Below are 57671 nucleotides of genomic sequence, written 5' to 3'. Positions count from 1 at the left end.
TCCGTTGTTGCGCCAGGATGCCGAGCGCGTGGCCGCGGTGTTGGCCAACCGTGCCGCGGACCAGAACTGGGCCGATTCGGTGGCCGGCGACATGGAGCGGCATTACTCGCCGGGACGCACCTGGGAGGCCCTGGCGCGCACCGCCTTGCCCCTGCTGGAAACCGGCGACGTGCTCGATATCGCGTCCGGCGACGGCGTGCTGGCCGAACTGGTGGCACCGCATGCCACCCGCTATATCTGCATCGATACCAGCGCGCGCGTGGTTGCGGCCGCCAGCGAGCGCCTGCGCAAACTACGCAACGTGGAAGTGCGCGAAGGCGATATGCATGCGCTGCCATTCCCCGATGCCAGCTTCGACCTGGTGGTGCTGATGCACGCACTGACCTACGCGGCCAAACCGGCGCAGGCGGTGGCCGAGTCGGCGCGCGTGCTGCGCCCGGGCGGCCGCCTGCTGCTGTGCAGCCTGGCCAAGCACGAACACCGCGCCGCGGTGCATGCGTACGGCCACGTCAATCTGGGGTTTGCTGCCAAGGAGCTGCGCAAGTTCGTTGAAAAAGCCGGGCTGGACGTCTCCAGCCTGGAGACGGTGACACGCGAAAAACGCCCGCCCCATTTCGAAGTGATCTCGTTGATTGCTGTGAAGCCGGGAATGGGGAATCGGGATTCGGGAATCGCCGACCGCAGCGCCGCTGTCTCACGGAGCATCGCATCATGACGCCTGCAGCACTCCACTCCCCCGTCGCACATGCCCTGCCCTGGCTACGTCCCGAGCGCGCAGCCAAGCTCACCGCCGCGCTTGCCGAGCGCATCCTCATCATCGATGGCGCGATGGGCACCATGATCCAGCGCCACGATCTGCAGGAGCCCGATTACCGCGGCACCCGCTTTGCCGAGGGCTACGACAGTGCGCACGTGCACGGCCCCGGTTGCGACCACGCACACGTACCGCAGGGCCACGATCTGAAGGGCAACAACGATCTGCTGCTGTTGACCCGCCCGCAGATCATTGCCGGCATTCATCGCGCCTATCTGGATGCAGGTGCCGATCTACTGGAAACCAATACCTTCAACGCCACGTCGGTGAGCCAGGCCGACTATCACCTGGAACATCTGGTGTACGAGTTGAACAAGGCGGGCGCGCAAGTCGCGCGCGCCTGTTGCGACGAAGTCGAGGCGTTGACTCCGCACAAACCGCGCTTTGTGATCGGCGTGCTCGGCCCCACCAGCCGTACCGCCTCCATCAGCCCCGATGTCAACGATCCCGGCTACCGCAACACCAGTTTCGATGCACTGCGCGAAACCTATCGCGAGGCCATCGAGGGCTTGATCGATGGCGGCGCGGATACGCTGATGGTGGAAACCATCTTCGACACGCTCAACGCCAAGGCCGCGTTGTATGCGATCGAAGAGGTCTTCGAGGCACGCGGCGGGCGTTTGCCGGTGATGGTTTCCGGCACCATCACCGACGCATCCGGGCGCACCTTGTCCGGACAGACTGCCGAAGCGTTTTATGCATCGGTCGCGCACGGCAGGCCGTTGTCGATCGGCTTGAATTGTGCGCTCGGCGCCAAGGATCTGCGCCCGCACGTGGAAACCTTGGCGCAGATCGCCGACGCGTATGTCAGCGCGCATCCGAACGCCGGCTTGCCGAATGCCTTCGGCGAATACGACGAAACGCCGGAAGAAATGGCGTCCACGCTACGCGAATTCGCACAGGCCGGCCTACTCAACCTGGTCGGCGGCTGTTGCGGTACCTCGCCGGACCATATCCGCGCCATCGCCGAAGCGGTCGCCGATCTGCCACCGCGGCAACTGCCTGGCGCACAAGAGCTGGCGGCGTGATGCGTCAGGCTCACCCTCATCCACCCTTTGCGCACCTGCTCCCGCCTGCGCGAGCAGGTGGCGCGCAGCGCCGGATGAGGGCTGCATTGCACCGCGCCCCAGGGCCGGGCCGTGAACACCCCCTCACCACGACCGATCGCGCCGTCATCGTCCAGCAGAGCCTTGCATGAGCACTCCCCGCTACACCCGCCTGTCCGGCCTTGAGCCGCTGGTCATTACGCCGGACCTGTTGTTCGTCAACGTCGGCGAGCGCACCAACGTCACCGGCAGCGCGCAGTTCCGCAAGCTGATCAAGGAGGAGCGCTACGAGGAAGCGGTGGAGGTCGCGCGTCAGCAGGTGGACAGCGGTGCGCAGATCCTCGACGTCAACATGGACGAAGGCCTGATCGATTCGGAGAAGGCGATGACGCGCTTTCTCAACCTGATCATGTCCGAGCCAGATATCGCGCGCATTCCGGTGATGGTGGATTCGTCCAAGTGGAGCGTCATCGAAGCGGGATTGAAATGCCTGCAAGGCAAGAGCGTGGTCAACTCCATTTCGCTCAAGGAAGGCGAAGCAGTGTTCATCGAACACGCCCGCAAGGTATTGCGCTACGGCGCCGCCGCGGTGGTGATGGCCTTCGACGAGGCGGGCCAGGCCGACACCTGCGCGCGCAAGGTCGAGATCTGCACGCGCGCCTACACGCTGCTGACCGAGCAGGTTGGCTTTCCGCCGGAAGACATCATCTTCGACCCGAACATCTTTGCCGTGGCCACTGGCATCGAAGAGCACGACAACTATGCGGTGGACTTCATCGAAGCCACCCGCATCATCAAGGACACGCTGCCGCACTGCCATGTGTCCGGCGGCGTTTCCAACGTCTCGTTCTCCTTCCGCGGCAACGAAACCGTACGCCAGGCAATCCACTCGGTGTTCCTGTTCCATGCGATCAAGGCCGGCATGGACATGGGCATCGTCAACGCCGGCGGCATGCCGATCTACGACGAGCTGGATCCGGAACTGCGCGAACGCGTGGAGGACGTGATCCTCAACCGACGCCGCGACGGCACCGAACGTCTGCTGGAAATCGCCGAGCGCTACAAGGGCACCAAGGGCGCGGCGAAAGTCGAAGACCTGGCCTGGCGCGACAAGCCGGTCCGCGCGCGCCTGGCGCATGCGCTGGTGCACGGCATCGACGCATTCGTGGAAACCGACACCGAAGAAGCGCGCCAGCATTCCACGCGCCCTCTGGACGTGATCGAAGGCCCGCTGATGGACGGCATGAACGTGGTGGGCGATCTGTTCGGCGCCGGCAAGATGTTTTTGCCGCAGGTGGTCAAGTCCGCGCGCGTGATGAAAAAGGCGGTGGCCTATCTGCTGCCCTTCATCGAAGCGGAAAAACTGCGCACAGGCGATGTCGGCAAGTCCAACGGCAAGATCATCATGGCCACCGTCAAAGGCGATGTGCACGACATCGGCAAGAACATCGTCGGCGTGGTGTTGGCCTGCAACAACTTCGATGTGGTGGATCTGGGCGTGATGGTCTCGGCGCAGGTGATCCTGGATCGCGCTCGCGAAGAAAACGCGGATCTGATCGGGCTGTCCGGCCTCATCACGCCATCTCTGGAAGAAATGTCGCATGTGGCGCGCGAGATGCAGCGGCAGGGCTTTGACATTCCGTTGTTGATCGGCGGCGCAACGACCTCGCGCGCGCACACCGCGCTGAAGATCGACCCGCACTACACCGCGCCCACCGTGTGGGTGAAGGACGCCTCGCGTGCCGTGGGCGTGGCGCAGTCGCTGATCTCGCGCGACCTGCGCCAGGCCTTCGTTGCCGCCAACGATGCCGATTACGCGGAAATCCGCGCACGCCACCGTAACCGCGGCGATGCCAAGCGCCTGGTGTCGCTCGAAAAAGCCCGTGCGCAGCGCTTCGACGGCGATTGGGACACCTACACTCCACCGGCCCCACGCCAGCCAGGCATCCACGTTTTTGACGACTACCCGTTGCAGGAGCTGATCGAACTCATCGACTGGACGCCGTTCTTCCAGGCATGGGAGCTGGCTGGCAAGTTCCCGGCGATTCTCAGCGACGAAATCGTCGGCACCCAGGCCAGCGAGCTGTATCGCGACGCACGCCGCATGCTCAAGCGCATCGTCGAAGAGAAGTGGCTGACGGCCAAGGCCGTGTTCGGGCTGTGGCCGGCAAATAGCGTTGGAGACGATGTTGTCGTCCTGACGGAGCCGGCAGAATCGGGAATCGGGAACCGGGAATTGCAAGGCGATGCCCGCACACTCGACCATTCCCGATTCTCCATTCCCCATTCCCTGCACTTCTTGCGCCAGCAAGTCGACAAGCCCATCGACCGCCCCGACTTCTGCCTGGCCGATTTCGTCGCTCCCAAGAGCAGCGGCAAGCAGGACTGGATCGGCGCGTTCGCGGTCACTGCCGGCATCGGTATCGATGCGCATGTGGCCCGGTTCGAAGCCGCGCACGACGACTACAACTCCATCCTGCTCAAGGCGTTGGCCGACCGTCTGGCAGAGGCGCTGGCCGAGCGGCTGCATCAACGCGTGCGCACCGATTTCTGGGGTTATGTGGAGGACGAAGCGTTGGACAACGAAGCCTTGATCGCCGAGCGCTATCGCGGCATCCGCCCGGCTCCCGGCTACCCGGCTTGCCCGGAACACAGCGAAAAACGCACCTTGTTCGATCTGCTCGATGCCGAGCGCAACGCTGACATGTCGCTGACCGAAAGCTTTGCGATGCTGCCCACTGCCGCGGTCTCCGGTTATTACTTCAGCCATCCCAAGAGCCAATACTTCGTGGTCGGGCGACTAAGCAAGGAACAGGTGGCCGATTATGCAAAGCGCAAGAGCATCACGCTGGCATTGGCCGAGCGTTGGCTGGCATCGAATCTGGATTACGACCCGGAGTAAGGGCATCTGCTGACCGCAGATATCGTAGGAGCGCACCCGGGCGCGATGGGGGTCTTATCGGTAAAGCCTCATCGCGCCCGGGTGCGCTCCTGCGCGGCAACGTCACCGCATTGCGCGGCGGCGCCTGGATCACGCCAGCATCAAGCAGCCGGACGCAACACGTTCAAGACTTCGTAGCACGCGCCCATGGTGTGGTAATCGGTCTTACCCGCCGGGCTTTTCTCATCGCTGTACTTGCGGTTGTCCGCATCCAGGATGCGATACCACGCGCCATACTGATGGTCGATCATGTGCGCCCACGAATAGGCCCACAGCTTGTCGTACCACTGCCAGTAGCGATCGTCGCCGCTGCGCTGCGCCAGCAATGCAGCAGCGGCCAACGACTCGGCCTGCACCCAGAAATACTTGTCGTCGTCGCAGACATTGCCGTCAGGGTCGAAGCCGTAATACAGCCCACCGCGCTGCGTGTCCCATGAGCGCTCCACTGCCACGTCGAACAGATGCTGCGCGGTCGGCAGCAACCAGTCGGCCGGCGCATAGCGATCCAGCAGCATCAGCAGCTTGGCCCATTCGGTCTGATGGCCGGGCTGAAAACCCCACGGGCGGAACAGGTGCTTGGGATTGTCGCGGTTGTAATCCCAGTCGATATTCCACTGCAGATCGTAATGCTCCCACACCAACCCATCGGCTTTGGCTGCCTGGCGACGGGTCATGTTCTCCGCGAGCACCAGTGCGCGATCGAGATAACGCTGCTCGCCACTGGCTTCGTACGCGGCGATCATCGCTTCGCACATATGCATGTTGGCGTTCTGGCCGCGGTAGCTGGTGAAGTTGAACTGCGCGTCGGCTTCGTCGCGGTACAGCCCGAACTCCGCGTCCCAGAAGTACTTTTCCAGCAGTTGCCAGGTCTCGTCCATCCACGCGCGTGCCTCATCGACACCGGCCTTCAAACCACACGCATACGCCAGCAACACGAACGCCACGCCGTAGCAGTGATTCATGTCGTCTTCGACCACGCCATCGCGCAGCGTCCACGCATAACCGCCGGTTTGCGGGTTGCGATGCACATTGCGCAGATAGTCCAGCCCGTGACGTACCGCCTGCAGATACGCAGCATCGCCGAACTCACGGTAGGCCATTGCGTAGTTGAAAACGAAGCGCGTACTGCTGACCAGGTGCCGATGCCCGGCATCGTAGATCGAACCGTCATCGCGGAAATACTGGAAAAACCCACCTGCCGGATCGATCGCGCGCGGATGGTAGAACGCCATGGTGTCGGCGATGTGCTGGCGCAAGACGTCAGCCGAACGGAAATCAGGTGCGGGTGTTGCAGGCAAACGGCTCATGATTGTTCCTGGATCAAGGAATGGACGTCATCGATGCTCGGCATTGCCGCGAACGCGCCCTTGCGCGTCACCGCCAGCGCGCCGACCGCGGCAGCAAACCGAATCACCTCATTGATTGCCGCGGAATCGCCGCATAGCTGCTCCAGCGATGCAGCACGCGTTGCCAGCTGATACAGCAGCCCGCCGACGAACGCATCGCCAGCGGCGGTGCTATCGCGCACCTGCACCTGGAACGCCGGCACCTGGCCCGCATCGGTGCGTGTCTGCCAATGCACCGGCCCGCCGCCATCGGTGACCAGCAAACAACTGGCCTTGCCCTGCCACAGCTTTTGCGTGACCGCGCTGGCATCGCCATCGAGCGTTCCCGCCAGATACTCAAGTTCCTCGCGCGAAAGTTTGACCACATCGGCCAACGCCAGCGCCTCCCATAGCAACGCCGCCGGATCGACATCCTGCGGCCACAGCATCGGGCGCAGGTTGAGGTCAAGGCTGACGATGGCGCCATCGGCGCGCGCACGGCGCATGCCGTCGAGCGTGCACTGGGCAATCTCCGGCTCGGTCATGCTGTTGGAGCACACATGCAATACCGCTGCCTGCGTAAACCCGTCCGCGGCGAAGTGCTCGGGACGGAACAACAGGTCCGCTGCCGGTGGACGGTAGAAACTGAAACTGCGTTCGCCCGCGTCGTCCAACGCAACGAACGCCAACGCAGTCTTGGCCTGATCGGTGCGCACGATGCCATCGGTCGCCACGCCGGACTGCTGCAGGCTTTGCAGCAGGAAATCGCCGAACATGTCGCGCCCGAGCATGCCGACGAAATGCGCAGCGCCCCCCAGGCGCGCCACCGCAACGGCGACATTGGCCGGCGCACCGCCGGCATATTGCGCGAAGGTACGCGCCTGGTCCGGGCCGTCCTGCGGCAACGCCAGCATGTCGATCAGCGCTTCGCCGAAACACACTACCTGATGCTTGGTCGCACTCATGCGCGTGCCTCCGCCAGTGCGCCGCGCAACCGCGAGCCCCAGATACCGTAGAACACGATGTACAGGTAGCACAGCAACGGCAGCACGAACGACTCATGCAGGCCGATGCTGTCTGCCAGCAGCCCTTGCAGATACGGCACGATCGCACCGCCGACAATGGCCATGATCAGCAGGCTCGAGGCGCGCCCGGTCAGCGGGCCGAGCCGTTCGATACCCAGGGTGAAGATGGTGGGGAACATGATCGAATTGAACAGGCCGATCGCCACCAGCGCATATACTGCCAACATGCCGCCGCTAGCCATGGTCAGGCCCAGCAACACCGCATTGATGGCCGCGAACACCGACAACAACACGCGCGGCGACAACTTGGCCAGCAGCGCCGAGCCGATGAAACGGCCGATCATCGCCAGCGTCCAGTAGGCCGACACGTACTTGGTTGCCTCACGCTCGGTGAACCCACCGATCTGCGGCAGCGAGAAGTAATTGACCATCAGGCTGCCGATGGCCACTTCTGCGCCTACATAGAAGAAGATCGCCAACACACCGAAGCGCACATGCGGGTGTTGCAAGGCATCGAGCAAGGAATGCTTGCTGTCGTCTTTCTGTGCGCTGGCGTCGGTCAGTGCCGGCAGGCGGAACAAGAACACGAAAATCGCCAGCAAGAACAGCACGATACCCAGCCCGATGTACGGGCCTTGCACGGCCTGCGCTTCCTGCACGCGATAAGCCAGTTGCTCGGCTTCCGGCAGGGCCTTCAGCTGGTCGCCGCTCATCACCGTGTTGGAGAGGATCAACCAGCCGCCCAACAGCGGCGCGATCGCGGTACCGAGCGAATTCAACGCCTGGGCCAGGGTCAGGCGACTGGAGGCGCTGCGCTCGGGCCCCAGCAAGGCGACGTAGGGATTGGCGGCCACCTGCAGGATGGTGATGCCGGTGGCCAGCACGAACAATGCGCCGAGAAATGCGCTGTACACGCGCAGTTCCGCCGCCGGCCAGAAACCCAGCGCGCCGACCGCCGCCACCGCCAACCCGGCCACGATGCCCTGCTTGTAGCCCAACCGATTCACCAGCCAACCGGCCGGCAGCGACATCAGGAAGTACGCACCGAAGAAGGTGAACTGCACCAGCATCGCCTGCGCGAAGTTGAGCTCGAACACCGCCTTCAGATGCGGGATCAGGATGTCGTTGAGGCAGGTCAGAAAGCCCCACATGAAAAAGATCGTGGTGACCACCGACAACGCGACGCCGTTGTTGACGGGCGCCTTGTTGCCGCTGGGCACGGAGGATTGCGTGGAAAGGGAAACCATAGGGATTGCCTGGTCAGCGGCCGGAGGCCTTGGTGGGGGAATGGGCGGATGGACCGCTTTGGGGAGGTGATGACATTCGCGCTGTCGGTCCGCAGGCGCTGCTCGCGCGAATATTCAAGGCAACTGCGGCGGTCAGCTGTTGTGCGGCGAGCTCAGGGCTACCGATGCGTTGCAGTACCAGCTGCGCAGCCTGCCTGCCACGTGCACGCGGGTCTGCGGCCAGGGTGGTCAATGCAGGCGTGAACAGCGCCGCTTCGGCGATGTCGTCGAAGCCGGTCACCGCAAAGTCGCGGCCGGGCACGATGCCGTGCCTGGCCAGGGCCGCCATCAAACCGAGCGCAACGCTGTCGTTGTAGCAGACCGCTGCAGTCGCAGCCTGCGCCGCAGTGCTCAGCAAGCGCGCCCCGCACAGTGCGGCGTCCTGGCGATTTGGAGCCGACTCGACGTAATGCGTTTCCAGGTCCGCCTCCTGCATCGCGCGCGCATAGCCGGCGCGACGCTGCCGGCAGGAACTGGATGCGGCATGCCCACCGAAGAACACGATACGCCGATGACCTTGCGCAATCAGGTGCGAGCAGGCCTCGAACGCGCCTTGTGCGTTGTCCAGCGCCAGCAGATCCCATTGCGCGCCCTCCACCTCGCGATTGAACAGCACCACGTTGCGTTGGCGGCCGAGCACCTGGGTCAGCGCCTGCGCCTGGCTGCCTTCGGCCGGCGACAGGATGATGCCCGCCGGCGTGTGCTCCATCAGCGAGGTCAGCACTGCCTGTTGACGCTGCGTCGATTCGCCGGTGCTGCCGAGCAAGGTGACATAGCCGGCTGCGCCCAGTGCCTCGTCCACACCGGCGGCGAACTCGGCAAAAAACGGGTTGGACAAATCGTTGATGACCAGCGCGACGCTGGACGAGGTGCGTTGGCGCAAATTCGCCGCGGCGCGGTTGTAGACGTAATTCTGCCGATCCAACTCGGCCTCCACGCGCGCGCGCGTGCTTGCATGCACAAGCGGGCTCCCGCGCAGCACCAGCGACACCGTCGCGCGCGAGACACCGATGGCGCTGGCGATATCGCGTAGCGTCACCGCGCCGCGCCGCGCGCCCGGCGTACCATCGTCCGCAGTCATCTCGGGTGTCGGCTTGGCTGGCGTCACGTGGCAAGCCTTGCGGTGGAAAAAAGACGCATGCAGTGGCATCAAATTGGATCGATCCAATTAGGCCTCTTCCGCGCAGTCAATGCATGCGGCAGTGCAACATAGTCCATTTCGCACGAGGCCAAGGCCCAAGGCAACGCACCGACTGGCCAGTGATCCGACAGCGGCGGTTCGCACCAGTCACTCAAACGCGATCGATAGCCCGATGCCACCTTGCCAATCCGGGCTTTCCGAGGTCAGTCCCCGCAACACCGACACATCCAGCTGCATCGCATGCGGCAGCTGCCAGGCGCCACCCGCGCCGGCCACGCGCGAATGCGCGCTGCCGGTGTCCACGCCCGCTTCCACATAGCTGCTGAAATGGTCGCCGGAAAAAAACGTGTAATTGGGCGCGAAGGTCCAGGTGTGCCCGTCGTCATCGCGCGCGTAATTGACGTACAACGCGATGGCACGCTGCTGCGCCAGATCCCAGGATGCAGTCACACCGAGTTCGCGCGAGTAGCCGTCGCTGAAGGCCGGGCTGCCGGTCGGGATGCTGTAAGTGCCCAGCGCAGCCCAATGAAAGCTCTCCGAACGCGATGGCAAGGCCACCTTCAATCCGACACTGCTATCCCCGCCGCCACGTACCCGCATGCCACCACCATGCTGCCAGTTGTAGCTGTCGCTCCCGAGTTGCAGTTCGACATTCTGGAACAACCCCAGACGCAGCAGCGTGTCGGCGGTGTATTGGGTCGTGCGCTGCCCGTCGCTGCGGTCGGTACTTGCATCCGGCAAGCCCTGCTCCCAGGCAAACGCACCTGGCTGCAACGCCTCCGCAGCGAATGGAATGCCTGGCCGGTCGAACGCCGGCGCATCGTCTGCCTGCGCGGCGGCGTGCCCGCTAGCCACGCACAGCGCAAGCATCACCAAGGCCGACGCCGTTCGGCGCGGCGCCTGCACCGGCACGCGACTGAGGGCACGACTGTCGACGGCTGCCACGACGTTGGATTTCAGGAATTTCGACGACAGGGACATATGCAGCACCATTGGCAGGACGGAGCAACCGAGCAGGGACGAGGGCACGGCAAAGGCGCCGGCCTGCATCGACACGTAACGGCGCGCATGGTGCCGCGCCACCCGTGACCGGCTTGTATAGCGTCGCGCTGCGTGCTGTCTCCCGCGCCAGCGGTCGGGGTGAGCCCCGATGGCCTTGCATGAAGCACCATGATCAAGCAACCAACCCGCATTCTGCGCCAGACAATCCGATGGCCGCCCTCTGGCTTGCGCGGTGGCTACGCGCCTATTGCCTGCGGAAAACGCAATGAAAATGGGCACCCGCAGGTGCCCATGTACAACACACACCACGCATCGGGCGTTCTACCAGACCAGGTCGTCGGGCACCTGATACTTCGGATCAGCGTACGGGTCGTCGCCCGCTGGTGCGTTCGGGTCCACCTTCAAGGCGACCGATGGGGCGAACACCGCCTCGGCTTCGGCAAGCAGCTCGGCAGTCACCAGCAAATAGCGTCCGTTGAGTTGCAGCACACCCAGCTCGCCGGCGTTGAGCGCCTTGAGCTGATCGGCGGTGACGTAAATGCGCTTGATCTTGCCGCCATACGGAAAATGCCGGGCGATATCCGCAGCGGCATCATTCAAACCCTTGTCCTTCACCAGCGCTTCGAGCTTGGCCTTGGCTTCGTGACGCAGGCGTGCTTCTTCCTGCTTCACTCGCTCGGCTTCGATGCGCTCGTCCTTCTCGCGCTGCGCACGAATCGCATAGGCCTTGGCCAGATCGATATCTTCGCGCGTGCGTGCCGGCCTGGGGCCGCGACGGTCTGCAGCGGCATGCTGCGGACGCGGCGCTGCGCCGGGCTTGCCGTCATGCCGACGCTCGGGCCTGCCAGCGGGTTTGCGTTCGCCATTGCCGTCGGTTGCCGCGGCGGCATGCGGCCGCTGCGGTCCCCTGCCCTGGCCCGGCCGATTCCCTCCGGGTGCTGGCTTGCCGCCATTGCCATGTGCACGCGCTGCAGGCCGTGCGTCGGGTTTGCGTTCGGGCTTGGGCGCGGACTTGAAGCCCAACCCAAGCAACTGGTCACGTAAGGTATCGCTCATGGCGGCGGCAATCTGCAATCAATAGTGCGGAGGCGGCGGTTCGTCCGCTGCATCGGCAAACAATGTGGAGCGCACCTTGCCCAGATCCTCGAGCAGGTGGCGGATCAGTTCGGCGTTGCGTGCACCCGTCAAACGGGCGTCTGCAAGTGCTTCACTCAGTTCGTTGAGCGCCTGCTCCTGAAAGGACAGGCGCGTTTCCAATTCGATCAACCGCGCTTCCAGCGCGCGGTCGTGCAGCGGGAGTTGCTCATGCATATAACGAACGGCCTCGTCCAATGGCGTAGTACGCCAGACCTGCGGCTTCGATCTCCTGCGGGTCGTAAAGGTTGCGGCCGTCGAAGACGACATCGTCCTTCAAGGCCTGCTTGATCTTGCCGAAGTCCGGGCTGCGGAACTGCTTCCACTCGGTGACCACGACCAGGGCGTCGGCACCTTCCAGTGCAGAAAAGGCATCGTCGCAATACGCCAGATCATCGCGCTCGCCGAAGATGCGCCTGGCTTCGCGAGTGGCTTCAGGGTCGTAGGCGCGCACGGTGGCACCGGCTTCCCACAACTGTTCCATCAGGCGACGGCTGGACGCAGCACGCATGTCGTCGGTATTGGGCTTGAACGCCAGACCCCACACCGCGAAGGTCTTGCCGGCCACACTGCCGGTGCCCTCGGCACCGTAATGCCGCTGCACCAATTCGAACAGATGGCCCTTTTGCGCGTTATTGACGCTTTCCACTGCCTCGAGCAGGGTCGGCCGCATGCCGTACTGCTCGGCTGTCTTGGCCAATGCCTGCACGTCCTTCGGGAAGCACGAGCCGCCGTAGCCGGCGCCGGGATAGATGAAGTGCCAGCCAATACGCGGATCCGAACCGATGCCGTTGCGCACGTGCTCGACGTCGGCACCGACACGCTCGGCAATGGTGGCAATCTCGTTCATGAAACTGATCTTGGTCGCCAGCATCGCGTTGGCCGCGTACTTGGTCAGCTCGGCCGACCGCACGTCCATTTCCACGATGCGATCGCGATTGCGGTTGAACGGTGCGTACAGCCGCCGCATGCGCGCAATGGCCGCCGGCTTCTTGGCACCAATCACGATGCGGTCCGGGCGCATGCAGTCGGCCACCGCGTCGCCTTCCTTGAGGAATTCGGGGTTGGAGACGACATCGACCTCGTGCGCAACCCCGCGCGCGGCCAGTTCTTCCTGGATCGCCACGCGCACGATGTCGGCCGTGCCGACCGGCACGGTGGACTTGTTGACCACGATCGCCGGGCCGTCGATATGCCGGCCCACCGTGCGCGCAACTGCCAGCACGTATTGCAGGTCGGCACTCCCGTCCTGGTCAGCCGGCGTGCCGACGGCAATGAAGGTGATCTCGCCATGCGCGATGGCTGCAGCCGCATCGCTGGTGAAGCGCAACCGGCCGGCGGCATGGTTGGCCTTCACCATCGGCTCCAGGCCGGGCTCATAGATCGGAATCAGCCCGCGATTGAGGGCATCAAGCTTGGCTTGATCGATATCCACGCAGACGACCTGGTGCCCCACTTCGGCCAGGCAGGCACCGGTCACAAGACCCACGTAGCCGGTGCCGAAGATCGCAACGCGCATGGAATGGAATGCCTGCCGCGGAAGATCAGGGAAGGATACCCATCAGCTCGACATCGAACGTCAACGTTGCGTCAGGTCCGATCGGCCCGCCTTGCGTGCCGTTCGGGCCATAGGCCAGGTTGGATGGAATCCAGAAACGGTATTTCGAACCGACCGGCATCAACGCGACGCCCTCGGTCCAACCGGGGATGACTTGATCCAGACCGAACTCCGCCGGCTGGCCGCGCTGGTAGGAACTGTCGAAGACCTGCCCGTTGAGCAGCTTGCCTTCGTAGTTCACACGCACCTTGCTGGTCCGCATCGGGCGCTCGCCGCTGCCCTGGCGCAACACCATGTACTGCAGGCCGGACGCGGTGGTGATCACGCCCTTCTCGGTCTTGTTCTTGGCAAGGAACTCATTGCCTTGCTTGCGATTGTTGGCAGCGGCGGCACCCTGCTTGGCAGAGGCGAATGCCTGCATGGTGGCTGCGGCTTCCTGCTGGGTCAGACGCGTGGTGCCCTTGGCGAACACGGTACGCACCGCTTCCATCAGGATCGACAGATCGATCTCGTCCTTGATGCCGGCCAGCGACGGACCAACCGCACGATCGCCGAGCATCAGGCCGACATTTTCCTTGGACGGGGCGGCCGGCGCGGCGCCCGGCGCCATGCCTGGCACCTGCTGGCCGTTGCGGGCAGCGAGCGCGGTACGCAACGCGGTGTCGGTGGCCTGGGTCTGCTCATCCGACAACAGCGGCTTGCCGCCCTTGAATGCATTTTCGATGGCGCGTTGCATCGCGTTCACATCGATGTCCTGAGCAATCGGCTCGAACGAACGTGCCACGTCCATACCGATGGCGTAGCTCACGTCCTCGCGCGTGCTCTTGTCAGACGATGCATTCAAAGCTGGCTTCTCCTTGGTGGCCGCTGCGGCCGGTTGCTGCGACATCGCCGGCATCGATGCCGACATTGCCACCATCAGTAACGACGCCGCCGCGCCGCGCTTTCCCATCTTCATTCGATGCACTTCCCAAAAGTGAAAAGACACGCCACCGATGGCGCTGAATGCGCATTGTCGCATGCGCGCGCGGCGATGCGAGCGCTCAGTGCGCCGGTGCCTTGAGCTCGCGTTCGATTGCTGCCAGCACGCTCGGATCGTCGGGTTTGATCTTGCTGGGGAACTGCGCAACCACCCGGCCATCGCGACTGATCAGATACTTGTGGAAGTTCCAGCCCGGCGCCACGCCAGTGGCCTGGGTCAGGCGCTGATACAGCGGCGTTGCCTGCGCACCCAGCACATGGACCTTTTCGAACATCGGGAACTTCACCCCATAGGTCAGCGTGCAGAATTCCTGGATCTGCTTCTCCGATCCCGGCTCCTGTCCCTGGAAATCGTTGGATGGAAAACCCAGCACGGTGAAGCCGCGGCTGCCGAAGCGCTGGTTGAGCGCTTCCAGCCCTTCGTACTGTGGGGTGAAACCGCACTTGCTGGCGGTGTTGACCACCATGACGACCTTGCCGCCGTAGGTACGATTCAGGTTGATTGGCGTCTTGCCGGCCAGCGGCCGGTATTCCACATCCAGTACCGGAGTGCCGGCAGCGAACGCGGATGTTGCAAAAAAGCCAGTCAATACAAGAGCTAGCAGACGATTGAGCAACATGAGCAATGCCCTTCGAAGTTGAGGCGGCGCACCGATAAGGGGTGCCATCAGTTGGGGATGACAAACAGTTGACTGCCTGCGTGCCGGTGTTATAGTTGAATACAACACCAGTCACCCAACGCAGGGGAAAGCATGAACAGCACACGCTTGACGCGACCAGTTCCGCTGTTGCTGTTCGGCAGCACCCTGTTTGCCATTGGTTGCCTGGGAGCCGCTTCCAGTCAGGTGACGGAGTCCGACGCCGATTATGGCGTGTCGGAGGCGGTTACGGAAAACGCGACAACTCCCCCCGAAGCGCGTTCCCGGCCTGGCCGGCATGTGCGCGCCTCGCTGTCGATGCCCTATTTCTCCTTCGCGCAGGCCCTGCGCCCACGGAGCTGATCATGAACGACATTCAGTGGAGCGACGGCGCTCCCATCTACCGCCAACTCAAGGAACGGGTGATTGCCATGATGCTCGATGGAATTCTCAAGCCCGGCGATGCCCTGCCCTCGGTGCGCCAGGTGGCGGCCGATTACCAACTCAACCCCATCACCGTCTCGCGCGCCTACCAGGAACTGGCCGACGAGAACCTGGTGGAGAAACGCCGCGGCCTGGGCATGTTCATGACCCCGGAGGCCGCACAGAAGCTGCGTGGCAGCGAACGCGAGCGTTTCTTGAATGAAGAATGGCCCGCCGTGCTGGAAAGGATCCAGCGCCTGGGACTGTCCATCGACGATCTGTTGCCACAGGGAAAAACACCATGACCGCCGTCTCCTCCGACCATGTGGTCGACGCACGTGGCCTGCGCAAGGCCTACAAGCATCGGCTCGCGCTGGACAACACCAGCTTCACCATTGCCGCCGGCCGCATTATTGGACTGATCGGCCCCAACGGCGCCGGCAAGACCACTGCGCTCAAGGCGGTGCTGGGGCTGACCGATTTCGCCGGCGAGTTGCAGGTATTGGGCATGGATCCGCGCACCCAGCGCAATGCGCTGATGAACGAGGTCTGCTTCATTGCCGACGTGGCGGTGCTGCCGCGCTGGCTGCGGGTCGGCGAAGCGATCGACTTCGTCGCCGGCGTGCATCCGCGTTTTGATCGCGCCAAGTGCGAGCGCTTCCTGGCCAATACCCAGCTCAACCGCAAATCGCGGGTGCGCGAGTTGTCCAAGGGCATGATCGTGCAGCTGCATCTGGCGCTGGTGATGGCCATCGACGCACGCATCCTGGTGCTGGACGAACCAACCCTGGGCCTGGACATCCTCTACCGCAAGCAGTTCTACCAGCGCCTGCTGGAGGATTACTTCGACGAGCAGAAGACCATCATCGTCACCACCCACCAGGTCGAAGAGATCGAGCACATCCTCACCGATGTGATGTTCATCCGCGACGGCCGCATCGTGCTCACCGCCGACATGGAAAGCATCTCCGAGCGCTACACCGAAGTCCTGGTCGGTGCCGACCAGCTGGATGCAGCGCGCTCCCTGAAGCCGATCGACGAGCGCGGCCTGCCGTTCGGCAAGACCGTGATGTTGTTCGATGGCGCGCCGAAAGAGCAGCTCGCCCGTTTTGGCGAAACCCGCAATCCCGGCCTAGCCGACCTGTTCGTTGCGGTCATGAAGGGGACCTACGCATGAATGCAGTGACCAACCAAGCATCACCCGCACGCACCTTCGCCTGGCTGCTCAAACGCGAATATTGGGAGCACCGTGGCGGCTTCGTGTGGGCGCAGTTCATCACCGGCGGCATCGCGGTGTTCTTCGCGCTGCTGGGCGCGGTGATCGGTGCGATCAGCGCCCGCCGCAACATGGTCGGCGACAGCATCACCATGGACGATCTGGCCGAATACACGCGCACGCTGGGCCAGGTCGGCGACGGCCTGCTGCTGGGCGGCATCGGCATCGCCTCGGTGGTGCTGGCATTCGTGGTGTTTTTCTACGCACTCGGCAGCCTGTACGACGATCGCCGCGACCGCAGCGTGCTGTTCTGGAAATCGTTGCCGGTGTCGGACGTGCAGACCGTGTTGTCCAAGGCTGCCTGGGCGTTGCTGCTGGCGCCGCTGATCTCCATCGCGATCGGTGCGGCGGTCGGCATGGCGCTGTGGCTGATCGCCATCGTTGGCGCCCTGATTGCCGGCGTGCCCAGCCCCTGGGCGCTGGCGACCCATTCGCACCCGTTCTCGCTGCTGTGGCTGTTGCTCAAGACCGTGCCGATGAGCCTGCTATGGGCGCTGCCGACCGTGGGCTGGCTGATGTTCTGCTCGGCCTGGGCCAACAGCAAGCCGTTCCTGTGGGCGGTGCTGTTTCCGCTGCTGGCCTGCGTGATGCTGAGCATTCTCTCGGCGATGCCGGGCGTGTCGCTGCCGATCGGCTGGATCTGGTACATCGTCGGCTACCGTGGCCTGCTCAGCGCCCTGCCCGGCACCTGGTCGCCACTTGCCGTCAGCGGGAACCTGGACAGCAGCACCCTGCAAAGCCCCAGCGACCTGGTGCAATGGGCCCTGCAGCACACCGACAGCACGCGCGTCTATGGCAGCGCGGATATCTGGATTGGCGCAGCCGTCGGTATCGCCTTGATCGCCGCTTCCATCTACCTGCGCCGTCGGCGCTCCGAAGCCTGAGGGACCTCCCATGCGCCTGACCCTGAGCCTGGCCATCCTGCTCGCATTGCCCGGTGTTGCAGCGGCAGAGGAGCAGTGCAAGTTCTCCGAACCACGTAGCCTGGACCTGCAACTGACCGGCGTGAAGTCGGTCCTGTTCGAGGTCGCTTCCAACGACCTGCATCTGGACGCCTCGCCCGGCGGCGGCGGGAAACTGGGCGGGCGCGCCTGTGCTGCCAGGGTCGAATTGCTCAAGAGCCTGACCGTGACCCAGAAGCGCATCGGCGACAAGCTGGTGGTGAGCTTGAACGATGACCGCCGGTTTTCCTTCGGCAACAGCTATTCCTACCTGGACCTGCGCGGCAGCGTGCCCAACACGATGCTGGTGCAATTTGACGTGGGTTCCGGCGATGCGCAGATCAACGGGGCCGCCGCAGTGAGCGCCGACGTGGGTTCGGGCGACATGACCATTCGTCACACCAAGGGCCGCGTGACCGCCAAGGTGGGTTCCGGCGATGTCGAGCTGGAAGATCTGGGCGCGCTGCGCGTGCTGGCAGTGGGCTCGGGCGACCTCAAGGCGCGTGAGGTGCACGGTGCGGCAGAGGTGGCGAAAGTGCAGTCCGGCGAGATCAAGCTGCACGGCGTCGCAGGCAACATCAAGATCGGCACGATCGGCTCGGGCGATGTCGATATCCGCGATGTGCAAGGCAATGTCAACGTGGAGTCGGTCGCTTCCGGCGCGTTGAATGTCCGCAAGGTGCGTGGCGATCTGAGCGTGGCGCACAAGGGCAGCGGCGATATCGATGTGAGCGAGGTCTCCGGCAGCACCCGGGTACCGACAGACAAATGACGACGACTTCTTTCAGGATGTGGGGGAATTGCTGATGAAATTGCTTGTTTCGGCGGTAGTGATGAGCGTATTGCTGGCGGGTTGCGGCAAGTCCGAACCCACCGTCAACGTCTCCGGCCAGGCCAATGGTGCCGGCGTGACCTTTACCGGCAAGAGCCTGACGCTCAAGCGCGACGGCTTGCCGGCCGCCACCATCGGTGTCGATGGCGCGCTCAGCATCGACGGCAAGCCGGTGGACTTGAATGATGCGCAACGCCAGGCGATGCGCAGTTACTACGCGCAGGTGCAAGGCGTGGCCAAGAAGGGCATCGACATCGGCACCCAGGGCGCGGCGTTCGGCGCACATGCGGCAGGCGAAGCGATCAAGGGCGTGCTCAGCGGCAACTCAGATCGGATCGGCGACAAGATCGAGGCCGAGGCAGACACCTTCAAGCACAAGGCCCTGCAGATCTGCGATCAGCTGGCCACGCTGCGCACCGCACAGGATGCAGCCGCGCACCTGGTGCCGGCCTTTGCGCCGTACTCGACCCTGACGCAGCACGACATCGACGATTGCCGCAAGTAGATGGCCCGACAGACCGACGACGCGCACCGCTGGGCGGGCGTCGTCGGTGCGCGGCGCGGCATGTGCCGATCGTCCACTGCGACGCCGGTGCGCCACACGCCTGGTTGACGACCGTTCGCAGGCAGGTGGCAGCGCTTCCATCCGCAACGCTCAGCAACTGCGTATCGCACCGCCTGCGCAGCTGTTCGCATAGCGCGTGCCATCGCTGATCGGCGGGCCGGAACGCGCTTCGAACCGGCGATGCGTGCACGGTAACCAAACGCATCGACGCCCTGCGACATTTTGGCAGGCACCGGACGGCCGCTTTGCCGATCCGCAGACCGGAGCGGGATTACACTAATGCGCTTCCCTCACTCCATCGACCCCATGAACAAGTTCGTGATGCTCTGCATGGCGCTTCTGCTGTGCACGCTTGCTGCCTGCGGCGACCAGTCGTCTCGCCGCGCCGAACGCGGCAAGCCGCGCGTTGCGGTCACCACGCAGTCGGTGATGATCCGCCGCCCGCCGGCTGCCAATGCCGAAATCACCCCCGAAGGCACGCTCAAGATCGACGACATCGCGCTGCCTCAGAAAGAAGCCTCACGCGCCAAGCTGCAGTTGCTGTTCGGCCACCTGCAGATGTTGCGTCAGCAGGCGGTGAACGAGGCCGGCCCGGATCCGGAATACAAGTCGATCAAGCTGACCGCCACGCCGCAGATCCAGACGCTCAGTGGGGAATTGCTGGATGAAATTCCGTCGCTGCAGCCGTATCGCGAGAGTTTTAGTAACGTGCAAGCCGAGCGGCATTGACGCCCAGCGCACGTCAGCCAAGCGGCCAGAAGCAGCAACAGACCCGCAGGAACGCGCTTGCGCGCGATGAGCAGTTACCGATCACGCCTCATCGCGCACAGGTGCGCTCCTCCATATGCACTGCGGTGATCAGCCCCCGCCACCGCCGCCGGCCTGGATACCGCCACGCGTCAAGGCTGCCGGGTCGAGCAATCGCCGCAGTTCCGCTTCGCCGAGCCCGCTGTCTTCCTTGGCCACATCAAGTACCGGCCGCTGCTCCTTGTAGGCACGCTTGGCGATGGCCGCGGCTTTTTCGTAGCCGATGATCGGATTCAATGCCGTCACCAGAATGGGGTTGCGGTCCAGCGCCTCGCGGACGCGCTCCTGACGCACCTTCAGCCCGGCAATGGCCGTGTCGGCCAACAGACGCGAAACGTTGCCCAGCAAGTTGATCGAATCCAGCAGGTTGTAGGCGATCAGCGGCAAGGTCACGTTCAACTGGAAGTTGCCGGTTTGCCCGGCGATGGTGATGGCAGTGTGGTGGCCGATCACCTGCGCGCACGCCATCACGGTGGCTTCGGGAATCACCGGATTGACCTTGCCCGGCATGATCGAGCTGCCAGGCTGCAGCGCCGGCAGTTCGATTTCGCCCAGTCCCGCCAGCGGGCCGGCATTCATCCAGCGCAAGTCGTTTGCGATCTTGATCAGCGCCACCGCCAACGCGTTGAGCTGACCGGACAGCTCCACCGCATCGTCCTGCGCGGCGAGGCCTTCGAACTTGTTTTCCGCGCTCTCGAACCTGGCTCCGCTCAGGCTGGACAAGGCCTTGGCCACCTTGCCACCGAAGCGCGGGTCAGCATTGATGCCGGTCCCGATCGCCGTACCGCCCAGCGGCAAGCGTCGCAGGCGTTTGAGCGCGTCGTCGATACGCTCCTGCGCCGAACTCAGCTGCGCCGACCAGGCGCCGAACTCCTGCCCAAAGGTGAGCGGCATCGCATCCATCAAATGCGTGCGACCGGTCTTGACGATCTTGTCCAGCGATTTGGCGCGCTTGTCGATGGTCTTGCGTAAATGCTTGAGCGCCGGTTGCAGATGTTCCTGCACAGCCAGCAATGCCGACACGCGAATGGCGGTGGGCACCACATCGTTGGAACTCTGGCCGAGATTGACGTGGTCGTTGGGATGCACCGCATCCTTGCCGGCACGCGTGGCCAAGGTGGCAATCACCTCATTGGCATTCATGTTGGACGAGGTGCCCGAACCGGTCTGGTACACATCGATGGGAAACTGCGCATCGAAGCGACCCTCGGCCACTTGCAACGCGGCGGCCTGCACGGTCTTGCCGATCGCCTTGGGCAACAATCCAAGCTCGGCATTGACGCCGGCTGCCGCGGCCTTGATCAAGCCCAGCGCGCGAATGAAACCACGCGGCATCGGCTGCCCGGACACCGGGAAATTCTGCACCGCGCGCTGGGTCTGCGCGCCCCACAGCGCATCGGCGGGCACCTGCAGTTCGCCCATGCTGTCGTGTTCGGTCCTGAAACGTTCGCTCATCTGCACTCTCCGCACATTGCTGATTTGTGGTGATCGATGGCTGGCGGCGGGCGTACCCACGCTGGCGAGGCCGTCTACGATACTCGCTCGCCGCGTTGCGACGATGTCGTCGTACGCTGTCGGCTAGACTGCCTGCTGATCATGACGAGATGCCAAGCCGCCATGGGCGACGAGCCTGACTGTAGAAACGCAAACGCCACATCTGTTGCCGGGATACCCCGCACCTCCACCGCACATGCGCTAGCACGCAGATGTACCGCTCCTGCAGCGCATGGAGGCGGACATGTTAGGTAACGTCTTGCTCCTGTTGGTCGCGCTGTTGCTGGTGCTGTTGAATGGGTTCTTTGTCGCCGCCGAATTCGCGCTGGTCAAGCTGCGGCACACGCAAGCGGTGGGCCTGGCGCAAACCAACGGCTGGCGTGGGCGCTTGCTGCTCGGGGTGCACGCCCATCTGGATGCGTATCTGTCGGCCTGCCAGCTCGGGATCACCCTGGCCTCGCTCGGATTGGGCTGGGTCGGCGAGCCGGCGTTCGCACATCTGCTGCAACCGCTGTTCGATACGCTGGGCCTGTCGCCGGAAGCGGCACAATTCACCGCGCTGGCAATCGCCTTCAGCCTGATTTCGTTCCTGCACATCGTGCTGGGCGAACTGGCGCCCAAGACCATGGCGATCCGCCGCCCGGAACGCATGTCGTTGTGGACCGCCGCGCCGCTGTACGTTTTCTACTGGCTGATGTACCCGGCCATCTGGGTACTCAATACCAGCGCCAACCGCTTTCTGCGCCTGCTCGGCTGGGGCGAAGTGGAGCACCATTCGCATCGTTATTCACGCGAGGAATTGATGCTGATCGTCGGCCGCCAGGACCCGAACGCCGCAGCGCCCGACCAGGGGCTGGCCTTGATGAGCCACGCGTTGGAATTGCCGGATCTGGTCGCCGGCGACCTGATGCGTCCGCGCGAGCACCTGCGCAGCCTGCGCGAAGGCATGACCCTGGAAGCGGTGCTGGCCGAATTCAGTGAGTCGCGCTACAGCCGCTACCCCTGGTTCGACGCCGATGGCGAGAAAGTGCTGGGCATCCTGCACACCAAGGATCTGCTGGTGGCGATGGCACGCGGCCAGAACCTGGACGATCTGCGCCCGCTGCTGCGCCCTCCCACCGTGCTGACCCTGGAAACGCCGATTCCCAACGCGCTGGAGCAATTCCGCGCCGGCACCACCCATCTGGCGCTGTGCGTGGAAGAAGAAGGCCGCATCCTGGGCTTTTTCACCCTGGAAGACCTGCTGGAAGTGGTGGTCGGCGACATCGAGGACGAGCACCGCCATGTGGTGCGCGATGCCCCGATCCGTGGCCAGGACGGCTCGCTGCTGGTCGCTGGCAGCACCTCGATCTTCCGCCTGGAACGCCTGCTCGGTCAGGATCTGAGCGCGCCGGACCACGTCAATTCGGTCGGCGGGCTGATCCTGTATCAGCTGCAGCGCCTGCCCGAGGAAGGCGAAACGCTGGAACTGGATGGCCACTTGCTGACCGTACGGCGCATGGCGGGCCACCGCATCCAGGCGGTCACGGTGCGCCCGGTGGGCGAAGCCGTCGATGCGGCCAGCTGATGTCGTCGATTCATTCGGTGGACGCGCGAGGCGATTGGCCGATGCGAAACCAATAACGGTAATCGCGCGACTGTCCACCGAACCGCACCCCGCGGATGGTCACGTCGTAGATCACACCCGGCTGCAAGCGCGGCACCCGGAATTGCAGGCTGTTGGGCACCCCGAAACCTTCGTGGTCCTCGCTCAGGTTGCGCACCTGCAGCTGGCGTCCATCGCGCTCACGGATCTCCACCTGCGCATCGGCGTAGTCGACATCGCGATTGGCGAACTTGCGCTTGCGGTCCGGCAAGGCGGTGAACGACAACAACGCGTCGTCGGCGTAGTACCGGCCCGGGTACTCGCCGATCGGCCAGGCGACGAAATCCTCGCGCGTTCGCGCGGCGACGCCGACCGTCGGAACCAAGCGCAGCGCGGCACCGCTACTGAACGCAGCGCCATTGCGGCCGGCCACCATGCCGAAGGCGACGCGTTGCAGAAACGGATCCAGCAGCCAGCGCCGGTGCCCCAGTCCACCGGCGCTGACGTTGTTGGCGTCGGTCAGCCACTCGATCACGATCTCATCGGCGCTGGAAAAACGCAGCAGCGGCGAGCTGACCCCGCCATAGATCAGGCTGCGGCGCGCGCCCTTGGCCGCGCTGTCGGAATAGCAGCGCCAGTCCGGCGTCGGCGTATGGCTGAGGCGGCCGTTGGCGGCAATCACCAATGCCGCCTGGGTGGCCTCGGGCTCGGCCGCCGGGTCGTCGTCGACCGCGTCGAGACCGTGCAGCCGACGGATATCGTTGATCAGCGCCAGCACGCGTTGTCGCTGCGCCGGCTGCAACTCGCCGGCCCGGCAGCTGGCGATCGCTGGCGGGGTGCGATACAGCGCCGCCGCCTGCGCGGCGAAATCGGCATCCTGCGCGGTGGCGGGCAGCGCGGCGGGCAAGATCGCGAAGGCGAGACGAGCGAAGATCGGGCGCATGGCAGGCCGGAACAGCGCGGGGAGCTCTACCATAAAGTGCAGCTCGCGCCATGTCGGGCGTCTCTGCCGCGCTGATAGCCCGCCATTCAGCCCACGCTGGCGTGGGCCTGGCAACCCACTTTCCAGCGCAGCGGGCCTGCCCGCGGCCCTGGCGGCGTAGAATGCTGGCCCCACCATCACCGCTGCCGCCCTTGCCCATGTCGGATTCCGCCCTGCTCGCCCTGTCCCCGCTCGACGGCCGCTACGCTTCCAAGGTGGATGCGCTGCGCCCGATCTTCTCCGAATACGGCCTGATCAAGGCGCGGGTCAAGGTCGAAATCGAATGGCTGCTGGCACTGGCCGCCGAGCCGGGCATCGCCGAACTGGCGCCGTTCTCGCCGGCTGCCGCGCAGCGCCTGCGCGCCCTGGCCGACGATTTCAGCGTGGCGCATGCCGCGCGGGTCAAGGAGATCGAGCGCACCACCAACCATGACGTCAAGGCGGTGGAGTACTTCATCAAGGAGCAGCTCAAGGACGACGCCGAGCTGGGTCCGGCGCTGGAATTCGTGCACTTTGCCTGCACCAGCGAAGACATCAACAACCTCAGCTACGGGCTGATGCTGGAGCAGGCCCGCCGCGAGATGCTGCTGCCCAGCCTGGACGGCATTACCGCCGCGTTGCGCACCCTCGCCCACGCCCAGGCCGCCCAGCCGATGCTCTCGCGCACCCACGGCCAGACCGCCTCGCCCACCACGCTGGGCAAGGAAATCGCCAATGTGGTCGCGCGCCTGGAGCGCCAGCGCAAGCAGATCGCCGCGGTCGAACTGACCGGCAAGATCAACGGCGCGGTCGGCAACTACAACGCGCACCTGGTGTCGTACCCGGACCTGGACTGGGCAGCGTTCGCACAGCGTTTCGTGGAAAGCCTGGGGCTGGTGTTCAATCCCTACACCACCCAGATCGAGCCGCACGACAATGTGGCCGAAATCGGCGATGCCAGCCGCCGCGCCAACACCATCCTGATCGACCTGGCGCGCGACATCTGGGGCTATATCTCGCTGGGCTACTTCAAGCAGAAGCTGAAAGAGGGCGAAGTCGGCTCCTCGACCATGCCGCACAAGGTCAACCCCATCGACTTCGAAAATGCCGAGGGCAATCTCGGCATCGCCAACGCGCTGTTCGAGCACTTTTCCGCCAAGTTGCCGATCAGCCGCTGGCAGCGCGACCTCACCGACTCCACCGTGCTACGCGCACTCGGCACCGCGTTCGGCCACACCCAGGTCGCGCTGGATTCGCTGGCCAAGGGCCTGGGCAAGCTCACCGTCAACCCCGAGCGCCTGGATGCCGACCTGGATGCGGCCTGGGAAGTGCTGGCCGAAGCCGTACAGACGGTCATGCGCCGCCACGGCCTGCCGAACCCCTACGAACAACTCAAGGCGCTGACCCGCGGCCAGGGCATCACCGCCGCCTCGATGCAAGCTTTCGTGGAAAGCCTGCAACTGCCGGAAGACGACAAGCAGCGCCTGCGCGCGCTCACCCCGGGCGCCTATACCGGCCTGGCCGAGCAGCTGGCGCGCGCGATCTGAGCAGACCGAACCGCACGCGGTGCAGGGCTTGCGAAGCGGGCCACGTCATCGGACCTCATCGGCGAAGCTGCATCGGCATCACCACATGCCGATGCAGCACGATCAAGGCCAATGATGACGAGGCCAAGACGCCCGGGGCGGGACGCGTCGCCCCCCGCACGCGGACGGGCGGCCGGCGAGGGCCTGCACATGGTGACCGAACCGGACTGCTATCGTGCCGGCCTCACTTTCAGGAGATCGGCGATGCGCGTCACTCATACGGCACTGACCCTGTTGACGCTGGGAAGCGTCCTCGCACTGAGCGGATGCGGCGGCGATGGCCCCGCCGCGCAGGCCCCGTCGGCGGTATCTAACACGCTGACCGATCCGGCCAGCGGCGCAGACTGTGCCGGCAAGGATGTCCGGCTGACCCGCAATGACAGCGAATGGATCCTGCACGGCGAGTGCGGCACGGTCACCATCACCGCCTCGCGTGGCGCGATGAATCTGGACACCGCGCGCAGCATTCGCCTGGAGGGAAGCAACTTCACGGTGCTCAACCAGCAACTTGGCCAGCTCAGCGTGAGCGGTCACGACAACACGCTCAATCTCACCGATGTCGATCGCGTGGATATCCAGGGCAACAAGAATCTTGTGCTCGCGCGCGCCGTGAAACAGGTGCGGTTTTCGGGCAACGACAACACCGTCAACCCATCCAGCAAGCCTGTACTGGACGACCGTGGCAGCGGCAACAAGGTGATGTGATGCGCGCTGGTGCGCTATCGGCGCACGCGGCGATCGGCGTGCGCCGATAGCGCCACCATGCCGCTCGCAAGGCCATCGACATCAAGAAGCGATCGGAAATGCCGACCAGCCCTGCAGCGGCGAACGCGAGCCGGCACGCTGCGCGCCGCACAGGTGGACATCCGGCGCGGGCAGTCGACAATAGGCCATTGGCGCCGGCCGATGCCGCGCACCACACTCTCTTCTACATCGTGTAAGGACCCCACATGGCCGTACGTAAAGCGACCCCACTTGCCATCGAAGTCCAGGCCCGTCCGGGACAGCCGCTGGGCATGCCGGTCGAGCGTTTCCTGCGCAATTACTGGCACAAGCACCCGCTGTTGATCCGCAATGCGTTCGCGGATTTCGCCTCGCCGCTGCAGCCGGAAGACCTGGCCGGGCTGGCCTGCGAAGACGGCGTGCTGGCGCGCCTGATCAGCCACGACCGCGCCACCGACGGCTGGGACGTGCGCACCGGCCCGTTCCAGGAAACCGATTTCCCCGGCCTGCCCGACCATGACTGGACCTTGCTGGTGCAGGACGTGGACAAATGGGACGCCGACGTGCGTGCCCTGCTGGAGCACTTCCGCTTCCTGCCGCGCTGGCGCATCGACGACATCATGATCAGCTTCGCCGCCACCGGTGGTTCGGTGGGCGCGCACGTCGACCATTACGACGTGTTCCTGCTGCAGGGCCAGGGCCACCGCCGCTGGCAGATCGATGCGCGCACCGTCCAGGGCCGCAAGGCCACGCCGCTGGCGTTCCGCGACGATGTCGAGCTCAAGCTGCTGCGCGAGTTCAAGCCCACCCACGATTGGGTGCTGGGCCCGGGCGACATGCTCTACCTGCCGCCGCTGATCCCGCACCACGGCGTGGCCGAAGACGCCTGCCTGACCTTCTCCATCGGCACCCGCGCACCGTCCTCGGCCGAGCTGATCGGCGATTACCTGGACACCTTGATTGCCGATGCAGACGATGCCGTGCGCTATCACGACCAAGACCTCAAGGTGCCGGCCGACCCCTACGAGATCGACGTCACCGCGATGAACCGCGTGGTCGCTGCGCTCAATGCGCTGCGCATGAACGACCCCGACCGTCTGGGCGACTGGTTCGGCCGCTTCATGACCACCTACCGCGCCTCCGGCGACGTGGTGCCGGCGCCCGAGCCAATCCCGCGCGAAGCGGTCGAGCAGGCGCTGGAGGAAGGCGTGCTGCTGCACCGCCACCCGTGGTCGCGACTGGCCTGGCGGCGCGCCAAGCGCGGTGCCACGCTGTTCTGCAGCGGCCTGGAGTTTGCGCTGTCGGCCAAGGATGCGTCCCGGCTGGCGGCAGCCGAAGAGATCGACGGCACCTTGTACGCGCAGTTGTCCCCGCGTGGCCGCGAGGTGGTGCTGGAGCTGCTGGCACAGGGCCACTACCAGCGCGCCCACGAAGATGCCGAGGACGACATCGCAGACGACGACCACGCGCATGCCCTGAGCGTGTCGGCCGACCACGACGACCAAGACGCCGACGACGACGCGCCGGAGGCGGACGGGGACATCGATGCCGACGCCGATGTCGAACAGGTTGCCGCCTCTGCCGACACCCCGGCAGAGGCGCTGCAGGCCGATGTCGAACCCGGCGACGCCGCCGAAGCCGAGCAGGAAGTCGACAGCGCGATCGCCGACGAGACCGATTCCGACGACAGCGACGACGCCACCAAGCCTGCATGAGCGCGCACGCCAGACCGCAGATCGTCACGCTGGACCCGGCCGCCGACGCCGCGGCGCTGCGTGCGCTGCGGCCGGCCTGTGCCACTGACACCGCGGGCGACACCAGCGGTGTCGAGTGGGATGCACTGGACCCACTCAGCCTGCATCTGGCAGCGCGCACCGACGACGGCCAGTTGATCGCCTCGGTGCGGCTCACCGCCGACCGCCGTCTCGACCGGCTCGGCGTTCTGCCCGACTGGCGCCGCCGTGGCGTGGCGGACCAACTGCTCGCTGCCGCGGTCGACGCGGCACGGCAGCACGGCTGGCCCGGCCTGCACGCATGTCCCACCCCAGCTGCGGAAGCGGTCTTCGCGCGCCAGGGCTTTCTGCCCGACGCGCCTCCCCTTTCACCCGAGCGCATCGGCCAGGCCCGCGATGCGCCCGGCACCGTCGTGCACCGTCGCCTCGACGGCCCGATGGCAGTGGACACCTTCACCGCAGCCCTGGCCGCCACCACCGGGCTGCTGTGCGCCGCGCGCCGCCAGGTGCTCATCTACACCCGCGCCCTGGACCCGCCCCTGTTCGACAACGCGGCGGTGCTGGATGCGCTGCGCCGTTTCGCCACCGCCCGCCACGACAAGCGCGTACATGTCCTGGTGCAGGACACCGCCAGCGCCGCGGCCAGCTGCAGCGCGATGCTGCGCCTGGCACAGCGCCTGCCCAGCGTGTTCCGGTTCCGCGCGGTCAGCGACCCGGTCGATGCAAGTTTTGCATCGGCCTATGTCGTCGGCGACGACGCCTACTACTTTCGTCCAACAGGTCATCGCTTCGATGATGGCGAAACCTGGCTGTCGGGCGCAGCGCGCAGCCGCCAGTTGGAGCGCGAATTCGCGCAGATATGGGAGCGCAGCGCGCTCTGGAACGAGCCGCGCGCGCTCGGCATCTGACCCCAAAGCGCCCCTTGCACGTAGGCGCGCGCGCAATTGGTCTACCCCGCCGGTCAGCTTGCAGACGCCCCCTCACTAGCGCAAGGGGGTATAATTTTTCGAGATTTGAGACCGACCGATGGGGCATCTCGCCCTGCCGCTTCCGCACAATCATCCCCACAGCAGACCCGACTTACCATCGTGGATAATCTCCTAAAGCAGTTCGCGCAGTCATCGCAGCTCGCCGGCGGCAACGCCGCCTATATCGAGGATCTGTACGAGCAGTACCTCGTCGCCCCGGACAGTGTCGATCCGAAGTGGAAGAGCTACTTCGATGGTTTCGAAGGTCGCGGTGCCGGTGACGTCCCGCATTCGGCGGCCATCGCCCACATCCTCACCGCTTCCAAGCAGGCTGCCAACGCCGGCACCGGCGCAGGCGCCAGTGACGAGCGCGAGCGCAATGTCGGCCGTCTAATCACCGCCTACCGCGCCCGTGGCCACCTCGGCGCACAGCTCGACCCGCTGGGCCTGGTCCCGCCGGTCAACCCGCCCGACCTGGACCTGCCGTTCCACAGCCTGTCCCAGGCCGATCTGGACAGCGAATTCAGCACCGGCGGCGTCGGTGGCCAGCCGCGGATGAAGCTCAAGGATCTGCTGACGCGCCTGAAGGCGACGTACGCCAGCAGCATCGGCGCCGAGTTCATGCACATCCAGGAGTTCGACCAGCGCCAGTGGATCTACAAGCGCCTGGAAGACGCCGGCGGCAAGATTGCCGGCGATGCGGCCAGCCGCAAGCGCACCCTGGAGCGGCTCACCGCTGCCGAAGGCCTGGAGCGCTACCTGCACACCAAGTACGTCGGTCAGAAGCGTTTCTCGCTGGAAGGCGGCGATTCGCTGATCCCGATGATGGACGAGATCATTCGCCAGTCCGGCAACGATCAGGTCAAGGACATCGTGATCGGCATGGCCCACCGCGGCCGCCTCAACGTGCTGGTCAATACGCTGGGCAAGAATCCGCGCAAGCTGTTCGACGAATTCGAAGGCAAGTTCGAGCATGCCCATGACGACCGCGCGCACACCGGCGACGTCAAGTACCACATGGGCTTCTCGGCCGACATTGCCGTTGGCACGGACAAGCAGGTGCACCTGGCGCTGGCCTTCAACCCCTCGCACCTGGAAATCGTCGACCCGGTCGTGGTCGGCAGCGTGCGTTCGCGCCAGGAGCGTTTCGGCGATGCCGAGCGCAAGAGCGTGTTGCCGATCCTGATCCACGGCGATGCCGCATTCGCCGGCCAGGGCGTGGTGATGGAGCTGTTCCAGATGTCGCAGGCGCGCGGTTTCGCGGTCGGCGGCACCGTGCACATCGTGGTCAACAACCAGATCGGCTTCACCACCAGCACCCGCGACGACGCCCGTTCCACGCTGTACTGCACCGACGTGGCCAAGATGATCGGCGCGCCGGTCTTCCACGTGAACGGCGACGACCCGGACGCGGTGATGTTCGTGTCCAAGCTGGCCTACGAGTTCCGCCAGCAGTTCAAGAAGGACGTGGTCATCGATCTGGTGTGCTACCGCCGTTGGGGCCATAACGAAGCCGACGAACCGGCAGCGACCCAGCCGGTGATGTACCAGACCATCCGCAAGCACAAGACCACCCGCGAGCTGTATGCCGCCAAGCTGGAAAGCGAAGGCGTGCTGAGCGCCGACGAGGCCAAGGCACTGGTGGACGGCTACCGCAACAAGCTGGATTCGGGCGAATACACCACCGAACTGGCCAAGCGCAAGCCGGACGAATTCGCCATCGATTGGTCCAAGTACCTGGTCGGAACCGCTGCCGATCCGGTGGACACGCGCGTCAAGCGCGACCAGCTGGACCGTCTGGCCAAGCTGATCACCACCATCCCGGAAGGCGTCGAACTGCACGCCCGCGTGGCGAAGATCTACGAAGATCGCGTCAAGATGGCTGCCGGCGATCAGCCCGGCGACTGGGGCTTTGCCGAAAACCTGGCCTACGCCACGCTGCTGGCCGAAGGCCACAAGCTGCGTCTGGTTGGCCAGGACGCCGGCCGCGGCACGTTCTTCCACCGTCACGCGATCCTGCATGACCAGAAGACCGACGACTACTATCTGCCGCTGCGCCAGCTGGTGCAGAACCCGGAAGACGCCACCGTCATCGACTCGTTGCTGAGCGAAGAAGCGGTGATGGGCTTCGAATACGGCTACTCCACCACCGACCCGAATGCACTGTGCATCTGGGAAGCGCAGTTCGGCGACTTCGCCAACGGCGCGCAGGTGGTGATCGACCAGTTCATCGCCGCCGGCGAAGCCAAGTGGGGCCGCATCGCGGGCCTCTCGCTGTTCCTGCCGCACGGCTACGAAGGCCAGGGCCCGGAACACAGCTCCGCACGTCTGGAGCGCTTCCTGCAGCTGTGCGCGCTGGAGAACATGCTGGTCTGCGTACCGACCACGCCGGCGCAGTGCTTCCACATGATCCGCCGCCAGATGCGCATGACCACCCGCAAGCCGCTGGTGGTGATGACGCCCAAATCGTTGCTGCGCCACAAGCTGGCGGTGTCGAGCCTGGAAGAACTGGCCGACGGTCAGTTCCAGCATCTGATCCCGGACGCCAAGGCCGACGCGGCCAAGGTCAAGCGCGTGGTGCTGTGCTCGGGCAAGGTCTATTACGACCTGCTCGAAGACCAGACCAAGCGCGGCCAGGACGACGTTGCCATCGTGCGCATCGAACAGCTGTATCCGTTCCCGCGCGCGCAGCTGGCGGCCGAGCTCAAGGCCTACGGCAACGCCACCGATGTGGTGTGGTGCCAGGAAGAGCCGCAGAACCAGGGTGCGTGGTACCAGATCCGCCACCACCTCAACTTCTGCCTGGCCGGCGGTCAGAGCCTGCATTACGCCGGCCGTGCCCGTTCGCCCTCGCCTGCCGCCGGCCACATGGCCGACCACATCATCGAGCAGCAGAAGCTGGTCGCCGATGCGCTGCTCAACCCGTTCAACGACCAAGTCGCTGAATAACTCCTCTTCCCCAAAGAACGAAAACCCTAGGACGCTCCCCGAATGGCCACCGAAGTCAAAGTTCCGGTACTGCCCGAATCCGTTTCCGACGCCACCATCGCCAGCTGGCACAAGAAGGCCGGCGAAGCGGTCAAGCGCGACGAGAATCTGGTCGACCTGGAAACCGACAAGGTCGTGTTGGAAGTTCCTTCGCCGGTCGACGGCGTACTGAAGGAAATCAAGTTCGACACCGGCAGCACGGTCACCAGCAACCAGATTCTGGCGATCATCGAAGAAGGCGCCGTGGCTGCCGCTGCACCGGCTGAAGAGAAGAAGGCCGATGCACCGGCGCCTGCCGCTGCTGCGCCGGCCGCCGCTCCGGCACCGGCTGCCGCCGCCGCGCCTGCTGCTGCGTCCAAGTCGGCTGCCGATGCGCTGCCGCCGGGTGCGCGTTTCTCCGCAATCACCCAGGGCGTGGACCCGTCGCAGGTCGAAGGCACCGGCCGTCGTGGCGCGGTCACCAAGGAAGACATCGTCAACTTCGCCAAGGCCGGCGGCGTCGGCAAGGCCTCGGGCGCCCGTCCGGAAGAGCGCGTGCCGATGACCCGCGTGCGCAAGACCATTGCCAAGCGCCTGATGGAGTCCAAGAACTCCACCGCGATGCTGACCACCTTCAACGAGGTCAACCTCGCCAAGGTGTCGGCCGCACGCAAGGAACTGCAGGACGAGTTCCAGAAGGCACACGGCATCAAGCTCGGTTTCATGAGCTTCTTCGTCAAGGCCGCCGCCAACGCGCTGCAGCGCTTCCCGCTGGTCAACGCCTCGATCGACGGCGACGACATCATCTATCACGGCTACAGCGACATCTCGATCGCGGTGTCGACCGACAAGGGCCTGGTCACGCCGGTGCTGCGTAACGTCGAGCGCCAGTCGTTCGCCGATGTCGAGCAAGGCATTGCCGACTACGCCGCCAAGGCGCGCGCCGGCAAGCTGGGCCTGGACGACCTTCAGGGTGGCACCTTCACCATCACCAACGGCGGCACCTTCGGCTCGCTGCTGTCCACGCCGATCATCAACCCGCCGCAGAGCGCCATCCTGGGCATGCACGCGATCAAGGAACGTCCGATCGCCGAGAACGGCCAGGTCGTGATCGCCCCGATGATGTACCTGGCGCTGTCCTATGACCACCGCATCATCGACGGCAAGGATTCGGTGCAGTTCCTGGTCGACATCAAGAATCAGCTGGAAAACCCGGGCCGCATGCTGTTCGGTCTGTGATGAAAGCCGGGATTGGTGATTCGGGATTCGGGATGGCGAAAGCATCCCGGTCTCGAGCATCCTGCGTTTTGCGAATCCCCAATCCCCAATTCCTAATCTCGTGAGCGAAGAATGAGCGAACAAGAACAATTCGACGTCGTCGTCATCGGTGCCGGTCCGGCCGGTTATCACGCCGCCATCCGTGCGGCGCAGCTGGGCATGAAGGTCGCCTGCATCGACGCGGCATTGGGCAAGGACGGCAAGCCGGCGCTGGGCGGCACCTGCCTGCGCGTGGGCTGCATTCCGTCCAAGGCGCTGCTGGATTCCTCGCGCCAGTTCTGGAACATGGGGCACCTGTTCGGCGACCACGGCATCAGCTTCAACGACGCCAAGATGGACGTGCCCACCATGATCGGCCGCAAGGACAAGATCGTGAAGCAGTTCACCGGCGGCATCGCGATGCTGTTCAAGGCCAACAAGATCACTCCGTACTACGGCTTCGGCCAGTTGCTGCCGGGCAACATCGTCAAGGTGACCCAGCACGAAGGCGGCGAGATCGAACTCAAGGGCACCAACGTGATCCTGGCGGCCGGTTCGGAGTCGATCGAACTGCCGTTCGCCAAGTTCGACGGCGACACCATCGTCGACAACGTCGGCGGCCTGGATTTCACCGCCGTTCCCAAGCGTCTGGCGGTCATCGGCGCCGGCGTGATCGGTCTGGAGCTGGGCAGCGTGTGGAAGCGCCTGGGCGCCGAGGTCACCATCCTCGAGGCGCTGCCGGACTTCCTGGCGCTGGCCGATGCCGAGGTTGCCAAGACCGCGCTGAAGGAATTCAAGAAGCAGGGTCTGGACATCAAGCTGGGCGCCAAGGTCAGCAAGACCGAGATCACCGGCAGTGGCGATGCCAAGCAGGTGGTGCTCAGCTACACCGACGCGGCCGGCGAGCAGACCCTGACCGTGGACAAGTTGCTGGTGGCCGTGGGCCGCAAGGCCGCCACCAAGAACCTGCTGGCCGAAGGCACGGGCGTCAAGGTCACCGACCGCGGCCAGATCGAGGTCGATGGGCATTGCCACACCGGCGTGGATGGCGTGTGGGCGATCGGTGACTGCGTGCGCGGCCCGATGCTGGCGCACAAGGGCTTCGAGGAAGGCATCGCGGTGGCGGAGCTGATTGCCGGCCTGCCGGGTCACGTCAACTTCGACACCATTCCGTGGGTCATCTACACCGAGCCGGAAATCGCCTGGGTCGGCAAGACCGAGCAGCAGTTGAAGGCCGAAGGCGTCGCCTACAAGGCCGGCAGCTTCCCGTTCGCAGCGATCGGCCGCGCGGTGGCCATGGGCGAGCCAGCCGGCTTCGTCAAGGTCATCGCCGATGCCGAAACCGACCGCGTGCTGGGCATGCACTTGGTGGGCGTGGGCGTGTCCGAGCTGGTGCACGAAGGCGTGCTGACCATGGAGTTCAACGGTTCGGCCGACGACCTGGCGCGCATCTGCCACGCGCATCCGACGCTGTCCGAAGCGATCCACGATGCCGCCATGGCGGTGAGCAAGCGCGCGATTCATAAGGCTAACTGAGGCCGGGATTTGGGATTCGGGAGTTGGGATTCGCAACTGCGGTTCCCGCCTCTGACTATTCCCAGCCATGACATAACGCCGGGTAGATTCCGGCGTTAAGTTTTTCAGGCCCAGTCAGAACAGTCGTGCAACGTGCATTCCACGGCTTTCCAGATGACATCGACGCGGCGCGCCCCCGCTTTTACGAATCCCTACTCCCCAATCCCGAATCCCATGAAAAGCATCTGCGTCTACTGCGGCTCCAATGCCGGCAACAAACCCGCCTATGCCGAGCGCGCCATTGCGTTGGGCGATCGCATCGCCAAGCAGGGCTTGCGCCTGGTGTATGGCGGCGGCAACGTTGGCTTGATGGGCACCGTGGCCAATGCGGTGCTGGCGGCCGGCGGTGAAGTGACCGGGGTGATTCCGCAGCAGCTGGCCGATTGGGAAGTGGCGCACCGTGGGTTGACCACGCTGGAAATCGTCGGCTCCATGCATGAGCGCAAGATGCGCATGTTCGAGCTGTCGGATGCGTTCGTGGCCCTGCCCGGCGGCTTCGGTACCATGGAAGAGATCTTCGAAATGCTGACCTGGCGCCAGCTCGGCATCGGCAACAAGCCGTGCGCGTTTCTGGACATCGAAGGGTTTTACGCACCACTGATTGGCATGATCGACCGCATGGTCGAAGAGCGCTTCCTGCATCCGGACCAACGCGCCGACCTGTGGTACGGCGCCGATATCGAGCAGATGCTCGACTGGATGCAGCATTACACCCCGGCGCAGGCGTCGAAATGGATCGACGAGAAGCGTCGTTCCACGCTGGTGTAATAGAAGGCAGCCAAGACAAACGGCGTCTCACTGCGCGTCGGCTGGGTTGCAGAGCGCGGCTCCCTGGTCGCCTGGCACACGATGACGGTGTGTACGTAGCCGCTGCCGCGGCGTCGGCACGCACGATGCCACTGCCGGCGCGTCGCCCGCCGTCACTGCCACACTGCGCAGGTGCTGCAGCACGACGGCACGCGCACGGCGCCGTGTTGCCAGCTTGCAACGGCAGTCACGATGGCTGCAGCGATCGGTAGCACCGCCTCGCATAGAATGGCGGCGATGCTCGATACCCTCGCCGCTGATGCGCACCACAGTCTGGACATCAAGCACAGTCGCTTTGTGGCCCACGCTGCCGCATTGGATGCTCCCGCGCATGCGTTGGAGATCGTGCAGCGCGTGGCAGTGCCGGACGCGACGCACAACTGCTGGGCCTATCGCTTCGGGCAGGACTACCGCTCCAGCGACGACGGCGAGCCAAGCGGCACCGCCGGCCGGCCGATCCTGGCCGCCATCGATGGCCAGGGCTTCGATCGGGTGGTGGTCGTGGTCACGCGCTGGTATGGCGGCATCAAGCTCGGTGCTGGTGGGCTGGTGCGCGCCTACGGCGGTACCGCGGCCGAGTGCCTGCGGCTAGCAACGCGACAGCCATTGATCGCGTTGTCGCTGGTGCAGGTGCAATGCCGGTTCGACGATCTGGGCCTGGTGCACGCAGCACTGGCGGCCTTCCATGCCGACAAACTGGACGAACGCTTCGATGCCGAAGGTGCAGCGTTGCGCGTGCAACTGCCTGCAGATCAGCTCGCCGGCTTGAAAACCCGCCTGTGCGACGCCACTCGCAATCGTGTCCATCTCTCAACCCCGGAAGCCGCATGACCGAGCCAGCCGCTGCACGTCCCAACCCGTTGCGGAAGCTGGGCAGCCTGCGCACCTTGTGGCCATTCGTCCAACGTCAGCGCGGCCTGTTCGCCGCCTGGCTGGTCGCGCTGTCGATTTCCGCTGCCGCCACACTGAGCCTGCCCGCAGCGGTCAAGCGCATGATCGACCAGGGCTTCTCCGGCGACTCGCAGATCAACCAGGCGTTCTCGCTGCTGTTCGCAGTTTCGGTCGTGCTGGCGTTGGCAACTGCGGCGCGCTTCTATTTCGTCGCCCTGCTGGGCGAAAAAGTGGTCGCCGACCTGCGCGGCCGGCTGTACGCGCACCTGATCGGACTGGACGCCGGGTTCCATGACCGCAGCCGCAGCGGCGAACTGGTGTCGCGCCTGTCGGCCGACAGCGAATTGCTGCGGGGGCTGATCGGCACCACCATGTCGGTGGCCTTGCGCAGTTCGGTCACGGTGATCGGCAGCATGGTCATGCTGTTGGTCACCAGCCCGCGGCTGGCCGGCTTCACCTTGATCGGCATTCCGCTGGCGGTGCTGCCGATCGTGCTGGGCGCACGCCGCCTGCAGAAGATTTCGCGCGCAAGCCAGGACCGCGTGGCCGACGCCAATACGCTGGCGGCCGAAACCCTGGGCGCGGTGCGTACCGTGCAGGCACACGCGCGCGAGCGTTACGAAAGCCAACGTTTCAGTACTGCGCTGTTTGCCGCCATCGATACCGCCAAGCTGCGCATCCGCACCCAGGCCACCGTGACCGCGGTGGCGATCATGCTGATCTTCGGTGCGATCGTCGCGGTGTTGTGGCTTGGCGCGCACGATGTGATCGCTGGCCGCATGACGCCGGGCACGCTCGGCCAATTCGTGTTGTACGCGCTGATCGGCGGCGGGTCGGTCGGGGCGCTGGCCGAGGTCTGGAACGAGTTGCAGCGTGCCGCCGGCGGCATGGGCCGGGTGAGTGAATTGCTCGACGAACAACCGGCGATCGTGGCGCCGGCCACGCCGCAGGCCTTGCCGCAGCCGCTGCGCGGCGCGATCCATTTCGACCGGGTGGTCTTCCATTACCCGCAACGCCCGGACGCGCCGGCGCTGGATGGGTTCGACCTGCATGTCAGCCCCGGCGAAACCGTGGCGCTGGTGGGCCCGTCCGGAGCGGGCAAGAGCACGGTGCTGTCGATGCTGCTGCGTTTCCACGACCCGGTCAGCGGCAAGGTGCGCATCGACGAGATCGACCTGCGCGACGTCGACCCGGTCCTGCTGCGCGAACACATCGCGCTGGTACCGCAGCAACCTACGTTGTTTGCCGCCAGCGCCGCCGACAACATCCGCTACGGGCGCCTGCAAGCCAGCGATGCACAAGTGGAAGCGGCAGCGGCCGCCGCCGAAGCCGATGGCTTCATCCGCGCCCTGCCCCAGGGCTACGCCAGCGAACTGGGCGAGCGCGGCACGCGCCTGTCCGGCGGCCAGCAGCAACGCGTGGCCATTGCGCGTGCGCTGCTCAAGGACGCGCCGATCCTGCTGCTGGACGAAGCCACCAGCGCGCTCGATGCGCAAAGCGAGCGCGCCGTGCAGCAGGCGCTGGAGCGGCTGATGGAAGGCCGCACCACGCTGGTGATCGCGCACCGCCTGGCCACCGTGCTCAAGGCCGACCGCATCGTGGTGATGGATGCTGGGCGCATCGTCGCGCAGGGTACGCATGCGCAGTTGATCGCCGAAGGTGGGCTGTATGCGGAGCTGGCGCGGCTGCAGTTCATCGACCAATGAGCGCCGCCAGGTGCCGTCGTTCCAGCGATGGCACCTGGCGCAACCAGCGAAACGACTGCGCCCACCGCGATGCGGGCGCGGCCGGTGCTCGGAATCGGCATGCGCCACTCGTACACTGCGGTTACCACGGCTCCTCCGCCCTCGCCGGACGCGCTGCCGCTGCACTCGCTAGCCGTACCTCGCCCGTCTTGTCTCACCGGCCACGCCGGCCGTGCGCTCCCACGCAATCCGATGTGACCCCATGCCCCGCCCCAGAACCACCCTTCGCCAGCTGAGCTATTTCGTCGCGCTGGCCGATACCGGCAGCTTTACCCGTGCCGCCGAGCAGATGGGCGTCTCGCAGCCATCGTTGTCGCAGCAGATCCGCGCGTTGGAAGCGATCATCGGTGCGCCACTGTTCGAGCGCGGCGCGCAGGCGATCCTGACCCCGCTCGGTCGCGAGCTGCTCGACCGCGCACGCAGCATCCTGCTCGATGTCACCGATCTGGAAGAGGTCCGCGCCACCGCCGCCGATACCTTGATCGGCACCATTCGCCTTGGCGTCTCGCCCACGCTCGGCGCCTATCTGATGCCCAGCCTGGTGGCACGTCTGCATCGCGAGCATCCGGCCCTGCGCGTGCACGTGCGCGAAGGCCTGCCAACCGCACTCGCCGCCGACCTGAGCAGCGGCACGCACGATCTGGTCCTCGCGCAACTGCCGGTGGCCGGCCGCGGCCTGCACAGCGAGCGGCTGTTTCGCGAACTGCTGCATGTGACCATGGCGGCCGATCATCCGCTGCGCACCAAGGCCTGCATCACCCCGGCCGATCTGCGCGGTGCCAACTTGCTGACCTTGATGCCGGAATACCGATTGGCAGAACAGGTTGCCGCGATCGCCATGGACGTGGGCGCCAATGTCTTGCGCGATTACGAAGGCACCAGCCTGGACGCGATCCGCCAGATGGCCGGCATGGGCATGGGTCTTGCCTTGCTCCCGGACCTGTACGTGCGCCAGGAAATCCGCGAAGGCGACGATGTGGTGGTGCGGCCGGTCAAAGGCGGGCGCTACTATAGGGAGATCGGTCTGCTCTGGCGCCAGGGTGCCGGTCGCGCACCGGCCTTCGGTTTGATCGCCAATCTGTTGCGCGCGGTGGCTGCATAGGAAAATCCTATGCGGCACATAAGCGCGATGGCCTTGTTTGCGGGCCGGCAACTCGTCAATGCTTCACTGAACTCATCAACGGATATCGAATGGCGGCCAAGCGGATTGGATGGCGGGAAGCGGCGAGCTGGCTGACGGAAGTTGTTGGCCCGGACATGCCGTATGTGCGCCTGACCCTGGTGTACGGCGTTGCGATCAGCCTGCTGTCGCTGGCCACGCCGATCTCGGTGCAGTTGCTGATCAACAGCGTTGCCAACACCGCGCTGCCCACGCCGCTGTGGACCTTGTCCGGCCTGCTGCTGGGCCTGCTGCTGCTGGTGGCGGCACTGAGCGCGATGCGGGTGTGGGTGATGGCGCTGTTCGAACGTCGCCTGTTCGCACGCGTGGTGGCGGAAATCACCGTGCGCGCGGTACATGCGCAAAATCCGTTCTTCGCCGACCAGAACCGCGGCGATGTATTCAACCGCTACTTCGATCTGGTGGTGGTGCAAAAGGCAGTGCCCAGCCTGGCGGTCGGTGCGTTCACCATCGTGCTGCAGTCGGCGGTCGGCTTGATCGTCACTAGCTTCTATCACCCGTTTTTCCTCGGCTTCAACGCGCTGCTGCTGCTGACCATCTTCTCGATCTGGATGATCTGGTCGCGCGGTTCGATCCGCTCGGCGGTCGAACTGAGCCAGGCCAAACACAACGCCGCGCATTGGCTGGAAAGCGTCGGCGGCTCCAACGGGTTCTATAAATCCAGCCGCCATCTCAACTTCGCCATGGATCGCTCGGAAAAGGTGACCGCCGACTATGTCGACCGGCATCGGCGCCATTTCCGCTACACCTTCACCCAGACGCTGGCATTCCTGCTCACCTATGCAGTGGCCAGCGCGGCGCTGCTGGCGCTGGGCGGCAGCCTGATCCTGCGCGGCGAGCTGTCGATCGGCCAGCTGGTGGCAGCCGAACTGATCCTGAGCGCAGTGTTCTACGGCATTGCACAGCTGGGCAGCTACCTGGACACGTTCTACGACCTGGTGGCCAGCGCGGAGGAGTTGTCGCTGCTGTACGCCATCCCCCAGGAACGCCCGGTGCTTGCCGCCGGCGAGGCGCCGCGCAACAGCGGGGTACGCCTGGATGGGGTGGTGATCGAGGGCGCGCGTTTCGATTTCGCGCTGGAAGCCGGCGAGCAGCTGGTCACGCTGGCCGATGGCGGCGCCGAGCGCCTGCTGGCCATGGTGCTCAAGCGCCACGTCGTTCCCGACCGCGGGCTGGTGATGGTGGGTGGTGCGGACATGGCCACGTTCGATATGTACCTGCTGCGTTCGGAAGTCACCGTGCTCGACCGCCCGACCATCGTGGAGGTCACCATTCGCGAATACCTGGCAATGGCCTCGGCCGATGTGACGTCCGAAGCGATGCTGCAAGCCATCGATACGGTGGGCCTGCGCGCGCGCATCGCCGCGTTACCGCAAGGCCTGGACACCCGGCTTGCCGCCTCCGGGTTCCCGCTGTGGATTGGCGAAGTCATGGCGCTGAAGCTGGCCAATGCACTGTTGGTGCGCCCGCGCGTGCTGATGCTGTCGCAGCTGTACGACCTGATCCCGGCCGAGCGCCTGACCCAGGTCCTGCGACGCTTGAAGGATGCAGGAACCACGGTGCTGCTGTGCACCGGGCGGCCGGAGGACATCACCCTGGATGGCTGGTTCCGGCTGGAGCCGGAGCGCCAGCAACGCTACGCCACACGCGCCGAGTTGATCGCATCCACGCAGGAGGTGCCGCATGCCGCACGCCCCTGATCGCATGGCGCATTTCCCGACCCTGGCGGCAATGCGTCCGCCCAGCATCGCCAAGGCGGTCGCCTGGATGCTGTTGATCGGCATCGGCATCGCCGCGGCGATCCTGGCACTGGCGCCGTGGGTGCAGACCGCCAGTGGCAAAGGCCAGGTCGTCTCGCTGGATCCCAGCGACCGTCAGCAACCGGTCACCGCCTTCGTGCCGGGCCGCGTCGAGCGCTGGTACGTGCATGACGGCCAGCATGTTTCCAAGGGCGACCCGATCGCGCGTGTCGGCGATCTGGACCCGGACCTGCTCACCCGCCTGGCCAGCGAGCGCGCGCAGGCGCAGGCGGAAATCGCCGCCATCCAGCAGTCGCGTGCAGTGGCCAGCATCGACGTGGCGCGTAGCAGACAATTGCTGGCCGAAGGCCTGGCCGGACGCCGCGACTACGAGCTGACCCAGATCAAGGTGGCCGAAGCCGACGCCAAGCTGGCCGAATCGCGCGCCAAGCTGACCCGCATCGACATCCAGCTGAATCGCCAGTCTGCACAGCTGGTGCGCGCCCCGCGCGACGGCCGCGTGCAGCAGCTCAATGCCGCCAGCGGCAGCGCCATGGTCTCGCCGGGCACCGTGCTGGCGGTGATCGCGCCGGAACGGGTGGAACGCGCGGTCGAGCTGTATATCGACGGCCGCGACGTGCCGCTGATCCGCCCCGGCCGCCCGGTGCGGCTGGAATTCGAAGGCTGGCCGGCGATCCAGTTCAGCGGTTGGCCGTCGGTGGCGCACGGCATGTTCGACGGCCGGGTGCGCGCCATCGACCCCAACGCCGCGCCCGATGGGCTGTTCCGCATCCTGGTGGAGCCGATGCCGGGCAAGCCGGCATGGCCGGCGCAGGAATTCGCCCGCCAGGGCGGCAAGGTGCGCGGCTGGGTGCAGGGCGAAACGGTCAAGGTCGGCTACGAACTGTGGCGCCAGCTCAACAACTTCCCCTTGGAATTCGGACGGCGCCCGGCTGCGGCCACGCAGGAAGAGAGCAAGGCCAAGCCGGCCGCACCCAAGTCCGAAGACGAAGCGACGGGTAAGAAATGATCGGCCGTCTTGTCGTCCTGTTGATCGCACTCAGCCCCGGTGCGGCATTCGCCCAGGCCGCTGCGCTGACGCTGGATGAGGTGCTGCAGTCCTCGGCACGCTCGGCACCGCAGATCGTCGAAGCGCTGGCGAAGGTGCGCCAGGCCGAAGGCAAGGGCATCTCGGCCGATGGCGCCTTCGACACGGTGTTCGACATCGAAGGCCGCTCGCGCGAGGCCGGCTATTACGACGGCAGTACGATCGAAACCGGGGTCAAGCGGCCGTTCGAAGAGAACGGCGGCTATTACTACGGTGGCTACCGCTCCTCGCGTGGCTCCTTCCCGATCTACGAGGACAAGTCCTATACCGATCGCGGCGGCGAAGTGAAGGTCGGCGCGCTGTACGCGCTGCTGCGCGACCGCGTGATCGACGAACGCCGCACCAAGCGCAGTATCGCCAGCACCGATATCGATGTGGCCAAGTACGAAGCGGAAATGGTGGCCATCGGCGTGCAGCGGCGCGCCGTGGATGCCTACCAGAACTGGGTCGCCGCCGGGCTGAAGTTGCGCGCCTACAACGAGCTGCTGCAACTGGCCGAGCAACGGCGCAATGCGATTTCGCGCCAGGTCACGCTCGGTGCGCGACCCACCATCCTGCTGACCGAAAACGACCAGAATCTGGTGCGTCGTCGCGCCTTGGTGGTGCGCGCGGAACAGGACTTCGCCAATGCGGCCAACGCCTTGTCGCTGTATTTGCGCGACGAGGCCGGCATGCCGCTGATCGTGTCCGCCGAACGCCTGCCGGCCGACACCTCGGCGCTGGAAGGACTGGCCGGCGCCAGCAAGATCACCGCGCCGGTGGAGCGCCCGGATTACCGCGCCGTGCTGACCCGCATCGACCAGGCCACCGCACGGCTGATGCTGGCCCAGAACGATCTCAAACCACGCCTGGATGTCAGCGTGGAAGTCAGCAAGGATCTGGGCCCGCCCGGCGTCGGCGGCCCGAACCGGTCGCTGACCGACGCCATCATCGGCTTCCGTTTCAGCGTGCCGCTGGAAAACCGCGCCGCCAGGGGCCGCGTGGCCGAAGCGCGTGCCGAGATCGAAGCGCTGGATCAGCGCAGCCGTTTTCTACGCGACCAGATTTCGATCGAGGTCGAATCGATCGTCATCTCGCTCAATGCCGCCGAGCGGCTGGCCAAGATCGCCGATGAGGAACGCGGCCTGGCAGACCGCCTGGCCGCGGCCGAGCGGCGGCGCTTCGAGCTGGGCTCGGGTGACTTTTTCCTGGTCAACCAGCGCGAGGAAACCGCCAACGACGCGCGCGTACGCCTGATCGATGCGCAGGCGCGCATCGCCTCTGCGCGTGCCGAACTGGCGGCGGCCACCGCCGACCGGGATGCCTTGCAGTTGAGTCGTTGACCGCTCGGCTGCGCGCCGGGCAGGCGGTGATGCCGGGCAATCGCGCGGTTGTGCGAGTGACTTCGCGATGCCGCAGCGGCATCCGTGGATTCAAGCAATGCGTACGCAGCGCACGCACGTACGCAACCGTCACGCAGGTGGCTGGCTGATTACGCCCAGCGACGCTTCAGCGCGCTTGGCGCGTGGTCGAACCCGAGGTTGCAGCTGCCTGCCCCATCGCTGCCAGGCAGCCGCCCATGCCACGCACGCGTACTCAGCCGCTTGTCGGCGTGGCCAAACACTGTCGCCCCCACGCCTGCCGAGCTCAACCAACAGGTCTTGCACACCTCACCGCATAACGACATCTGGGTAACACCTGCATGCGCATGCTCGCCGTACCGGCTTGGCGCCGGGCGTGCAGTCCATCGCGATCTGCACTGCAAACTCAGGAACTTTCGGAGGTGCGTATGTCTTTCCGGCAATTTCCCGCAATCGGTGCAGATGGCGAGCCTTACGTCATCATCGAATTTCGCGACGAGCAACAACCGCGCGCAAACCCGCAGTCGGCACCGCGTTACGAGCTTCCCGACGGTCGACATCTGCAACGTCAGGGGCAGCGGTTTGTCACCGACGGGGGCGAGCTACGCCTTTCCGCGCTCTAGGAACGGCAGCCAAACCCGCGCGTCGTCACCTCACAGCCTGGTCAAATTTTGACCACCCACTGCCCGACCCTTGCGCTGCAAGGGCCGTGCGCAGTTATCCACACGCTTGTGCAAGTTTCATCCACACCCTGTGTGGATGAAATCGACCGCTCTGGGGGTGGCCTGGTCACGCCACTAGGTGCCGGAACGCTCCAGCACCCGGCCGATCCCGCTTCGGTCGATCTCGCTCGCTGCCTGCGCCAATGCGGCACGATCGCTCGCCACCTCGAAGCCGATCCGGAAATGCAGTTCGCCAACCGGCGTGCGCGACGAGTGGATCGAGGACAGGTTCACTCCATGCCGCTCGAACACATGCAGCAAGGCGCGCAGCGAGCCGGGCTGGTCTTCGGGCAGATACACGCTCAGTGTCAGCGGCTCGGTGAGATCGGCCAGCAGGTAGCCCACGCGCTCGTAGGTGTAATTGCCTTCCGCAAGCGCGTCGTGCTGCAAGGCTTGCGCGTTGTCGTGCAGGAATTGGGTGCGGAACTGCGCACGCGCGGCATCGTCGCCCTGCGCCACCAAGGCACGCAGTTGCTGCAGCTGCTGCAGCAACCGGTCGAGCATCTCGCCCACATACGGGTTACCGAACTGGATGTCTTCGTAGATCGACGGGTTGAGCGAGAGAATGCGCGCGATCACCGCGGTATCCAGTTCGAACGATGCCGAGCGGTACGGCATCAGCGCACGCAGCTCGCCTAGCAGCGGTGCATAGTCGCGCAAGGTGCCGGCCTGCGCCAGGTGAGTGGCGTGCACCATCGCCTGCACCAACGCCATCACGCGGTCATGGTGCTCCGGCGTTGCATACACGCATTCGGCCTGCAGCGCGCTGCACAAGTTCTGCACCCACGCCGACCAGTGCTGCAGCCGCCCTTCGCAGACCACCATCACGCGCCCTTTCAAGGTCGGCGATTTTGGCGGTGCGGTCATCGGATGCAGGCCGACCACGTCTGCCTGCGAGGTCAGCATTGCTGCGACCGGCGCCTGTTTGATCGAGGTGACATCCAGCCACAGCTGCGCGGCAGCGCGTGCGCCGGCGAGTGCCACATACCGCTCGATCAATGCGGCGGTATGGCGAATCGGCGCGGCGAAAATCAGTATGTCAGCACGCTGCGCCAGTGTGGCTTCGTCCATGCTGCCGCTGTCGGCCGGATCGAACCCGATCACGTCCAGCTGCATGCGCGTGCGCAGGAACTGCGCCAGCCAGCGCCCGTACGCGCCGGCGATGCCGACGATGCCGACCACCGGCTGCGCGATCATGCCAATCGCTCGACAGCAAATCGCGGCGCAGCGGCCAGTGCGGCCGGCGCCGCGGCCAGCACGTCGAACTCCTCGAAACCTGCGGCCAGCGTCGCTTCCAGCGCGCCATGCACGCCGCTGAGCGCGTGTCCCACCGCCTGCTCGAACGGCACATCGCGCAACAGGAAGCCAATCAGCAGCGCCATCAGCACATCGCCGGTGCCTGCCACATCGACCGGCAGGTGCGGGCTGGCCCACCGATACACCGCCGCATCGCTGACTGCCAAGGTCACCAGCTCACCTGCGGCACCGGCCACGCTGTGTGCAAGTACCCATTGCGGCCCACGTGCCAGCAACGCGCGCGCGGCGGCGATGGCCTCGTCCTGCTGCAGGCTCGGCAAGCCGGTCAACCGTCCCAACTCGAACGCGTTGGGCGTCACCAGCCAGGCGTGCGGCAGCAAACGCTCGGCGAACACGCGCTCCAGCCCGGGTTCCACATATGGGCCGGTGTGCGTGTCGCCAATCACCGGGTCCAGGCAATAACGCAACTGCGGGGCCTGCGGCAAGGTCTGCTCCAGCCAGTCGGCGAAGGCTTCGCCGTTGGCCAGGCTGCCGAAATAGCCGGACACCAGCATGCGTGCACGCTGCGGCAAGCCACGTTCGCTGGCGCCCAGCAACAAATCCGCCAGCCAGTCGGCCGGCAGGATGCGCCCGCGCAGGGTCGCGTAAAACGGCGCGTTGCTTAGCAACGTGGTGGGTACTTCGGCCACACGCAGTCCCAGCGCGCGCAGCGGCGGCACCGCAGCGCTGTTGCCGGCATGGCCATAGACCAATTGCGATTGCACCGAAATCACGTCGATCGGCGAAGGGCCGTCCGGACGCTGGCGGCGACCATGGACGAGGTGGCTGTCGGTTGCATCGCTCATGCGGGCGGCCGTGCTGGAGAGATGGCACCGATTATCCGCGTAACCTTGCCAGGATGTCGTGGAGGAACGGCATCACCGGCAGTGGGCGCTGCCGAACAGCACGCCCCTGGTCTTGAACACATCATGGCCAGATGCCCAAGCCCGCCGGCGCAGCGTGAGTGGCAATACGCTCGTTGAGCAAGGTGAGACGCCAAAAGACGCCCGACCGATGCTGCAGGCCAATGGCCGAACTGCACGATCAAGGACTGGCGTTGGCTCGCTTGCGGGCAACAGCGTGCTGCGTCTGAAGGCAATGACGACGCGTCAAACACACACGTGCGATGTGCGGAGATGTCGCTGGAGATCTCGCAGTGGCGCTACTGAAACGCGCGCAGCTGCCCCGGCAATTCTCACGCTGACATCGCGTTGCATCCGCAACTTCAACGCATCGGCTGCATCGCGGGCAGCCTTCGGGACAACTCAAAAAAAGAGCCCGACGCGCAGCAAGCCGCACGCCGGGCCATCGTGACCTCATACGGCCTGGGTCAGGACGTCATCCGATCCCAAAACCCCTTGACGCCGTCGATGAAGGTGGCCGACTTGGGCGAATGCTTGCGTGCATCCTCGCCGGTGAACGTCGCTTCGAACTGCTGCAGCAGTTCGCGCTGGTCGGCAGTGAGATTGACCGGGGTCTCCACCACCACGCGGCAGTACAGATCGCCTTCGCTGCGGCTGCGCACCGAACGCACGCCCTTGCCGCGTAGACGGAACAACTTGCCGGTCTGGGTCTCGGCCGGGATGCGGATCTCCGCTTCGCCGCCCAGGGTCGCCACGCGTACGGTATCGCCGAGCGCGGCCTGCGAAATGCGGATCGGCACCTCGCAATGCAGATCGTCGCCGTCGCGCTGGAAGATCGCATGCTCGCGCACCCGCACTTCCACATACAGATCGCCCGGCGGCGTGCCGGCCGGGCCGGCCTCGCCTTCGCCTGCAAGACGAATCCGGTCGCCGGTATCCACGCCGGCGGGCACCTTGATCGACAGCACCTTGTCTTCTTCCACGCGACCGGCACCGTGGCAGGTCTTGCAGGGGTTCTGGATCAGCGTGCCGCGCCCGTCGCAATGCGGGCAGCTCTGCTGCATGGCGAAAATGCCGCGCTGGATGCGCACCTGGCCGCGCCCATGGCAGGTGCCGCAGGTCTCGACCTTGCCGTCTTCCGAACCGCTGCCGTGGCAGGGCGCGCATTCGACCAGCGTCGGAATCTCGATGCGGCGCTCGATGCCGGCGACGGCTTCTTCCAGATCCAGTTCCAGGACGTAACCAACGTCGGCACCACGTCGCGCAGCGCGCGGACCGGCGGCGCCACCGCCGAAAATATTGCCGAAGATATCGCCAAAGATATCTCCCATGTCCGGGCCACCCGGCCCACCGCCACCGCCCATGCCGTGCTCGAAGGCCGCATGGCCGTGCGCGTCGTAGGCGCGCCGCTTATTGCCATCGGACAGCACCTCGTAGGCTTCCTTGCATTCCTTGAACGCCGCTTCGGCAGCCGCGTCGCCAGGATTGCGGTCCGGGTGGTGCTTCATCGCACAGCGCCGGTACGCCTTCTTCAGCTCCTCGTCGCTGGCGCCACGGGCAACGCCCAGCACTTCGTAGTAATCGCGTTTGCTCATAAGCCGGGATTCGGGATTCGTGATTTGAGATTCGTTGAAACGCAAAAGCGGACAGCGTGTGCTGGTCCGCCCTGGCGACGCGACGCGTTAAGGATATCGGGACGGGAATCGGCAAGCTTTAGCGCTTGCCAATCCCCACTCCCGACTCCCAAATCACGGCTTACTTCTTGTCGTCCTTGACCTCGGTGAACTCGGCGTCCACCACGTCGTCGGCGGCCTTGGAGGCCTGGGCGTTGCCGCTGGCCGCATCGGCGTTACCGCCCTGCTCTGCCGCCGCAGCTGCTGCGTACAACGACTGACCGGCTTCTTCCAGCGTCTTGGTGCGTGCTTCGATCTGCGCCTTGTCGTCGCCCTTCATGGCGGTTTCCAGATCCGACAGCGCCGCTTCCACCTTGCCGATCACATCGCCACCGACCTTGCTGCCATGCTCGGTGATCGCGGTACGGGTGGCGTGGATCAGACCATCGGCCTGGTTGCGGGCCTGCACCAGCTCCTGGAACTTTTTGTCTTCTTCGCGGTTGGCTTCCGCGTCGGCGACCATGCGCTGGATCTCTTCGTCCGACAGACCCGAACCGGCCTTGATCTCGACCTTCTGTTCCTTGTTGGTCTTCTTGTCCTTGGCCGACACGTGCAGGATGCCGTTGGCGTCGATGTCGAAGGACACTTCCACCTGCGGCATGCCGCGCGGCGCCGGCTCGATGCCGGACAGGTCGAACTTGGCCAGCGACTTGTTGAAGCGGGCCTGCTCGCGCTCACCCTGCAACACATGCACGGTCACGGCCGACTGGTTGTCTTCGGCGGTGGAGAAGGTCTGCGAGGCCTTGGTCGGAATGGTGGTGTTCTTTTCGATGATCTTGGTGAACACGCCGCCCATGGTCTCGATACCCAGCGACAGCGGGGTCACGTCCAGCAGCAGCACGTCCTTGACGTCGCCGGCCAGCACGCCGCCCTGGATCGCCGCACCCACGGCCACCGCTTCGTCCGGGTTGACGTCCTTGCGCGGTTCCTTGCCGAAGAAATCGGCAACCGCCTGCTGCACCTTCGGCATGCGGGTCTGGCCGCCGACCAGGATCACTTCGTTGATGTCGCTGGCGCGCAGGCCGGCGTCGTTCAACGCGGTGCGGCACGGTTCGATCGACTTCTTGACCAGGTCTTCCACCAGCGCTTCGAGCTTGGCACGGGTCAACTTGATGTTGAGGTGCTTCGGGCCCGACGCATCGGCGGTGACGTACGGCAGGTTCACTTCGGTCTGCTGGCTGGACGACAGCTCGATCTTGGCGCGCTCTGCGGCGTCCTTCAGGCGCTGCAGCGCCAGCGGATCCTTACGCAGGTCGATGCCCTGGTCCTTGTTGAATTCGTCGACCAGGTACTCGATGACGCGGTTGTCGAAGTCTTCGCCGCCCAGGAAGGTGTCGCCGTTGGTGGCCAGCACTTCGAACTGCTTTTCACCATCGACTTCGGCGATCTCGATAATCGACACGTCGAAGGTACCGCCGCCCAGGTCGTACACGGCTATCTTGCGGTCGCCGCCGTTCTTGTCCAGGCCATAGGCCAGGGCTGCGGCGGTCGGCTCGTTGATGATGCGCTTGACGTCCAGACCGGCGATGCGGCCGGCATCCTTGGTGGCCTGACGCTGGCTGTCGTTGAAGTATGCCGGCACGGTGATCACCGCCTCGGTGACCTTCTCGCCGAGGAAGTCTTCGGCGGTCTTCTTCATCTTCTCCAGCACGCGCGCGGAGATTTCCTGCGGCGCCATGCGCTTGGCATCGCTGGTCTGCACCCAGGCGTCGCCGTTGTCGTGCGCCAGGATGCCGTACGGCACGTGCGAGATGTCCTTCTGCACTTCGCCATCGGTGAACTTGCGGCCGATCAGGCGCTTCACCGCGTAGAAGGTGTTCTTCGGGTTGGTCACGGCCTGGCGCTTGGCCGAGGCGCCGACCAGCACTTCGCCGTCCTTGGTGTAGGCGACGATCGAAGGCGTGGTGCGATCGCCCTCGGAGTTTTCGATGACGCGGGCCTTGCCGCCGTCCATGATCGACACGCACGAGTTCGTGGTGCCGAGGTCAATACCAATGATCTTGCCCATGGATACGCTCCTGATGATTCTGTAGCTGTGTCCGGCGACGCCGGGTCTGGCTGAGATGTGGGGGTGGTGCGCAGGTGTTCAAGCCACCGGCACACATCTGTGTTTCATGCCTGCGCCTGGCAGTTCAGCCGGCGCTGCGGTTCAGTCGTGCTTGGCCACGACCACCAGGGCCGGGCGCAGCAGGCGATCGTTGAGCAGGTAGCCCTTCTGGAACACCTGCACCACGTGGCCCGGCGCAACGCCCTCGGCCTCGCCCTGGCTGATCGCCTGGTGCTGGTCCGGGTTGAACGGCTGGCCGACCGGATCGAGCAGGGTCAGGCCGTTGTCCGCGGCCACTTTGAGCAATTGCTTGTAGGTCATGTCCAGGCCATCGCGCAGCGGGCTGGGCTCGGTGCCGGCGGCGGTGAGTCCCGCGTCCAGGCTGTCGAACACCGGCAGCAGCTCGCCGAGCAGCTTCTCGTTGGCGAACTTGCGCGCGTTTTCCACGTCGCGGGCGATACGCTTGCGCTGGTTTTCCAGGTCGGCGCGCTCGCGCAGGGCATCGGCCTTGACCAGGGCGATCTCGCTGCGCAGCGATTCGATCTCGGCCTTGAGCGGATCGGTCTCGGGCGGGTTCTGGGACAGGTCTTCGGAGTCGAATTCGGGGTGGTCTTGGTTCATATGCAGTTCCCGGGCAAGCGGAACGCCCGCCCCAACGTCACCCCGTATATGGGCGCCCGCGCGCGTTTCAAGCAAAGCATCGCGCCGATCGATGCCGGTTATCGCGTACCGGGCGACTCCATGGCCGCGCCCAGCACGTCGGCGGCGGTCTGCACCAGCGGAATCAGCCGGTCGTAGGCCATGCGTTTGGGCCCGATCACCCCCAGCACGCCCAGCACCTGGCCATTGGCGGCGTAAGGTGCAGTGACCAGCGAGACGTCTTCCAGCGACACCATGCCGGTTTCCTCGCCGATGAAGATGCGCACGCCCGGCGCCTGGATGGTGCGCTCGAGCAGCTGCAGGATCTCGCGCTTGCTGGCGAAGGCCTCGAACAGTTCGCGCAGGCGATCCAGATCCGACAGGTCCTGCACGCCCATCAGCCGGGTCTGCCCGGCCATCACCATGTCCTCGGCATCGGCCGGTACAAGCGCCTCGCTGGCCAGGTCCACGCTGTGCGCCAGCAGTTGTTCCATCTCGCTCTTGGCCATGCGCAGCTCGCGCAGCAGGCAGGCGCGGATGTCGGCCAGCGCGCGCCCGGCAAACTGCGCATTGAGGTAATTGGCCACCCGTTCCAGCTCGGCCGGCTCGTAAGCGCGGCGCGGCTCGATCACGCGGTTCTGCACCTCGTTGTCGGCAAACACCAGGATCGCCAGCACGCGGCGCGCATCCAGCGCCACGAAGTCGATATGCCGGAACGCGAACTGCTCGCGGCGCGGCGCGCTGACCACGCCGACGAAGTGGCTCATCGCCGACAGCATCTGCGAGGCGCTGCCCAGCAACGATTGCGTGCCGTTGCCGCTGGCCAGCTCCGCGCGCAGGCGGCGGACTTCCTCTTCGCCAGGCGGCTGCATCTGCACCAGGCTGTCGACGAACACCCGGTAGCCATGCGCAGTGGGCACGCGTCCGGCCGAGGTATGCGGGGAGCTGAGCAGGCCGACGTCTTCCAGGTCGGCCAAGATATTGCGGATGGTGGCCGGGCTGACGTCCAAACCCGCATGCTGGGCCAGCGTCTTTGACCCCACCGGCTCGCCGTCGCGGATGTAGCGCGCAATCAGGGTGCGCAGCAACTGGCGGGCGCGGGGGTCGAGCATTGGGGACTGGGACGCGCGCATGGGATCATCCGGTGAGACAGCGCATAGATAATGTCTGGCCCCGGGGATGGCAAGCGTCCGATTCCCCGTCTGCCCCTGCCACCCTAAGCTTCCCCAAAGCGTTCACACTCGACCTCATGCTCAGACACCTCTCGATCAAGGATTTCGCCGTTGTCCGTGCCACCGAACTGGAATTCGGGCCGGGAATGACCGTGGTATCGGGCGAAACCGGCGCCGGCAAGTCGCTGATGGTGGACGCGCTGGGCTTTCTGTCCGGGCTGCGCGCCGACAGCGGCGTGGTGCGTCATGGCGCCGAGCGCGCCGAACTGTCGGCCGAATTCCAGCTGCCGGCCGAGCATCCCGGGCTGCGCTGGCTGGCCGACAACGAACTCGACGACGAGGCGCAATGCCAGCTGCGCCGGATCATCCGCGCCGACGGCGGCTCGCGCGCCTGGATCAACGGCCGCCCGGTCACCTCCTCGCAACTGGCGGAACTCGCCTCGAAACTGGTCGAAATCCACGGCCAGCACGAGCACCAGGCGCTGATGGCCCGGCACAGCCAGCTCGCCCTGCTCGATGCCTACGCCCGCAACAGCGCCCAGCGCGAGCAGGTGCGCCAGGCCAGCCAGCGCTGGCAGGCGCTGCTGGACGAGCGTGATGCGCTCTCCGCGCAGGGCGATGTCTCCGACCGGATCGGCTTTCTGGAACACCAACTGGCCGAATTGGAACGCGAGGACCTGGATCCGGCCGCGATTGCCGCACTGGACGTCAATCACCGCCGCCAGGCCCATGCCACCGCGCTGATCGGTGCCTGCGACAGCGTCGCCCAGCAGCTCAACGGCGACGACGGCGCCAGTGCCCTGGGCCTGTTGCAGGACAGCCGCCACGATTTGTCGCGCGTGGCCGAACACGAACCGCGGCTGGGCGAAGTGGACGCGCTGCTGGACAGCGCCGTGATCCAGATCGGGGAAGCGCTGGCCCTGCTCGACCGTGTGCGCGACGACCTGGAGGCCGACCCGGCCCAGTTCGAGGCGATGGAGCGCCGCCTTGGCCGCCTGCACGACCTGGCCCGCAAACACCGCGTCACGCCGGACGAACTGGCCGCGCATCGCGACCACCTGAGCGCCGAAGTCGAGAGCCTGCGCGGCGCCGACGAGCGCCTGCAGCAGCTCGACAAGCACATCGAAATCGCCACCGGCGCCTGGCGCAGCGCGGCCGGCGTGCTCAGCGACAGCCGCACCGCCGCCGCCGAGGCGTTGTCGGCCGCGACCACCGCGCTGATCGGCGAGTTGGGCATGGGCGGCGGGCAGTTCCTGATCCAGCTACAGCCGCACGAGAGCCCCCGGCCGGACCCCAATGGCGCCGAACGGGTGGAATTCCTGGTCGCCGCCAACGCCGGGCAGCCCCCGCGCGCTTTGCGCAAGGTCGCCTCCGGCGGCGAGCTGTCGCGCATTTCGCTGGCCATCGAAGTGGCGGCGCTGGGCCTGGACAGCGTGCCCACCATGGTGTTCGACGAAGTGGATTCGGGCATCGGCGGCGCGGTGGCCGACATCGTCGGGCAGAAGCTGCGCGCGCTGGGCGAAGAGCGCCAGGTGCTGTGCGTCACCCACTTGCCGCAGGTCGCCGCCAAGGGCCACGCGCATTACCGGGTCAGCAAGGCGCCGGTGGACGGCATGACCCAGAGTGCGGTCGAACTGCTCGGCCCGCAGGCCCGCCAGGAAGAATTGGCACGCATGCTGGGCGGCGTGGAAGTGAGCAAGGAAGCGCGCGCGGCCGCCCGCAAGCTGCTGCAGAGCGCCTGAGCGGGTTCGGTCGTTCGCAAGCCAGTGCGAAGGGCTTGATCAGGGCAGCCGGCACTGTTGGTGCTGCTGCGCCGGTGCGCCGGTAGGGGTAATCACGCATGGCCCACCGACCCTGTCGATGCATGGGTTGCCGCTACCAATCGGCCACGTGGAGCTCCCTAGGCCGTCTCCATGCACTCAGGCAGCCTGGGCGGCCCCGCGACCGTCGTCCGCTTGCGAGAGGCGCCTTTCCACTGACACAACTGCCGGCCCTCGTCAGCGAGGTTTCCTCGCTCAGCTGACCCGCTCCCTCCCCGCCAGCCAAGCCCCAGCATTCGCCGACAAGGCTTGCTTACTCCCGCTCGCGGGGGAAGGTGCCCGAGGCTGATGGGGGAAGGTCGTGCATTGAATCCGCCAACACGCCCCCAGAACGCACAAGGCGGCCTGGGCCGCCTTGTAACGGTCATGGCTGCATGGGGACACCCAGCTCAGCGCGGACGCTTTTTGCGCACGTACAGCACCAGCGAGTGCTCTTCCAGTTCGTAGCCATGCTTGGCGGCGATCTGGCGCTGCAGCGCCTCGATTTCCTCGCTCTCGAACTCGATCACATGACCGGTATCCACGTCCACCATATGGTCGTGATGACCGCCGCGGTCCAGCTCGTAGACGGCCTGCCCGCCTTCGAAATTGTGCTTCAGCACCAGGCCGGCCGCCTCGAACTGGGTCAGCACCCGGTAGACCGTCGCCAGCCCGATCTCGTCGCCGTGATCGAGCAGTTGGCGATAGATGTCTTCTGCGCTGAGGTGATGCTGATTGCTCTTCTGTTCGAGCAGTTCCAGGATCCGCATGCGCGGATGGGTCACCTTGAGCCCGACTTTGCGCAGGTCGTGGGTTTCCATACGTTCTCCGTTCATTGGCGATTTAGCGCCAGCTGCCATCAAACGGGTCGCGGCGACCGGCGGAAGTGTATCATCGGCGTGATTTCCTCAGCACTTAATCCCCGATGCGTAATCTCCTGCTGGTCGCCGCCATTGCTCTTTCCACCGCTGGCTGCGGCATCATCTACAAGCAGCCGATCTACCAGGGCAATCTGATCAAACAGAATGCCGTGGAGCAACTGCAGGTAGGCCAGAGCAAGCAGCAGGTCAGTGCGTTGCTGGGCACGCCCTCGATCCCCGACCCGTTCCATGCCCAGCGCTGGGACTACACCTCCACGCAGCGCGTGGACCGTCTGGCGCGTACCGAGATCAAGAATTTCACCGTCTTCTTCGAGAACGAACAGGTCGCACGCTGGGAAGGCGACTATTTCCCGTCGCAGGACGAGCAACTGGCCAAAGCCGCGCCCAAGCAGTTTGGCCGCAACCTGGCCCGCGACAAGAAGAAGCAACGCGGCCGTTGATGCGGTTACCGGGCGGTGTCGTGATCGCCTGATCGGACCCAAAACGCATCCCTTCGAACGGATGCGTTTTTCGTTTTGCCTGATGCCAACAGAGCGCTTCAGTGACTCTACAGCGCTGACTCCCAGGACCGATCGATCGCGCTTTCTGTCGCATGTCTTAGTCCAAGCGCGCTCGTTAGAACTCAACGAATACGGCTGATTCTTCGAGACATGCCGTCAGCAGCGATGGCTTTGCAGCGAGTCTGCGTCGTCGCAGCGCTGGCAATCGCTAGCGGTTGGGGCCGGCTTTCTTGCTTGGTCCGGCACGCCTGCGGCGGGCTTCTTTCGGATCCAGCAACAGCGGCCTGAGCAATTCGACCCGGTCGCCGTCGCGCAACCCCTGCTCCGGCCGCGCGATCAGCCCGTGCACCGCATACGCGGCAGGGGCCCGCTCCACCGCCAGACCGGACATGGCGACGGCTTCGGCCACCGTTGCGCCTTCAGGCAATTCCAGTGCGCCTTCAGGCAATTCCAGGTGTACCGAGCTGTAGCGATCCGGCCAGGCCAGCACGACCTCGATGCGCATGCGGCTGCGCAACCTAGACGTCGCCGCGGTCGGCGACACGCACGAAATCATTGACCATGCGATCGGCCAGGCCCTGAAACCCCAGCGCCAGCGCCGGGCCAAGCAGTCGCGAGCTGGTTTCGACCTCCAGGGTCAGACTCACCTTGCAGGCGCCCTCGCCCAGCGCCTGGAACTCCCACAGGCCTTCCAGGCGCTTGAACGGGCCATCGCGCAGGTGCATGACGATGCGCTCCGGGCGTTCAAGGATGTTCTCGGTGGTGAACCAGGTGCGGAACGACCCCAGCCCCAAATCCAGGCGCGCCACGATGTGCGCCTGGTCCTGCTCGAGCACATTGGCAGCGTCGCACCAGCCGAAGCGGCGCGGATAGGCGGCGACATCATTGACCAGGTCGAACATGCGGGAGGCGCTGTGTTCGACCAAGGCGCTGCGACGGATGGTAGGCATTCGCTAACTTGTGAAAGACGGAAGATCGTTTGACGACACCGAATCGGCGACAATGGGAGGATGAGCAAGAAACAGACCAAGGATAAAGCAAACGGCGCGAAGGCCACGAAAACCATCGCGTTGAACAAGCGTGCGCGCCACGAATACCACCTGGAAGAACGCTACGAAGCCGGCCTGGCACTGCAGGGCTGGGAGGTCAAGGCGATCCGCGCCGGCCGCGCCAACATCGTCGACGGCTATGCCTATGTGCGCTCCGGCGAGATCTACCTGATCGGCGCACAGATCACGCCGCTGATCCAGGCCTCCACCCACACGGTGCCAGTGGAACGGCGCGACCGTAAACTGCTGCTGCACCGGGCCGAGATCGACAAGGTGCTCACCCGCGTGGAGCGCGAAGGCTACACCCTGGTGCCTACCGCGCTGTACTGGAGCAGCAACAAGGTCAAGCTGGAAATCGCCCTGGCCAAGGGCAAGCAGAATCACGACAAGCGCGACGCCGCCAAGGACCGCGACTGGCAGCGCGACAAGCAGCGCGTGATGCGGCGGCATAACCGCGATGCGTGATGAGCGGGGATTGGTGATTCGGGATTAGGGATTGGTTAGAGCGGCTGTGCGTGGCCTTTTGCACTGCTGTCCTGCGATCCACACCTGCAGAGCGGCGAGGCTAAGCCACACCGCTCTTGCCAATCCCCAATCCCGACTCACGGCTCCGGATCACGTCGCTCCCAGCATCCGCATCAAATTCGGCACTCCCCTGCCCTGCACATAGCGGTCGCGCTGCAGGTCGGTGCAGGTATCCAGCAGCAGTTGCTTGACCCGATCGGGGAAGCCGATGAACTCACGGCGCGCCGACAGGAAGCCGGCCAGCACGCCGGAGACATGCGGTGCGGCCATGCTGGTGCCGCTCATCTCCACCATCAGGCTGGTCGGGTCGTTCGGGTCGAAGTCGTAGTAGGCCGACAGGATCTTCTCCCCTGGCGCGACCACATCCGGCTTGCTGCGGCCGTCGGCGGTCGGCCCGCGCGAGGAAAAATACGACACGCCATAGTTGTGCGGGCTGCTTTTGTGCACTGAGCCGACCACGATGGCGTCTTCCAGATTGCCCGGGTCGCTGATCGACAGATCCATGTTGGCGGCATATGCGTCACCGTCGTTGCGCATCAACCAGGCCAGGCCTTCGTTGCCGGCCGCGACCACCACCAGCACGCCTTGCCGCCACAGCCGGCGTAATTCGTTGCACAACGGCGTAAACCCGCAACCGTAGCTCTCCGGGTCGAAGCAGCCGCCCAGGCTCAGATTGACGCCATGGATGACCAGTTCGCCGGCACGCTCGTTGATGTCGGCCACCTGCTGCACTGCCTTGATCGTCCACGAATCGCGGCCGTTTCCAGCGTTGTCGAGCACCTTGAAGCCATACAGCTGGGTATCCGGCGCCATGCCGGAAAATTCCAGCGGACGGCCGGGCGTGCCGCCCGCCTCCGGGATCGACGCGCGGCACTGGCCGGCGATGATGCCGGCGATATGCGTGCCGTGGCCATGCCGATCGAGCCGGGTAAACGCCGTGCCATCGGCGCGGGTCAGCCGTTTGGGCGCGCCGCGCCGCGTGCAATCCCACTGTGCCACCACGGTGTCGCGTTCACCCTTGACGAAAAAATGCGGGTGATCGGCCACGATGCCGGTATCCATCACCGCCCAACCGATCTGCTGCCCGCGTGCGCGATACGCCGTGCGTGCC

General features: G+C 65.3%; 51 protein-coding genes and 1 pseudogene (2 of these 52 cut by a window edge). 29 read left to right on the top strand and 23 right to left on the bottom strand.

The genetic code is table 11. The features are described from left to right. From LN450_RS06490 to metH, 3 genes are all read left to right on the top strand, one after another. Positions 1-715: the 3' portion of an ArsR/SmtB family transcription factor gene (locus tag LN450_RS06490; protein ID WP_011346987.1), read on the top strand. It extends 281 nt beyond the left edge of the window; only the last 715 of its 996 coding nucleotides appear in the window; its start codon lies off the left edge, out of view; the stop codon is at positions 713-715. After that, positions 712-1842, top strand: a complete 1131-nt coding sequence (locus LN450_RS06485; RefSeq protein WP_011346986.1) for a homocysteine S-methyltransferase family protein — start codon at positions 712-714, stop codon at positions 1840-1842. Before LN450_RS06490 ends, LN450_RS06485 begins: the two co-directional genes overlap by 4 nt. Before the next feature lie 166 nt (positions 1843-2008). After that, entirely contained in the window at positions 2009-4762 is a 2754-nt protein-coding gene (gene metH, locus LN450_RS06480) for a methionine synthase (protein WP_011346985.1), read from the top strand. 140 nt (positions 4763-4902) lie between these two features. On the opposite strand, the gene LN450_RS06475 is transcribed toward metH, so the two are convergent. From LN450_RS06475 to LN450_RS06425, 11 genes are all read right to left on the bottom strand, one after another. Further along, on the bottom strand, positions 4903-6108 hold the full coding sequence (locus LN450_RS06475; RefSeq protein ID WP_011346984.1) for an AGE family epimerase/isomerase: 1206 nt from the start codon (positions 6106-6108) through the stop codon (positions 4903-4905). Next, a complete protein-coding gene (locus LN450_RS06470; protein ID WP_011346983.1) occupies positions 6105-7091 on the bottom strand; it encodes a carbohydrate kinase family protein in 987 nt (328 codons plus the stop codon). The genes LN450_RS06475 and LN450_RS06470 overlap by 4 nt, the downstream gene beginning before the upstream one ends. Further along, positions 7088-8398, bottom strand: coding sequence for an L-fucose:H+ symporter permease (fucP, locus tag LN450_RS06465; RefSeq protein WP_008576532.1), 1311 nt, complete (start codon positions 8396-8398; stop codon positions 7088-7090). The genes LN450_RS06470 and fucP overlap by 4 nt, the downstream gene beginning before the upstream one ends. 13 nt (positions 8399-8411) lie before the next feature. Then, positions 8412-9587 (bottom strand): LacI family DNA-binding transcriptional regulator, encoded by a 1176-nt coding sequence (locus LN450_RS06460; protein WP_011346982.1) that lies wholly within the window; start codon positions 9585-9587, stop codon positions 8412-8414. A 138-nt stretch (positions 9588-9725) separates the two neighbouring features. Beyond that, positions 9726-10571, bottom strand: coding sequence for a transporter (locus LN450_RS06455; protein ID WP_014089818.1), 846 nt, complete (start codon positions 10569-10571; stop codon positions 9726-9728). A 330-nt stretch (positions 10572-10901) separates the two neighbouring features. Continuing rightward, a complete protein-coding gene (locus LN450_RS06450) occupies positions 10902-11636 on the bottom strand; it encodes a DUF2058 domain-containing protein (protein ID WP_011346980.1) in 735 nt (244 codons plus the stop codon). Between the two features lie 18 nt (positions 11637-11654). Further along, positions 11655-11891 carry a SlyX family protein gene (locus LN450_RS06445; RefSeq protein WP_008576524.1) on the bottom strand — a complete coding sequence of 79 codons (237 nt, stop codon included), beginning with the start codon at positions 11889-11891 and terminating at the stop codon, positions 11655-11657. Next, entirely contained in the window at positions 11884-13233 is a 1350-nt protein-coding gene (locus LN450_RS06440; RefSeq protein WP_008576522.1) for a UDP-glucose dehydrogenase family protein, read from the bottom strand. Before LN450_RS06440 ends, LN450_RS06445 begins: the two co-directional genes overlap by 8 nt. 25 nt (positions 13234-13258) lie before the next feature. After that, a complete protein-coding gene (locus LN450_RS06435; RefSeq protein WP_223866234.1) occupies positions 13259-14182 on the bottom strand; it encodes an FKBP-type peptidyl-prolyl cis-trans isomerase N-terminal domain-containing protein in 924 nt (307 codons plus the stop codon). Continuing rightward, complete coding sequence (locus tag LN450_RS06430) at positions 14100-14285, bottom strand: hypothetical protein (protein WP_223866235.1); 186 nt, start codon at positions 14283-14285, stop codon at positions 14100-14102. The genes LN450_RS06435 and LN450_RS06430 overlap by 83 nt, the downstream gene beginning before the upstream one ends. 30 nt (positions 14286-14315) lie before the next feature. Continuing rightward, on the bottom strand, positions 14316-14873 hold the full coding sequence (locus tag LN450_RS06425; RefSeq protein ID WP_011346979.1) for a glutathione peroxidase: 558 nt from the start codon (positions 14871-14873) through the stop codon (positions 14316-14318). A 132-nt stretch (positions 14874-15005) separates the two neighbouring features. Here LN450_RS06425 and LN450_RS06420 point away from each other — a divergent pair, with 132 nt between their 5' ends. From LN450_RS06420 to LN450_RS06390, 7 genes are all read left to right on the top strand, one after another. Continuing rightward, entirely contained in the window at positions 15006-15254 is a 249-nt protein-coding gene (locus LN450_RS06420; RefSeq protein WP_074038585.1) for a hypothetical protein, read from the top strand. A gap of 2 nt (positions 15255-15256) precedes the next feature. Further along, on the top strand, positions 15257-15619 hold the full coding sequence (locus LN450_RS06415; RefSeq protein ID WP_003483692.1) for a GntR family transcriptional regulator: 363 nt from the start codon (positions 15257-15259) through the stop codon (positions 15617-15619). Continuing rightward, positions 15616-16491, top strand: coding sequence for an ABC transporter ATP-binding protein (locus LN450_RS06410; RefSeq protein ID WP_008578099.1), 876 nt, complete (start codon positions 15616-15618; stop codon positions 16489-16491). Before LN450_RS06415 ends, LN450_RS06410 begins: the two co-directional genes overlap by 4 nt. Next, positions 16488-17474 carry a hypothetical protein gene (locus LN450_RS06405; protein ID WP_011346978.1) on the top strand — a complete coding sequence of 329 codons (987 nt, stop codon included), beginning with the start codon at positions 16488-16490 and terminating at the stop codon, positions 17472-17474. Before LN450_RS06410 ends, LN450_RS06405 begins: the two co-directional genes overlap by 4 nt. 10 nt (positions 17475-17484) lie before the next feature. After that, positions 17485-18303, top strand: coding sequence for a DUF4097 family beta strand repeat-containing protein (locus LN450_RS06400; RefSeq protein WP_011346977.1), 819 nt, complete (start codon positions 17485-17487; stop codon positions 18301-18303). A 34-nt stretch (positions 18304-18337) separates the two neighbouring features. Next, positions 18338-18868 carry a DUF2884 family protein gene (locus LN450_RS06395; RefSeq protein ID WP_011346976.1) on the top strand — a complete coding sequence of 177 codons (531 nt, stop codon included), beginning with the start codon at positions 18338-18340 and terminating at the stop codon, positions 18866-18868. Positions 18869-19234: 366 nt separating this feature from the next. Then, entirely contained in the window at positions 19235-19657 is a 423-nt protein-coding gene (locus LN450_RS06390; protein ID WP_039416416.1) for a hypothetical protein, read from the top strand. A gap of 129 nt (positions 19658-19786) precedes the next feature. Here the strand turns inward: LN450_RS06390 and LN450_RS06385 are convergent, their stop codons facing one another. Next, positions 19787-21190, bottom strand: coding sequence for a class II fumarate hydratase (locus LN450_RS06385; protein WP_011346974.1), 1404 nt, complete (start codon positions 21188-21190; stop codon positions 19787-19789). 283 nt (positions 21191-21473) lie between these two features. Here LN450_RS06385 and LN450_RS06380 point away from each other — a divergent pair, with 283 nt between their 5' ends. Further along, entirely contained in the window at positions 21474-22796 is a 1323-nt protein-coding gene (locus LN450_RS06380) for a hemolysin family protein (protein ID WP_011346973.1), read from the top strand. Positions 22797-22806: 10 nt separating this feature from the next. Here the strand turns inward: LN450_RS06380 and LN450_RS06375 are convergent, their stop codons facing one another. Beyond that, positions 22807-23790 (bottom strand): CAP domain-containing protein, encoded by a 984-nt coding sequence (locus LN450_RS06375; protein WP_041855041.1) that lies wholly within the window; start codon positions 23788-23790, stop codon positions 22807-22809. Between the two features lie 164 nt (positions 23791-23954). Here LN450_RS06375 and purB point away from each other — a divergent pair, with 164 nt between their 5' ends. From purB to LN450_RS06300, 15 genes are all read left to right on the top strand, one after another. Beyond that, positions 23955-25322, top strand: coding sequence for an adenylosuccinate lyase (purB, locus tag LN450_RS06370; RefSeq protein ID WP_011346971.1), 1368 nt, complete (start codon positions 23955-23957; stop codon positions 25320-25322). A 243-nt stretch (positions 25323-25565) separates the two neighbouring features. Further along, a complete protein-coding gene (locus LN450_RS06365; RefSeq protein WP_011346970.1) occupies positions 25566-26066 on the top strand; it encodes a DUF3060 domain-containing protein in 501 nt (166 codons plus the stop codon). Between the two features lie 245 nt (positions 26067-26311). After that, positions 26312-27799 carry a ribosomal protein uL16 3-hydroxylase gene (locus LN450_RS06360; RefSeq protein ID WP_011346969.1) on the top strand — a complete coding sequence of 496 codons (1488 nt, stop codon included), beginning with the start codon at positions 26312-26314 and terminating at the stop codon, positions 27797-27799. Next, positions 27796-28725, top strand: a complete 930-nt coding sequence (locus LN450_RS06355; RefSeq protein WP_011346968.1) for a GNAT family N-acetyltransferase — start codon at positions 27796-27798, stop codon at positions 28723-28725. Before LN450_RS06360 ends, LN450_RS06355 begins: the two co-directional genes overlap by 4 nt. Positions 28726-28905: 180 nt before the next feature. Next, the gene (locus LN450_RS06350) at positions 28906-31734 is read left to right on the top strand and encodes a 2-oxoglutarate dehydrogenase E1 component (RefSeq protein ID WP_008571999.1); all 2829 of its coding nucleotides are present in this window, start codon (positions 28906-28908) and stop codon (positions 31732-31734) included. Positions 31735-31776: 42 nt separating this feature from the next. Then, entirely contained in the window at positions 31777-32991 is a 1215-nt protein-coding gene (sucB, locus tag LN450_RS06345; protein WP_011346966.1) for a dihydrolipoyllysine-residue succinyltransferase, read from the top strand. 111 nt (positions 32992-33102) lie between these two features. Beyond that, entirely contained in the window at positions 33103-34545 is a 1443-nt protein-coding gene (gene lpdA, locus LN450_RS06340) for a dihydrolipoyl dehydrogenase (protein WP_008572001.1), read from the top strand. Between the two features lie 213 nt (positions 34546-34758). After that, positions 34759-35352, top strand: coding sequence for an LOG family protein (locus LN450_RS06335; RefSeq protein WP_008572002.1), 594 nt, complete (start codon positions 34759-34761; stop codon positions 35350-35352). Positions 35353-35619: 267 nt separating this feature from the next. Further along, positions 35620-36222, top strand: coding sequence for an IMPACT family protein (locus LN450_RS06330; protein ID WP_011346964.1), 603 nt, complete (start codon positions 35620-35622; stop codon positions 36220-36222). Next, the gene (locus LN450_RS06325) at positions 36219-37988 is read left to right on the top strand and encodes an ABC transporter transmembrane domain-containing protein (RefSeq protein WP_011346963.1); all 1770 of its coding nucleotides are present in this window, start codon (positions 36219-36221) and stop codon (positions 37986-37988) included. Before LN450_RS06330 ends, LN450_RS06325 begins: the two co-directional genes overlap by 4 nt. 241 nt (positions 37989-38229) lie before the next feature. Continuing rightward, on the top strand, positions 38230-39129 hold the full coding sequence (locus LN450_RS06320) for a hydrogen peroxide-inducible genes activator (RefSeq protein WP_011346962.1): 900 nt from the start codon (positions 38230-38232) through the stop codon (positions 39127-39129). Positions 39130-39218: 89 nt separating this feature from the next. Further along, positions 39219-40907: an ABC transporter transmembrane domain-containing protein gene (locus LN450_RS06315; protein ID WP_011346961.1), complete on the top strand. Its 1689-nt coding sequence runs from the start codon at positions 39219-39221 to the stop codon at positions 40905-40907. Beyond that, positions 40891-41976, top strand: coding sequence for an efflux RND transporter periplasmic adaptor subunit (locus LN450_RS06310; RefSeq protein ID WP_011346960.1), 1086 nt, complete (start codon positions 40891-40893; stop codon positions 41974-41976). The genes LN450_RS06315 and LN450_RS06310 overlap by 17 nt, the downstream gene beginning before the upstream one ends. Further along, the gene (locus LN450_RS06305; protein ID WP_011346959.1) at positions 41973-43376 is read left to right on the top strand and encodes a TolC family protein; all 1404 of its coding nucleotides are present in this window, start codon (positions 41973-41975) and stop codon (positions 43374-43376) included. The genes LN450_RS06310 and LN450_RS06305 overlap by 4 nt, the downstream gene beginning before the upstream one ends. A gap of 446 nt (positions 43377-43822) precedes the next feature. Then, complete coding sequence (locus LN450_RS06300; RefSeq protein ID WP_008577231.1) at positions 43823-44017, top strand: hypothetical protein; 195 nt, start codon at positions 43823-43825, stop codon at positions 44015-44017. A gap of 174 nt (positions 44018-44191) precedes the next feature. Here the strand turns inward: LN450_RS06300 and LN450_RS06295 are convergent, their stop codons facing one another. The 6 genes from LN450_RS06295 to hrcA all read right to left on the bottom strand — a co-directional run bounded on the left by LN450_RS06295 (position 44192) and on the right by hrcA (position 51746). Next, positions 44192-45313, bottom strand: a complete 1122-nt coding sequence (locus tag LN450_RS06295; RefSeq protein ID WP_011346957.1) for a prephenate dehydrogenase — start codon at positions 45311-45313, stop codon at positions 44192-44194. Continuing rightward, positions 45310-46218, bottom strand: coding sequence for a pyridoxal kinase (gene pdxY, locus LN450_RS06290; protein WP_011346956.1), 909 nt, complete (start codon positions 46216-46218; stop codon positions 45310-45312). The genes LN450_RS06295 and pdxY overlap by 4 nt, the downstream gene beginning before the upstream one ends. 524 nt (positions 46219-46742) lie before the next feature. After that, positions 46743-47870 carry a molecular chaperone DnaJ gene (dnaJ, locus tag LN450_RS06285; protein WP_008577236.1) on the bottom strand — a complete coding sequence of 376 codons (1128 nt, stop codon included), beginning with the start codon at positions 47868-47870 and terminating at the stop codon, positions 46743-46745. A 160-nt stretch (positions 47871-48030) separates the two neighbouring features. After that, positions 48031-49956, bottom strand: coding sequence for a molecular chaperone DnaK (gene dnaK / locus LN450_RS06280; protein ID WP_011346955.1), 1926 nt, complete (start codon positions 49954-49956; stop codon positions 48031-48033). A gap of 141 nt (positions 49957-50097) precedes the next feature. Beyond that, positions 50098-50616, bottom strand: coding sequence for a nucleotide exchange factor GrpE (grpE, locus tag LN450_RS06275; RefSeq protein WP_003483633.1), 519 nt, complete (start codon positions 50614-50616; stop codon positions 50098-50100). Between the two features lie 98 nt (positions 50617-50714). Next, positions 50715-51746, bottom strand: a complete 1032-nt coding sequence (gene hrcA, locus LN450_RS06270) for a heat-inducible transcriptional repressor HrcA (protein ID WP_008577240.1) — start codon at positions 51744-51746, stop codon at positions 50715-50717. Between the two features lie 137 nt (positions 51747-51883). Between hrcA and recN the strand changes: the two genes are divergently transcribed. Beyond that, positions 51884-53548, top strand: coding sequence for a DNA repair protein RecN (recN, locus tag LN450_RS06265; protein ID WP_039418079.1), 1665 nt, complete (start codon positions 51884-51886; stop codon positions 53546-53548). A 467-nt stretch (positions 53549-54015) separates the two neighbouring features. Here recN and fur read toward each other — a convergent pair whose 3' ends face one another. Beyond that, positions 54016-54426 (bottom strand): ferric iron uptake transcriptional regulator, encoded by a 411-nt coding sequence (gene fur, locus LN450_RS06260; RefSeq protein ID WP_005988392.1) that lies wholly within the window; start codon positions 54424-54426, stop codon positions 54016-54018. A gap of 104 nt (positions 54427-54530) precedes the next feature. Here fur and LN450_RS06255 point away from each other — a divergent pair, with 104 nt between their 5' ends. Then, on the top strand, positions 54531-54926 hold the full coding sequence (locus LN450_RS06255; RefSeq protein WP_008577244.1) for an outer membrane protein assembly factor BamE: 396 nt from the start codon (positions 54531-54533) through the stop codon (positions 54924-54926). Positions 54927-55194: 268 nt separating this feature from the next. Here the strand turns inward: LN450_RS06255 and LN450_RS06250 are convergent, their stop codons facing one another. Further along, positions 55195-55503, bottom strand: coding sequence for an RnfH family protein (locus LN450_RS06250; RefSeq protein ID WP_039418077.1), 309 nt, complete (start codon positions 55501-55503; stop codon positions 55195-55197). A gap of 1 nt (position 55504) precedes the next feature. Further along, complete coding sequence (locus LN450_RS06245; protein WP_008577248.1) at positions 55505-55936, bottom strand: type II toxin-antitoxin system RatA family toxin; 432 nt, start codon at positions 55934-55936, stop codon at positions 55505-55507. Between the two features lie 60 nt (positions 55937-55996). Here LN450_RS06245 and smpB point away from each other — a divergent pair, with 60 nt between their 5' ends. After that, positions 55997-56500: an SsrA-binding protein SmpB gene (smpB, locus tag LN450_RS06240; RefSeq protein WP_005913721.1), complete on the top strand. Its 504-nt coding sequence runs from the start codon at positions 55997-55999 to the stop codon at positions 56498-56500. Between the two features lie 150 nt (positions 56501-56650). Here smpB and LN450_RS06235 read toward each other — a convergent pair. Further along, positions 56651-57671 (bottom strand): annotated as a pseudogene (locus tag LN450_RS06235) (S8 family serine peptidase); it runs 1429 nt beyond the window's last position.

The sequence above is a fragment of the Xanthomonas euvesicatoria pv. euvesicatoria genome (genome assembly GCF_020880415.1).
Classification (GTDB): Bacteria; Pseudomonadota; Gammaproteobacteria; order Xanthomonadales; family Xanthomonadaceae; genus Xanthomonas; species Xanthomonas euvesicatoria.
Note: the sequence above shows the minus strand (reverse complement) of the source record. Positions and strands in the feature narration are given on the sequence as shown.

Bases quoted from the DNA above. Each gene is read 5' to 3' on its own strand.
- LN450_RS06485 (WP_011346986.1), top strand. From the start codon at position 712: ATGACGCCTGCAGCACTCCACTCCCCCGTCGCACATGCCCTGCCCTGG.
- metH (WP_011346985.1), top strand. From the start codon at position 2,009: ATGAGCACTCCCCGCTACACCCGCCTGTCCGGCCTTGAGCCGCTGGTC.
- LN450_RS06475 (WP_011346984.1), bottom strand. From the start codon at position 6,108: ATGAGCCGTTTGCCTGCAACACCCGCACCTGATTTCCGTTCGGCTGAC.
- LN450_RS06470 (WP_011346983.1), bottom strand. From the start codon at position 7,091: ATGAGTGCGACCAAGCATCAGGTAGTGTGTTTCGGCGAAGCGCTGATC.
- fucP (WP_008576532.1), bottom strand. From the start codon at position 8,398: ATGGTTTCCCTTTCCACGCAATCCTCCGTGCCCAGCGGCAACAAGGCG.
- LN450_RS06460 (WP_011346982.1), bottom strand. From the start codon at position 9,587: ATGCCACTGCATGCGTCTTTTTTCCACCGCAAGGCTTGCCACGTGACG.
- LN450_RS06455 (WP_014089818.1), bottom strand. From the start codon at position 10,571: ATGGTGCTGCATATGTCCCTGTCGTCGAAATTCCTGAAATCCAACGTC.
- LN450_RS06450 (WP_011346980.1), bottom strand. From the start codon at position 11,636: ATGAGCGATACCTTACGTGACCAGTTGCTTGGGTTGGGCTTCAAGTCC.
- LN450_RS06445 (WP_008576524.1), bottom strand. From the start codon at position 11,891: ATGCATGAGCAACTCCCGCTGCACGACCGCGCGCTGGAAGCGCGGTTG.
- LN450_RS06440 (WP_008576522.1), bottom strand. From the start codon at position 13,233: ATGCGCGTTGCGATCTTCGGCACCGGCTACGTGGGTCTTGTGACCGGT.
- LN450_RS06435 (WP_223866234.1), bottom strand. From the start codon at position 14,182: ATGTCGGCATCGATGCCGGCGATGTCGCAGCAACCGGCCGCAGCGGCC.
- LN450_RS06430 (WP_223866235.1), bottom strand. From the start codon at position 14,285: ATGCGCATTCAGCGCCATCGGTGGCGTGTCTTTTCACTTTTGGGAAGT.
- LN450_RS06425 (WP_011346979.1), bottom strand. From the start codon at position 14,873: ATGTTGCTCAATCGTCTGCTAGCTCTTGTATTGACTGGCTTTTTTGCA.
- LN450_RS06420 (WP_074038585.1), top strand. From the start codon at position 15,006: ATGAACAGCACACGCTTGACGCGACCAGTTCCGCTGTTGCTGTTCGGC.
- LN450_RS06415 (WP_003483692.1), top strand. From the start codon at position 15,257: ATGAACGACATTCAGTGGAGCGACGGCGCTCCCATCTACCGCCAACTC.
- LN450_RS06410 (WP_008578099.1), top strand. From the start codon at position 15,616: ATGACCGCCGTCTCCTCCGACCATGTGGTCGACGCACGTGGCCTGCGC.
- LN450_RS06405 (WP_011346978.1), top strand. From the start codon at position 16,488: ATGAATGCAGTGACCAACCAAGCATCACCCGCACGCACCTTCGCCTGG.
- LN450_RS06400 (WP_011346977.1), top strand. From the start codon at position 17,485: ATGCGCCTGACCCTGAGCCTGGCCATCCTGCTCGCATTGCCCGGTGTT.
- LN450_RS06395 (WP_011346976.1), top strand. From the start codon at position 18,338: ATGAAATTGCTTGTTTCGGCGGTAGTGATGAGCGTATTGCTGGCGGGT.
- LN450_RS06390 (WP_039416416.1), top strand. From the start codon at position 19,235: ATGAACAAGTTCGTGATGCTCTGCATGGCGCTTCTGCTGTGCACGCTT.
- LN450_RS06385 (WP_011346974.1), bottom strand. From the start codon at position 21,190: ATGAGCGAACGTTTCAGGACCGAACACGACAGCATGGGCGAACTGCAG.
- LN450_RS06380 (WP_011346973.1), top strand. From the start codon at position 21,474: ATGTTAGGTAACGTCTTGCTCCTGTTGGTCGCGCTGTTGCTGGTGCTG.
- LN450_RS06375 (WP_041855041.1), bottom strand. From the start codon at position 23,790: ATGGTAGAGCTCCCCGCGCTGTTCCGGCCTGCCATGCGCCCGATCTTC.
- purB (WP_011346971.1), top strand. From the start codon at position 23,955: ATGTCGGATTCCGCCCTGCTCGCCCTGTCCCCGCTCGACGGCCGCTAC.
- LN450_RS06365 (WP_011346970.1), top strand. From the start codon at position 25,566: ATGCGCGTCACTCATACGGCACTGACCCTGTTGACGCTGGGAAGCGTC.
- LN450_RS06360 (WP_011346969.1), top strand. From the start codon at position 26,312: ATGGCCGTACGTAAAGCGACCCCACTTGCCATCGAAGTCCAGGCCCGT.
- LN450_RS06355 (WP_011346968.1), top strand. From the start codon at position 27,796: ATGAGCGCGCACGCCAGACCGCAGATCGTCACGCTGGACCCGGCCGCC.
- sucB (WP_011346966.1), top strand. From the start codon at position 31,777: ATGGCCACCGAAGTCAAAGTTCCGGTACTGCCCGAATCCGTTTCCGAC.
- lpdA (WP_008572001.1), top strand. From the start codon at position 33,103: ATGAGCGAACAAGAACAATTCGACGTCGTCGTCATCGGTGCCGGTCCG.
- LN450_RS06335 (WP_008572002.1), top strand. From the start codon at position 34,759: ATGAAAAGCATCTGCGTCTACTGCGGCTCCAATGCCGGCAACAAACCC.
- LN450_RS06330 (WP_011346964.1), top strand. From the start codon at position 35,620: ATGGCGGCGATGCTCGATACCCTCGCCGCTGATGCGCACCACAGTCTG.
- LN450_RS06325 (WP_011346963.1), top strand. From the start codon at position 36,219: ATGACCGAGCCAGCCGCTGCACGTCCCAACCCGTTGCGGAAGCTGGGC.
- LN450_RS06320 (WP_011346962.1), top strand. From the start codon at position 38,230: ATGCCCCGCCCCAGAACCACCCTTCGCCAGCTGAGCTATTTCGTCGCG.
- LN450_RS06315 (WP_011346961.1), top strand. From the start codon at position 39,219: ATGGCGGCCAAGCGGATTGGATGGCGGGAAGCGGCGAGCTGGCTGACG.
- LN450_RS06310 (WP_011346960.1), top strand. From the start codon at position 40,891: ATGCCGCACGCCCCTGATCGCATGGCGCATTTCCCGACCCTGGCGGCA.
- LN450_RS06305 (WP_011346959.1), top strand. From the start codon at position 41,973: ATGATCGGCCGTCTTGTCGTCCTGTTGATCGCACTCAGCCCCGGTGCG.
- LN450_RS06300 (WP_008577231.1), top strand. From the start codon at position 43,823: ATGTCTTTCCGGCAATTTCCCGCAATCGGTGCAGATGGCGAGCCTTAC.
- LN450_RS06295 (WP_011346957.1), bottom strand. From the start codon at position 45,313: ATGATCGCGCAGCCGGTGGTCGGCATCGTCGGCATCGCCGGCGCGTAC.
- pdxY (WP_011346956.1), bottom strand. From the start codon at position 46,218: ATGAGCGATGCAACCGACAGCCACCTCGTCCATGGTCGCCGCCAGCGT.
- dnaJ (WP_008577236.1), bottom strand. From the start codon at position 47,870: ATGAGCAAACGCGATTACTACGAAGTGCTGGGCGTTGCCCGTGGCGCC.
- dnaK (WP_011346955.1), bottom strand. From the start codon at position 49,956: ATGGGCAAGATCATTGGTATTGACCTCGGCACCACGAACTCGTGCGTG.
- grpE (WP_003483633.1), bottom strand. From the start codon at position 50,616: ATGAACCAAGACCACCCCGAATTCGACTCCGAAGACCTGTCCCAGAAC.
- hrcA (WP_008577240.1), bottom strand. From the start codon at position 51,746: ATGCTCGACCCCCGCGCCCGCCAGTTGCTGCGCACCCTGATTGCGCGC.
- recN (WP_039418079.1), top strand. From the start codon at position 51,884: ATGCTCAGACACCTCTCGATCAAGGATTTCGCCGTTGTCCGTGCCACC.
- fur (WP_005988392.1), bottom strand. From the start codon at position 54,426: ATGGAAACCCACGACCTGCGCAAAGTCGGGCTCAAGGTGACCCATCCG.
- LN450_RS06255 (WP_008577244.1), top strand. From the start codon at position 54,531: ATGCGTAATCTCCTGCTGGTCGCCGCCATTGCTCTTTCCACCGCTGGC.
- LN450_RS06245 (WP_008577248.1), bottom strand. From the start codon at position 55,936: ATGCCTACCATCCGTCGCAGCGCCTTGGTCGAACACAGCGCCTCCCGC.
- smpB (WP_005913721.1), top strand. From the start codon at position 55,997: ATGAGCAAGAAACAGACCAAGGATAAAGCAAACGGCGCGAAGGCCACG.